Genomic DNA, 54,199 nt, shown 5'->3' with positions numbered 1-54,199 from the left:
TCACCGGTGAACGGGTTGAGCGCCCGCATGATGTCGGCGATGGTGCGGTATCCGTGCGCCTCCGCGTTGGGCGACGCAGTGTTCTCCGCCTTGGCCAGGACACTGGGATTGGTTTCAGCGACCATCTTCTCGCAGTAGTCCACACCCACCAGGTTTTCCTGGAAGATGTTGTGGTCGAACATGTATTCCGCGGCCTCGCCGAGATTGACGATCCACTCGCCGAGGTGTGGCGGCTTCACGCCGTACGCCATGTTCTGCGCATAGCAGGAGCAGGTGGCGTGGTTGTCGCCGCAGATACCGCAGATGCGGCTGGTGATGAAGTGGGCGTCGCGTGGATCCTTGCCCTTCATGAAGATCGAGTAGCCGCGGAAGATCGACGACGTGCTGTGACACTCAACGACTTCGCGGTTCTCGAAGTCGATCTTGGTGTAGATACCGAGGCTGCCGACGATGCGGGTGATGGGATCCCACGCCATCTCGACGAGCTGGCCGGGGTCGCGCTTGACGTGTGACGGCTCGGGGATGGTCGTTGTCATCGCAAATTCTCTCTCTATCTAGGGTCGACTACGACACAGGGCATTTCGCCAACCGGGCCACCGCCCGCCGTGTGCGCCGAAGGAACCCGCACCTACCAGGTGCGAGTCGCTCCGGTTTCGAGTTTCTTACCCGGGTGGCGCCACTTGGGCTCTTTGTCGAGCGTGCGCCCGGTGATTGCACGCAAGGGACGGATCAACGATCCATACAGTCCCGACGCGGTCGACGACAGCGTGCCGCCCGGCGGCTCGTCCATGAAGGGCATGAACTTGTCCGGGAAGCCGGGCATCGTGCAGCCGATGCAGATACCACCGACGTTCGGACACCCGCCGATGCCGTTGATCCATCCGCGTTTGGGCACGTTGCACTTCACAACCGGTCCCCAACAGCCAAGCTTCACAATGCATTTCGGCGAACCATATTCGGTCGCGAAATCGCCCTGCTCGTAGTAGCCGGCCCGGTCACACCCTTCGTGCACGGTCTGACCGAACAACCACTTGGGCCGCAGCGCGTCGTCAAGTGGGATCATCGGTGCCTGCCCGGTGGCCATGTACAGGAGATACGTGAGCGTCTCAGCCATGTTGTCCGGATGGGCCGGGCAGCCGGGCACGCACACGATCGGGATGCCTGCCTTGCTCTTCCAATCCCATCCCAGATAGTCGGGCACACCCATTGCGCCGGTTGGATTTCCAGCCATCGCGTGGATACCGCCGTACGTCGCGCAGGTTCCGACCGCGACGATCGCGGTGGCCTTGGGCGCCAGCCGGTCGAGCCACTCGCTGGTGGTCATCGGCTGTCCGGTAGCGGGGTCGTTGCCGAACCCGCACCAGTAACCCTCGTCGTGCAGCTGCTCGTTCGGGATGGAGCCCTCGACGACCAACACGAACGGTTCGAGTTCCCCCCGGTCTGCCTTGAAGAACCATTCGAGGAAGTCGTCCGCACCCCCATTTGGTCCGCACTCGAAATCGATCAGAGGCCAGTGCACGGCGATCTTTGGTAGCCCGGGAAGAGCGCCGAGCGCGATCTCCTCGATGCTGGGTTGCGTGGCGGCAGTCAGCGCCACAGAATCTCCGTCACAACTCAGGCCCGCGTTGATCCACAGAACATGAATCAAGGTTTCTTCCGCTTTGACTGCTGCCTCAGTTGGCATATGTCACAGCTTTCCCGGGACCCGGGCTGGGGATCCCAATCGTCACACCGGACGTTTGGCGCCCGCTTTCTGAGCGCTGGTTCTCGGTTTACTCCGGACGGTTTGTCTTGTCAACGGAAACTTGTGACGTGTCGGCGTTTGCCGATGGGTCCGCCTGCGAAGCGATCCACTCGTACCATGCCTGCACACCCTCACCGGTGGTGGCGGACAACGGCAATATTTTGACGCCAGGGTTGACCGAGCGCGCGTAGCCGGAGCACTTCTCCAAATCGAAGTCCACATAGGGCATCAGATCGATCTTGTTGATGATGACGAGTCCGGCGGCGGCAAACATGTGCGGGTATTTGAGCGGCTTGTCCGCACCTTCGGTCACCGAGATGACCACCACTTTGCTGTGCTCGCCGAGATCGAACAGCGCGGGGCAGACCAGGTTGCCGACGTTCTCGATGAACAGGAGCGACCCGGATTCCGGTCCGAGTGCGTGCAGTGCGCGGTGCACCATGTCGGCGTCGAGGTGGCAGCCCGCTCCGGTGTTGACCTGAACGGCGCGCGCGCCCGCGGCGCGGATTCGCTCGGCGTCGAGCAACGTCTCCTGATCGCCTTCGATGACAGCGACGGACCGGTCGGCCGTCAACTCACGGATCGTGCGCTCCAGAAGCGTTGTCTTGCCGGCGCCCGGTGAGCTGGTGACGTTGAGCGCGAGGATCCCGCGCCCGGCAAGCCACTGCCGGTTCCGCTCGGCGAGCAGATCATTCTTCTCGAGGACCTTCTGCTCCAGCGAAATGGTCTCGGTGTGGGTGTGATCGTGATCGTGGGTGTGATCGTGATCGTGATCGCCATGGTGTTCGTGCTCGTGGCCTGCAACGGTGATGACGGCGCCGTCGCCGCCGCAGCCGCATGTCGCGCACATGGTCAGCTCACTTCCATCGAGAGGATTCGCAGGTCGCGGCCGGCCAGCACTTCGACGTCGGCACTCCCGCACGGGCACAACAGGATCAGGTCATGTAACTCGAACGTCTGTTCACAGGTGCGGCAGCGGGCCGCGCCGGGTTGCATATCGAGATCGAGTAGGGCGCCGTCGGCCACCGTGCCCTGGGTGGCCAGTTCGAAGCAGAACAGCATGGAGTCGGGGACCACCGCGCACAGCTCACCGACCTCGAGCTTCACGCTGTGCACGCGGCGACCCGCGGCATGCTCACACACCGCGTCGACAACACTCTGCGTGATCGCCATTTCGTGCATGTATGTCCGCTCTGTCGAGCCCGTGGCCCCACGATAGGCCGATTCTCCGTCGGCTCGTCAGCGATCGGCGTGTCAGCTTGAATCGAACAGGTGTTCGTCTACTGTGGGCGGCAGCGGAAACGACGACTTGTCGGCACCTACCTCTAACGTCACGGCCAACCCGATCGAAAACGATCACCACCAGGACGGAGACCAACCCATGTCACAGGCCCCTGATCGCGAGAAAGCCCTCGAGCTGGCCCTCGCGCAAATCGAGAAGAGCCACGGTAAAGGCTCGGTGATGCGGCTCGGTGACGAGATCCGCCAGCCGATTTCCGTCATCCCCACCGGGTCCATCGCCCTGGACGTGGCGCTGGGAATCGGCGGGCTCCCGCGCGGACGTGTTGTCGAGATCTATGGTCCGGAATCCTCGGGTAAGACCACCGTCGCATTGCACGCGGTGGCCAACGCACAGGCGGCCGGAGGAATTGCGGCGTTCATCGACGCCGAGCACGCGCTGGATCCGGACTATGCCAAGAAGCTGGGCGTGGACACCGACTCGCTGCTGGTGTCCCAGCCCGATACTGGTGAACAGGCGCTGGAGATCGCCGACATGCTGATCCGCTCCGGCGCCCTGGACATTCTGGTCATCGACTCGGTGGCCGCGTTGGTGCCGCGCGCGGAGATCGAGGGCGAGATGGGCGACAGCCACGTCGGCCTTCAGGCCCGGCTGATGAGCCAGGCTCTACGCAAGATCACTGGCGCGCTGAGCAATTCGGGTACCACTGCCATCTTCATCAATCAGCTCAGGGAGAAGATCGGCGTGATGTTCGGTTCGCCCGAAACGACAACGGGCGGAAAGGCGTTGAAGTTCTACGCCTCGGTTCGTCTGGATGTCAGGCGAATCGAGACCCTGAAGGACGGCACCGACGCGGTGGGTAACCGTACCCGCTGCAAGGTCGTCAAGAACAAGATGGCGCCGCCGTTCAAGCAGGCCGAGTTCGACATTCTCTACGGCAAGGGCATCAGCAAGGAAGGCTCGCTCATCGACATGGGTGTCGAGCAGGGCTTCATCCGCAAGTCCGGCTCCTGGTTCACCTACGAGGGCGAGCAGTTGGGTCAGGGCAAGGAGAACGCCCGGACCTTCCTGATGGAGAACGCCGACATGGCCAACGAGATCGAGAAGAAGATCAAGGAAAAGCTCGGCATTGGCGCCGTGGTGACCGATGACGAAGTCCTGCCAGCCCCCGTTGACTTCTAAGTCAGCTGAACTCTCCCGCGAGGAGCAGGCGCGGGCGCTGTGCCTGCGCCTGCTCACCGTGAGGGCACGCACCCGTGCCGAGTTGGCCGGCCAGTTGGCCAAGCGCGGCTATCCCGACGATGTCAGCATCCAGGTGCTCGACCGATTGGCAGGTGTTGGGCTGATCGACGACACCGACTTCGCCGAGCAGTGGGTGCGGTCGCGTCGGATGAACGCCGGAAAAGGTAAGCGCGCCTTGGCCGCCGAGCTCCGCACCAAGGGCGTCGACAACGAGGTGATCACCGCCGCACTTGCCGACATCGACGCGGGCGCCGAACGTGAGCGCGCCGAGCAACTGGTGCGCGACAAACTGCGCCGCGAACGACTCGACGGTGACGATGACCAGAAGGTGATGCGCAGGCTGGTTGGCATGCTGGCGCGCCGCGGCTACCACCAGTCGATGGCGCTGGATGTGGTCACGGTAGAACTCGCCAACGAGCGGGAGCGCAGGGCCGTCTAGCTCTCGACGTAATCGGTCGACAGGCTGATCGATCGCCACTGATCCTGGTCGCGTGCCATGCGTGCGAGCTTGGCGGCGACATCGTCAACGGCGTTGGCGCCAAGCTGGATTCGCTCAGGTAGCTCGTCGTAGGCGGCGAGGTCGACGATGACCTTGGCGGCCTTGACGGGGTCGCCGGCCTGGCCGTAGTTCGTATCGGTCGCCCAGCTGCGGGCTGCACCCGCCGTAGCCGAGTAATCGTCGACCCGAGTTTGCACCTCAGAAAGGCTGCTGCCGTCGAGGAAATTCGTACGGAATGGTCCCGGCTCGATGGCCACCGACTTGATACCTAGCGGGGCCAACTCGTGAGTCATCGCCTCCGACAGCGCCTCCACCGCGAACTTGGTGGCGGCATAGACACCCCAACCGGGCCAGGCGACGAACCCGCCCACCGACGAGAGGTTCACCACCAGGCCCGATCGGACGGCACGCATATGCGGCAGGACCGCTCTGGTGACCGCCAACAGGCCGAACACGTTGACGTCGAAGAGCGCGCGAGCCTCAGCGTCGGAGGTCTCTTCCACCGCGCCCACCAAGCCGCGGCCCGCGTTGTTGACCAGCACATCAATGCGGCTGAACCTGTCGATCGCTGCGTCAACGGCGGCATTGATCTGCTCGGGCACGCTGACGTCGAGGCCGACGGCGAGCAACCGGTCGCTGCCGTCGGGGATGGCGTCCGATACGGCGTGTGGGCTGCGAGCCGTCGCGATGACGCTGTCACCGCGGGACAGCGCTTCCCTTGTGATCTCGAGTCCGAAGCCGCGGGACGCGCCAGTGACGAACCACACTGTCATTTCGAAATCCTTTCCCCGATATTCCACACAACGCTGTTCGTAGGGCGGTCGGATCTAGAAATCCGGTCCCGCCGGTACTGCGCGCAGCACATTCAGTAGGTGTGCGACTGGTCACCCAGCGCGGCGAGTTTCACCTTCGAGCCCGGCGCGCCTTCCTGCTCGATCGCCTGGGGATCCAATGGTGTCGGCGCCCGCCGCGACCGCCGCATTCGCCGTTCCAGCCAGACGGCGAACCACGACAGCGCGAAGTTCACCGCGATCATCAGCGCCGCGACCACGATCAGGGCGGGGATGTAATTGCTGTACGCCGCACCGATGTTGGTGCCCTGCCTGACCGTTTCCAGGAACGTGATCTGGTAGCCGATCGCGGTGTCCTTGAGCACCACCACCATCTGCGAGATGAGCACCGGCAGCATCGACGTGACGGCCTGGGGCAGCAGGATGGTCCGCATGGTCTGACCCCAGGTCAGGCCGAGCGCGAACGAAGCCTCCGACTGTCCGCGGGGTAGCGCATTGACACCGGCCCGCACGATCTCGGCGATGACGGCACCGTTGTAGAACGTGAGCCCGGCGATCACGCCGGCAAGCGCGAGTTGCTTACCGGGGAAGAAGTCATACAGCGCGAACAACCCGAACGCGAACAGCATCATCACCAGCACCGGTACAGCGCGGAAGAACTCGACGAAGACGGCGCACGGCCAGTGGATCAAGCCGTGCGAGGACATCCGCCCGATGCCAAGCACGAAGCCGAGCAGCAGCGCCAGCACGATCGACACCGCGGCTGCGAGAAGGGTGCCCTGCACGCCGGGCAGGATGTAGGTCTTCCAGAGGTTGGCCGTCAGGAACGGTTCCCACTTCGCGGCGGTGAGCTGGCCCTTGGCGTTCAGCTTCGAGTACACCACCCAGGCCACCAACAGCAGCACCACCAGGGTGATGCCGGAGATCACCCAGTTGCGGGTGCGCGCCCTGGGTCCCGGCGCGTCGAAGAGAACCGACGACCCGGTCATCTCGCCACCGCCAATCGCTTACCCAGCCACCCGAATAACAGGCCGAGGGGGAGCGTGAGCACGACGAAGCCCAAGGCGAAAATGGCGCCGATGGTCAGCAGTGCCGCGGTGTTCTCGATCATCTCCTTCATCAACAGCGCCGCCTCGGCGACACCGATCGCCGACGTGATCGTGGTGTTCTTCGTCAACGCGATCAGCACTGAGCCGAGCGGAATGAGGACCGCGCGAAAAGCCTGTGGCAGCAGAATCATTCGCAGGTTCTGACCGAATGACAGGCCGAGCGAGCGGGCCGCCTCGGCCTGCCCGAGCGGGATCGTGTTAACCCCCGAGCGCACGGTTTCGCAGACGAATGACGCCGTGTAGACGGTCAACCCCAGCACCGCCAGCCGGAAGTTGCTGTCCTCGATGGACGTGGGGGAGTTCGAATCCACGAACGTGATACCGAGCGTCTGGGACAAGCCGAACGAGCAGAACAAGATGATCAACGTCAGCGGCGTGTTGCGTACCACGTTGACGTAGGTCGTGCCCAGCCAGTTGAGGACCGGCACCGGTGCCAGCCGCATCGCGGCCAGCGCCGTGCCGAGCACCAGCGCGCCGACCGCCGAGAAGATCGTCAGCTGGACCGTCGTCCAGAACGCCTCGAGGATCTGGCCGACGGGGTATCCGGGAAGGACCTCCACGTGTGTCTTGTCAGCTGCTCGGGGTCAGCAGGCGGCGGGCGTCGGCGGCGCCGGTGCGGCCAGACCGGCGGGACCCAGGTTCTTGTCCCATGCGGCCTTCCAAGCGCCGTCGGACTCCATCTTCTTGAGCGCGTCGGTGACCTTGGTGCACAACTCGGTGTCGTCCTTCTTCAGGCCGATTCCGTAGTTCTCCTCAGAGAACGGCTTGCCGACGATCTTGAACACGCCCGGGCTCTGCGCCGCGTATCCGGCGAGGATCACCTCGTCGGTGGACACCGCATCGACAGCCCCGTTCTTCAGCGCCTCGACGCACGCCGAATAGGTGTCGTACTGCTGCAGCTGAACGCCGGCGTACTTGTCCTTGATGCGTTGCGCAGGTGTCGAACCCGACACCGAGCAGAGCTTCTTGTTGTTGGCCAGCGACTCGGCGCCGGTGATGTCCGTGTTGTCGGCCTTCACCAGCAGGCTCTGCCCGGTGACCAGATACGGTCCCGCGAAGCTGACCTTCTCCTTGCGGGCGTCGGTGATCGAGTACGTGGCGGCGATGAACTTCACCTGGTCGTTCTGGATCAGCGTCTCGCGCTGACCGGAAGGCGATTCCTTCCACTCGATCTTGTCGGCGGGGTAGCCGAGTTCCTTGGCGACGTAGGTGGCCACGTCGACGTCGAAGCCGCTCATCTTGCCGTCAGGATTCTTCAGGCCGAGACCGGGCTGGTCGAACTTCGTGCCGATGACGATGCTGTTCTCGTCACCGCCGCCACCGCCACCGCAGGCCGTGACCGCGAACGGCAGGGCGATCGCCAGCGCGACCGCACCTGCTACGCGCAATGAGAAGGACGACATGTTGGTGTTCCTTTCGCCGGGGCGTTAGTGCTCTTCAGTGCTTGAGAATCTTGCCGAGGAAGTCTTTGGCGCGGTCGGACCGGGGGTTTTCGAAGAACTCCTTGGGCTCTGCGGCCTCGACGACGGCGCCGTCGGACATGAACACCACCCGGTTGGCGGCGCCGCGCGCAAAGCCCATCTCGTGGGTCACCACGAGCATCGTCATCCCCTCCTTGGCCAGCGAGGTCATCACGTTGAGCACCTCGCTGATCATTTCCGGGTCGAGCGCGCTGGTGGGCTCGTCGAAGAGCATCACCTTCGGGTTCATCGCCAGCGATCGCGCGATCGCAACGCGTTGCTGCTGGCCGCCGGATAGCTGGGCGGGATACTTGTCGGCCTGGTTGGCGATGCCGACCCGCTCGAGCAGCTCCATCGCCCGCTTGCGTGCGTCCTCCTTGGAGACTCTGCGGACCTTCCTGGGCGCCAGCATGACGTTGTCCAGAATTGTCTTGTGCGCGAACAGGTTGAAGGACTGGAAAACCATGCCGACGTCGGAACGCAGCTGTGCCAGCTTGCGGCCCTCATCGGGCAGCACCTCGCCGTCGATCTCGATCGTGCCCGATTCGATGGTCTCGAGCCGATTGATGGTGCGGCACAACGTCGATTTGCCCGAACCCGACGGCCCGAGCACCACGATCACCTCGCCGCGGTCGACGTCGAGGTTGATGTCTTTCAGCACATGAAGGTCGCCGAAGTGTTTGTTGACGCCCTTGATCGAGACCATCGGCGTACCCATGGGTGCTGACCTTACCCAGGGAACGCGCAGCTTGTCTTCAACTCGTGAATCCGCCCAATTAACTCCATATTGCCGCCCGTAACATGGGCCTGGTGACATCGACGGCAACCCAGGCGGCGCGCACCTACCAGGTGCGTACCTACGGCTGTCAGATGAACGTCCACGACTCCGAACGGCTGGCGGGCCTGCTGGAGGCGGCGGGCTACCGGCGCGCGGCCAAGGGCGCCGACGCCGACGTGGTGGTGTTCAATACCTGCGCAGTGCGGGAGAACGCGGACAATAAGCTCTACGGAAACCTCAGCCACCTGGTGCCGCGCAAGCAGGCCGACCCGAACATGCAGATCGCCGTCGGTGGGTGCCTGGCCCAGAAGGATCGCGACGCGGTGCTGCGTCAGGCCCCGTGGGTGGACGTGGTCTTCGGCACCCACAACATCGGCTCGCTGCCTGCGTTGCTTGACCGGGCACGGCACAACAACACGGCACAGGTCGAGATCCTGGAAGCCCTCAAGGAGTTCCCGTCCAGTCTGCCTGTCGCGCGGGAATCCGCCTACGCCGGTTGGGTTTCCATCTCCGTTGGCTGCAACAACACCTGCACGTTCTGCATCGTGCCCGCGTTACGCGGCAAGGAGGTCGACCGCAGGCCCGGTGATGTGCTTGCCGAGGTCCAGGCACTGGCGGACCAAGGCGTTCTCGAGGTGACGCTTCTCGGTCAGAACGTCAACGCGTACGGCGTTTCGTTCGCCGACCCCGATCAGCCGCGCGACCGCGGGGCGTTCGCGCAGCTGCTGCGCGCGTGCGGGCGGATCGACGGGCTGGAACGGGTGCGGTTCACCTCGCCGCACCCGGCCGAGTTCACCGACGACGTCATCGAGGCGATGGCAGAGACGCCGAATGTCTGCCCCGCCCTTCACATGCCGATGCAATCGGGTTCGGATCGGGTGCTGCGGGCCATGCGCCGTTCGTACCGCTCCGACCGCTACCTGTCGATTCTGCAGAAGGTGCGTACCGCGATCCCGCACGCCGCCATCACCACCGACCTGATCGTGGGGTTTCCCGGGGAGACCGAGCAGGACTTCCAGGACACGCTCGATGTGGTTGCCGCCGCCCGGTTCAGCGGGGCGTTCACCTTCCAGTATTCGAAGCGGCCGGGTACACCCGCGGCCGAGTTTGATGATCAGCTGCCCAAAGCCGTTGTGCAGGAACGTTATCAGCGTCTCATCGACTTGCAGGAGCGGATCTCCCTGGAAGAGAACGCTGCGCAGATCGGCCAATCCGTTGAGCTGCTGGTGGCACTGGGGGAGGGCCGAAAGGACATCCGCACCGCCAGAATGTCCGGCCGGGCACGCGACGGCAGGCTCGTGCACTTCACACCGATGGGAGCCGACATCCGGCCGGGCGACATCGTGACCACCACCGTCACCGACGCCGCGCCGCACCACCTGATCGCCGACGGGGCACTGCTGGCGCATCGACGTACCCGCGCGGGCGACGCGCATGAGGGGGCCCGTCCGGGTGTCGGCCTTGGCATGCCCGCCATCGGCGCGCCCGTGAGCGAACCGACCGCGTCCGGATGTGTCCGGTGAGCTCGGGTAAGGGTCAGGACGGGAACTTCGAGGACTTCAAGGGCGACATCGAGGCGGCCGAACGCCGCGTTGCGCGGGAAATCGATCCAGGCGCAAGGGCGTTGGTCATCGCTATCGCCGTCTTCGTTCTGCTGGTGACGTTCATCCTCCCGCACACCGGTGGCGCACGGGGCTGGGACGTGCTGGCGGGCAACGACGCCGCCGTCGGCGAGGGAGTGTCGCTGCCGTCGCGGGTGTTCATCTGGCTGGCGCTGGTGTTCAGCGTCGGCTTCTCGATGCTGGCCCTGCTGACGCGGCGGTGGGCGTTGGCGTGGATCGCGCTGGCCGGATCCACCGTGGCGTCCTTCTCGGGTCTGCTGGCGGTGTGGTCACGTCAGACCGCCCTCCCACCGCACCCGGGACCCGGCATCGGGCTGATCGTCGCCTGGATCACCGTCATCGTGCTGACCTACAACTGGGCGAGGGCGGTGTGGGCGCGCACCGCGCTGCAGCTCGCCGCGGAAGAGGAGCGCAGAAGGGCCGTCGCCAAGCGTCAGACCAAGGGGTTGCTGGACAGTCTCAACGACGACACCGAGGGCGACGGCCAGGCGAAGAACTAGCTCCTCTTGCCGAGCGCCTCGGCCGCGGCCTCGGCCCACTGCCTCCACTGCGCGGCGCTGGCCCGCGCCTGATCGGCATCCTTTGTCCGGCCTGCCGCCGCGGCCTTCTCCGCCTGTCGCTCGAATTGTTCTGCGCGCTCGCGGAATTGGTCGGCGCGCGCCTGAGCTTCCGGATCGACGCGGTGGGACGGCGCGTCCCTGACCTTCTTCTCGACCGCACGCAGCCGCCGCTCCAGGTCGGCGCCGCGCTCGCGGGGCACCTTGCCGATCTTGTCCCACTTGTCGCCGATGGTGCGCATGGCAGCACGTGCGGCGTCGAGGTCGGATGTGTCGAGGCGTTCCGCCTCCGCCAGCAGCGCCTCTTTGGCGTCCGCGTTGGCGCGAAACTCGGCGTCACGTTCGGCGGAAATGGCGTTGCGGGCCGAGAAGAAAGTGTCCTGCGCGGCCTTGAACCGCGCCCACAGCGCGTCGTCCACGTCCTTGCTGGCCCGGCCCGCCGCCTTCCATTCCGCCAGCAGATCGCGGAAGGCGGCAGCGGTCGGGCCCCAGTCGGTTGAGCCGGCCAGTTCCTCGGCCCGCTCGCACAACGACTCCTTGGCTTGGCGTGCGCCGGCCCGCTCGCGGTCGAGGTCGGCGAAATGGGATCCGCGACGACGGTTGAAGGCCTCTCGCGCCGCGGAGTAACGCTTCCAGAGCGCATCATCGGTCTTGCGGTCGAGCCCGCTGATCGTGCGCCACTCGTCCAGAATCTCGCGCAGCCGGTCACCGGCGGACTTCCACTGGGTCGAATTGAGCGCTACGTCCTCTGCCTCGGCGGCCAGCGCCTCCTTGCGCGCGGTCTGGGCGGCCCGGTGTTCGTCGCGCTTGGCCTTGTCGGCGGCGGCTGCCGCGTCCGCATGCTCGATGATCGTCGTCAGCCTCGCCGCAAGCGCGTCGACATCGCCGAGCACCGAAGCGGTTGGGAGGCCTTCGGCCAGAGCCGCTGCGGCCGCCTTGATCTTTCGGGCGTCGCCGGTACCCGACGTCAGGCGGCTCTCCATCAGCGCGACCTCGGTGTCGAGGTCGTCGAATCGCCGCCCGAAATGGGCGTAGGCGGCCTCGGTGTCGCCCGCCTGCCAGGATCCGATGACCCGTTCGCCGGCGCTGCTGATCAGCCACACCGTCCCGTCCGGATCGACGCGGCCGTGTCGATGTGGGTCGCTGGACAGCGCAGCGGGCGCGACGTGGTGGTGTGCGGACGGCGCCGGGCCGGGCCGGGGGCCTGGGCGCGGCGGTCCGGGACGGGGAGCAGGTTTAGGGGTGGTCGTGCTGCCTGGCTCGCTGGTCGTCATCTTCGGTTCCTCGTACCCTCCGCGCGGACATCTCCGCGCACCTGCCGCGCGACGCGGCGCCATCTGCTTCGCCCGCTATTCAAACAGGTCGACCGGCGCCCGTACGCCGATGCCACCATTTGCCTAGGCTCTTCACCGACGACGACGGGAGGTCGTAGATGGACAAGGCGGACATCTCCGCCCTGCTCGCGCTCGGCGCCGCCTTGTTCATCGCGATCGGCGACGTCATGCACCAACGCTCCGCCCATGAGGTCACCGACGACCCGGTCAGTCACCTCGAACTGTTCACCAGGCTGCTCCGCGACGGCCGGTGGTGGCTGGGCAGCCTGGTCGCGGCCGTCGGATTCGCGCTGCAGGCGGCGGCCCTGGGCTTCGGCTCCGTGCTGCTGGTGCAGGCGATTATGGTGACATCGCTACTGTTCGCGCTGCCGATCAATGCCCGGCTCGGCCACCGGCGGGTGACCCGGTGGGAATGGCTGTGGGCGGTACTGCTCGCCGCCGCGGTGGTGGTGATCGTGACCGTGGGCAACCCGACGGCGGGGCACTCACACGCGTCCTGGAAGACGTGGGCGGCGGTGGTGGTCGTCCTCGGCCCCGCGTTGGTGGTCTGCGTGCTGGCTGCGGGCTTCGTCAAGGGGCCCGCCAGTGCAGTCCTCCTTGGATTCGTATCGGGCGCGCTGTGGGGTGTCTTCGCGGTGCTGACCAAGGGTGTGGTGGACCGGCTGGACGACGGGTTGTGGGCGTTGCTGCGAAACCCCGAGCTGTACGCGTGGGCGCTGGTCGCCATCGCAGGCACGGCGTACCAGCAGGCGTCGTTCCGCGCCGGTTCGTTGACGGCGTCCTTGCCGACCATGACGGTCTCCGAGCCCTTCGTGGGCTCGGTGCTCGGCGTCGTCGTGCTCGGCGAGGCGCTGCGCCCGGGCGATGCGGGGTGGTTCACCCTCATCGTCGCGGTGGCGGCGATGGTGGTCGCGACGGCTGCGCTTGCGCGCGGCGAGGCGGCAACGGTGTCTGCCAGTCAGACCGCCTGAGCCCGCCCGTTAGTTTGGTGGCGTGCTGAGCGCCATCGCGATCGTCCCGTCGGCGCCCGTCATGGTTCCCGAGCTTGCGGCCTCGGCCGCCACCGAGCTGGCCAATCTGCGCGAGGCCGTCGTCACGGCAGCCGCGGCACTGCCGCAGCGATGGATCGCGGTCGGCGTCGGTCCCGCCGAAGCGGTCGTCGGCCCGGATCAGTCCGGCACGTTCGCGGGCTACGGCGTCGACCTGCGCGTGGCGCTGTCCGACGACCCGGTCGACGCTCCCGGCGAACTGCCGCTGTGCGCGCTGGTGACGGGATGGGTGCGGGGCCGGGTCAACCCGCAGGCGCGCGCCGAGGTGCGGGTGTACTCCGACAATTACGGCCCCGAAGCGGCGATCGACGCTGGCAGGCGGCTGCGCGCCGAGATCGACGACGCGGAGGATCCCGTCGGCGTGCTGATCGTCGCCGACGGCGTCCACACCCTGACACCGCCCGCGCCGGGGGGCTACGACCCGGACTCTGTTCCGGTGCAGGCCGCGCTCGACGACGCGTTGGCTTGCGGCGACACCGCAGCGCTGGACCGACTGCCACGTTCGGTCGTGGGTCGGGTGGCCTACCAGGTACTGGCCGGGCTGGCGGGACGGCCCCCGCGGTCGGCGAAGGTGCTCTACCGCGAGGCGCCTTATGGCGTCGGTTATTTCGCGGGCGTCTGGTATCCATGAGGCCGCTGGCCATCATCGGCCCGACCGGGACCGGAAAGTCGGCCCTTGCCTTGGCGCTGGCCGAGCGGCTCGGCGGAGAGATCGTGAATGCCGACGCCATGCAGCTCTACCGGGGCATGGACATCGGGACCGCGAAGCTTCCCGTCGCAGAACGCCGCGGAATTCCCCATCACCAGCTCGACGTGCTGGACGTCGCCGAGACGGCGACCGTCGCGCGGTACCAGCGCGACGCCGCCGCGGATGTGGAGCGGATAACCGCAACAGGGGCCGTGCCGATCATCGTCGGGGGCTCGATGATGTACATCCAGTCGCTGCTCGACGAATGGGAGTTCCCCGCCACCGAGCCGGTGGTCCGTGCCAAGTGGGAGCAGCGGCTGGCCCAGATCGGCGCCGCCGCGCTGCACGAGGAGCTGGTCCACCTCGACTCGGCGGCGGCCTCGTCGATCCTGGCCACCGACGGCAGGCGCATCGTGCGGGCACTGGAGGTCATCGAGCTCACCGGAAGGCCGTTCGCGGCATCGGCGCCGCCCATCGGTGTGCCCCGCTGGGATACCGCCATCGTCGGGTTGGATTGGCAGACAGCCGTTCTCGACGAACGTCTGCAGAGGCGCACCGACAAGATGTTCACCGACGGTCTCGTCGACGAGGTGCGTTCGCTGCTGGGCCGGGGACTGCGTGACGGCGTGACCGCTTCGCGCGCACTGGGGTACGCCCAAGTGATCGAGGACCTCGACGGCGGCGGTGAGGGCACGGCGGCACGCGAACCGACATTCATCGGAACCCGCCGCTACGTGCGTCGGCAACGGTCCTGGTTCCGCCGCGACCACCGGATCACCTGGCTTGACGGTGCGGCCCCCGACAATGTCGACGACACGCTGCGCGTATGGCGGCACGTATCCTGATCTGGTGAAGTTCGCGAAGGGTCACGGCACGCAGAACGATTTCGTGCTGCTGCCCGACCTGGATGCCGGCCTGCCGCTGGAGCCCGCCGCGGTGACCGCACTGTGCGACCGCCGACGGGGGATCGGAGCCGACGGCGTGCTACGCGTGACCACCGCGGGCGCGGCGGCGGAGGCGGGGGTGTTCGATCGGCTGCCCGAAGGGGTGGCGGCCGATGACTGGTACATGGACTACCGCAACGCCGACGGCTCGATCGCCCAGATGTGCGGCAACGGCGCGCGGGTGTTTGCCCACTACCTGCGCGCCTCCGGCCTGGAAGCCCGTGACGAGTTCGTCGTCGGCTCGTTGGCTGGCCCGCGGCCGGTCGTTCTGCACGGCTGGGACGCAACCAACGCCGACGTCACCGTCGACATGGGCAAGACCAATCAGCTCGGCACCGGCGAGGCCATCGTCGGCGGCAGGACATTCGCCGGGGTCGCCGTCGACGTCGGCAACCCGCATCTCGCATGCGTCGACTGCGATCTGACCACCGCCGCGCTGGCCGCGCTGGACGTGGCGGCTCCCGTACGGTTCGACACCGCGCAGTTTCCGGACGGCGTCAACGTCGAGGTCCTTACCGCGCCGTCGAGTGGTTCGGTGTCGATGCGGGTACACGAGCGCGGTGTCGGCGAAACCCGCTCGTGCGGAACGGGAACCGTCGCCGCCGCGGTCGCCGCGCTGGCGTACCAGGGTGCAACGACCGGCACACTTACGGTCTGCATCCCGGGGGGCCAGGTGGACGTCACCGTCACCGACGCCAGCAGCTACCTGCGTGGCCCGTCGGTGCTGGTGGCCGGCGGTGAGATCGCTGAGGAATGGTGGCATGCTCAGCAGCGTTAATTGGGGTGCATGAACAGTGATCTCCGTGCGAATCTTTATTCGCCTATGACGTATCCCGAATCGCGTATCAACCACACCCCCAGCGCCGGTGAGCTGGCGCTGGAAGACCGCACGGCGCTGCGCCGCGTGGCCGGTCTGTCTACCGAACTCACCGACGTCTCCGAGGTCGAGTACCGCCAGCTGCGGCTCGAACGCGTCGTGCTGGTCGGAGTATGGACCGAGGGTAGTGCCGCCGATGCCGACGCGAGCCTCGCCGAGCTGGCCGCGCTCGCCGAGACGGCCGGTTCCGAGGTGCTCGAGGGCATGATCCAGCGACGTGACAAGCCCGACCCGTCCACCTACATCGGCTCGGGCAAGGCGCAGGAGCTCCGCGACGTCGTCGTGGCGACTGGAGCTGACACGGTCATCTGCGACGGCGAACTCAGCCCCGCTCAGCTCAACGCGTTGGAGAAGGCGGTGAAGGTCAAGGTCGTCGACCGCACCGCGCTGATCCTCGACATCTTCGCCCAGCACGCCACCAGCCGGGAAGGCAAGGCGCAGGTGGCGTACGCCCAGATGGAGTACATGCTGCCGCGGTTGCGGGGCTGGGGTGAGTCGATGTCGCGGCAGGGCGGTGGCGCAGGCGGCAGCGGCGGCGGCGTCGGCACGCGCGGTCCCGGTGAGACCAAGATCGAGACGGACCGCCGCCGCATCCGCGAACGGATGGCCAAGCTTCGTCGCGAGATCAAGGACATGAAGAAGATCCGCGACACCCAGCGCAGCCGCAGGCTCGGCAGCGACGTGGCATCCATCGCGATCGTCGGCTACACGAACGCGGGCAAGTCCAGCCTGCTCAATGCGCTCACCGGCGCGGGCGTGCTTGTGGAGAACGCATTGTTCGCCACGCTCGAACCCACCACGCGCCGAGGCGAATTCACCGATGGCAGGCCGTTCGTCTTGACTGACACCGTTGGGTTCGTCCGGCATCTGCCCACCCAACTGGTGGAGGCATTCCGGTCCACGTTGGAGGAAGTCGTCGACGCCGACCTGCTTGTGCACGTAGTGGACGGATCGGACGTCAACCCGCTGGCGCAGATCAACGCCGTCCGCCAGGTGATCAACGAAGTCATCGCCGATCATGATGGCCATCCTGCACCAGAACTGTTGGTGGTCAACAAGACTGACGCAGCAGAAGGCTTGACACTGGCTCAGTTACGGCGCGCGCTGCCAGGTGCGGTGTTCGTTTCCGCGCATACCGGCGACGGCCTGGAACAGTTGCAGCAGCGGATGGCGCAATTGGTGACGCCGACCGACACTGTCATCGACGTGACGATTCCGTACGACCGGGGTGATCTGGTGGCCCGCATACATTCCGACGGTCGGGTTGATGCAACAGAGCACAACCCGGAAGGCACGCGAATCAAGGCGCGCGTGCCGATTTCGTTGGCCGCCGGCCTTCGCGATTTCGCGACGTTCTAGTCGCGGACATGAAAAATGGGGCACCCCTCGGCGGCCCCATTTTCCCTGACGGTCTGTCAGCCCTGCTGCTCGGTCTTCTGACGCTCCTCGGCGACCTTGGCGGCCGCGCGCGCGCTTTCGGCCTCGGCCTCCTTCTCGGCGGCGTTGCGCTGGGCATCTGCCTTGTCCTGCTGGGCCTGGCCCTCGCGGTAGAGATCATCGCGACCGGTCACGGCGCCCGTGACCTCCTTGGCCTTGCCCTTAACGCCCTCGACGACGCCCTTGATGGCCTCTTCGGGACCGCTGTTGTTGTCAGCCATTGCGCAATTCCTCCTAGCGAATCGAAATCGTATGAGGGTCATTCCCGATCGGGCTGTCCGCTAAACGCAAACTGATCTTCGGTGGTGCAGGTCACAGGGGTTGTGGGAGGCACTACACATCCGCGATGTCGAAGACATCCGCCGGGGGTGTGGCAAGGATGCGTTGCGCCAGTTCGGCTTTCAATTCGCCGAGTCGCGCGTCCTGCTGGGCGGTTCGCTTCTCGGTGCGGGCCAAGTCGGTGAACTCGTCGGTGACAAAGCCGTCGCGAAGGATGAATGTCGCTGTCTGGCCTGCGACGGTGACCTCGAAGACGAAATCTTCGAGCAGGCGGCCGCGATCGGAACGCAGCAGGGACCGGTCCACCGTGTACCGACCCTCGGTGACGCCGCGCGTGACCACTTCGAACCCGTCGCGCGCACCCGGCCCACGGAAAGCCGTTCGAACGGCGATAGAGCGCCGCGGCGGCGGCAGGCCTGCCGAGAGATGGCCGAACGCGCGCTGCATGACCTTGAACGCCATCGCCACACCCGCGGGAGAGTGGGGTCCGTGGTAGGCCATCATGTCCTCGAATGTGAACGCGATCGGGCGGCCACCGTCAACGACCTGCAGCGACTCCGTCACGCCCATGGGGAAAGTCTATTTCTGTCCGCGTTCACCCGGTAACCAACCATCCGGTTGGGTGGTATATCGTCGAGAACAAACCCCCCGCTTATCACTGGAGGTCCTCCATGGGCAACGTCGTCAAGTACGAGCGCACCCTTTTCGAGCCCGAGCACGATTTGTTCCGCGAGTCCTATCGCGGCTTCCTTGATCGCCATGTGGCGCCGTTCCACGACCAGTGGGAAAAGGACAAGATCGTCGACCGCGGAGTCTGGCTGGAAGCCGGTAAGCAGGGCTTTCTCGGCATGGCGGTGCCGGAGGAGTACGGCGGCGGCGGTAATCCCGACTTCCGCTACAACGTGGTGCTGACCGAGGAAACCACCGCGGGCCGGTTCAGCGGCCTGGGTTTCGGCCTGCACAACGACATCATCGCGCCGTATCTGCTCAACCTCACCGACGAGGAGCAGAAGCAGCGTTGGCTGCCCAAGTTCTGCACCGGCGAGTTCATCACCGCGATCGCCATGACCGAGCCCGGCACGGGCAGTGACCTGCAGGGCATCAAGACCAGGGCGGTCAAAGAGGGTGACCACTATGTGCTCAACGGCGCCAAGACGTTCATCACCAACGGCATCAACGCCGACCTGGTGATCGTGGTCGCCTGCACCGATCCCGACAAGGGGGCGCAAGGCTTCTCGCTGTTGGTCGTCGAGCGCGGTATGGAGGGTTTCGAGCGCGGCCGTCACCTGGAGAAGATCGGGCTGGACGCCCAGGACACCGCCGAGTTGTCGTTCACCGACGTCAAGGTGCCCGTCGAGAACCTGCTGGGCGAGGAGGGCATGGGCTTCATCTACCTGATGCAGAACCTGCCTCAGGAGCGGCTCAACATCGCAGTGATGGCGGCTGCTGCCATGGAAGCCGTGCTGTCGGAGACACTGCAATACGCGAAGGAGCGCAAGGCCTTTGGCAGGCCGATCGGCAGTCAGCAGAACAGCCGGTTCCTGTTGGCCGAATTGTCCACGGAGGCAACGGCAGTGCGCATCATGGTCGACGAGTTCATCCGGCTGCACCTGGACGAGAAACTCTCCGCGGAGCAGGCCGCAATGGCGAAGTGGTATTCGACCGAGAAACAGGTGCACCTGGTCGACCGATGCCTGCAGTTGCACGGCGGCTACGGATACATGAGGGAATACCCCGTTGCGCGCGCGTATCTGGACGCTCGGGTGCAGACCATCTACGGCGGCACCACGGAGATCATGAAGGAGATCATCGGACGCTCGCTGGGCGTTTGATCGCACGCACTCACAGGCTTGGATCTGCGAACAATTGCGGTCCCCGGGCACCGCATATCCCTATCGTTACCGTGTCTATCAGACGCACGGCTGATGAACGCGCTAGTTTCAGGGGGACTTTGCCGTAGGACGGGGAGGGTGGATGAGTGGGGAGCGTGCCCTGCTGAACTCTCTGTTCGGTCGTGCAGTGGCGGCTGTGCTGGCCGCAACCGTTGCCCTCGTGCTGGCTCCGTCGGCGACGGCGACCCCCGAATCCGATGCCACGGACGCGATAAACAGGGCGTACGACGCCGGCGGCGGCGCCACCGGCCCGCTGGGACCCGGTGACGGTGGCCTCTATCCGATCGGTGGCGGCTTCGGCCAGAACTACGCGGGCGGCAAGATCTTCTTCACCCCGGACACCGGTGCGCACATCATGGCGGGCGCGATCCTGGAAAAGTACGAGTCACTCGGTGGGCCCGGCGACGGCGACCTGGGCTTTCCCACGATCGATGAGGGCCCGGGCCGGGCCACCGACAGCCGCAACACCACGTTCAGCGCGGTCGACAAGCCCGTCATCTTCTGGACCCCCGACACCGGCGCCCACGTCGTACGCGGTGCGATCAACGCGGCGTGGGACAAGCTCGGCGGTTCGGCCGGTCCTGTGGGAGTGCCCACCGAGGACGAGGTCTTCAGGGGCGACCTCGTCTCGCAGAAATTCACCGGTGGGGAGATCACCTGGAACAGGTCCTCGAAGGAATTCACCACCGTTCCGCCGGACCTGGCCGGCCAGCTCGCCGGGCTGACCATCCCAGAAGACGCCACATCGGCCATCAACGCGGCCAGGCGGGCGGCCGGTGGGCCGTTGGGGCCGCTCGGGGCCAAGCAGGGTCCGCAGTATGCGATCGGGCAGGACGGCGCGGGCCAGGACTTCACCGGCGGCAAGATCTTCTACAGCCCGGCCACCGGCGCGAACGTGGTCAGCGGGCAGGTCCTCAAGAAGTATGAGTCCGTGGGCGGTGCACAGAGTGATCTGGGCCTGCCGACCAGCAACGAAACCGACGGCGGCCTGACGACGGGCAGCCGGGTCAGCACCTTCGCCGCACAGGACAAGCCGGTCATCTTCTGGACACCTGACTACGGCGCGTTCATCGTTCGCGGGGCGATGAACGCCGCGTGGGACAAGCTCGGCGGCGCCGCCGGTTCACTCGGGCCCCCGGTGGCCGACCAGGCCGAGGACGGAAACGTCGTCTCGCAACGATTCACCGGCGGCGAGATCTCCTGGGACAAGCAGACCAACAAGTTCAGCACCGAGCCGGCCAACCTGGCCTCCGGTCTGGCCGGCCTTCAGGTGCCCGGCTACGAACCCCCGGGGGATGCATCCGGGGATGGTGCGTCGGACAAGGGTGAGCGCAACTGGTTCACGCCGTCGTGGTGGTGGCTGCTCGCCGGGATACCGCTGCTGATCGTCGTCGGGCTGATTGTGGTTGCGACGCTGCGGAACCGGGGCGGTGACGACCTGGATCGGCCTGACGACGAGTTCGACGTCGACGCCGCCCACGACGACGAGGCCGAGGCGGAGGCGCTGCGGCTGGCTGACCCCGAGGACCACGGCAGGGTGCAGCTGGCCGAGAGTTTCGGCCGGCAGGGCGGTTCCGCGCGGTACGGATTAGGCGGGCCCGGTCGCGATCCGTTCGAGGACACCGGCGACGACGGGGACGAGTTTTCTGAGCTCGAGCCCGAACCCGACGAGTCCGACACCGCGCCGACGCCGATCGCGTCCGAACCGGAGCCGGATTCCGGTCGCCACTCGGCGGTTGCACTCGACGAACCGCAGAATGAATTGCGCGAGCCCGAAGCCGTTCCGACACCCGCTTTGCACGTCAGCCCGAGTGACCCGGCGAGTGCACAGACTGCGATTCACCTACCGCTTGACGACCCGTATCTGGCCCCGACCGGATACCCGATCAAGGCGGACACGAAGTCAGGTTTGTACTGGGGACCGGAAAGCGACCTCTACGACCACATTCCGGCCGAGATCTACTTCGTCAACGAGCAAGTCGCCATGGCCAACGGATTCGTCGAGGCGGACTAGGCTCAGATCTTCCTGATCACGGTGACGACCTTGCCGAGCACCGCGGCGTCATTGCCGGGGATCGGGTCGAAGGCCGGATTGTGCGGCATCAGCCAGACCTGTCCGCGGGTGCGCTTGAACGTCTTCACGGTGGCCTCGCCGTCGATCATCGCCGCGACGATATCGCCGTTGTCGGCGACGTTCTGCTGACGGATGACGACCCAGTCGCCGTCGCAGATTGCCGCGTCCACCATCGAGTCGCCGACCACCTTCAGCAGGAATAGCGAGCCTTCACCGACAAGCTCGCGGGGGAGCGGGAAGACGTCCTCTACCGCCTCTTCTGCCAGGATCGGTCCGCCCGCCGCGATGCGGCCCAGCACCGGCACGAACGTCGGTTCGGGCAGTGCGTCCGAGCCGGCCACGTCGGTGCTCACGATGGGCGTCACCATTTCGTCGGCGCCACGCACGTCGACGGCACGGGGCCGGTTCGGATCGCGGCGCAGGTAGCCTTTTCGCTCCAGCGTCCGCAGCTGATGTGCCACCGACGAGGTGGACGTCAGGCCCACCGCGTCGCCGATCTCCCTGATGCTCGGGGGGTACCCGCGGCTGGTCACCGACGCCTTGATGACCTGCAGTATGGTGCGCTGCCGTTCGGTCAGACCTTCGGGTGCTGCGGTGTTCTGCGTGCCGGTGCGGTCCTCGCTCATGGCGCCGAATGTAGTCGTCGCAGCCTCGATAATCAAACATGTGTTCGAGGCGTGTCGCGATTCGCAGGCACTCGACCAGCGCCGGAAGAACTTGTCGGTGCCCTGTTCTATCGTTTCGCAACAGTTCGATCACATGTTCTATTATTCGAACGCATGATCGACTATGGTTCGAACACACAGGCGAACCAGCGAAGCGGAAGGCGAGGCAGATGACAGTTCTGGACACCCGAGAAGTCCTGACAGCACCGGTTCCGCGGGGGTATTACCGCCCGTCCGCGGCCCGACGGCCGTCTCGAGCGCCGCAGAGCAGGCGGCGGCCCGGTGGCGCGCCGTTGCACTACCGCGGTCCCGGTGTGGTGATGTCCCGCGCCTCCCATCGCAGGCGTCCCATCACACCGGCCACCACTGTGGGCCTCGCCCTGCTGGCCGCGCTGATCACGGTGTGGCTCGGTGTGGTGGCCCAGTTCGGCGGGGTCGTCGGTGCCGCGGACTCGTCGTCGCCGGTGCCCAATACGCTTGCCGTGGTCCAGGTGCAGTCGGGGGAGACGCTGGCGCAGGTCGCCCATCGCGTTGCACCCGATGCGCCGGTCGCGCACGTCGTCGATCGCATCCGCGAGCTCAACAAACTCGAGTCGGCCTCGCTCGATGCCGGGCAGACACTCATCGCGCCGATCGGCTGACCAGATCGTGCGCGGTGAAACGCGCTGCCGCACAACGGCCATGGCCGAAGCGCCGGCGCGACAGACATCAATCACCCGGACACTGGGATCCGAGGGCTGCGCAAAGGTACGCTCGAAGGCGTTCGAGGTAGGAGTCTGTCGGCGCGGCGAAGGAGCAGTCATGCACTGTCCGTTCTGCCGCCACCCCGATTCGCGGGTCGTCGACTCCAGGGAAACCGATGAGGGTCAGGCGATCCGGCGCCGCAGGTCATGTCCGGAGTGTGGTCGCCGGTTCACCACTGTGGAGACCGCCGTACTCGCCGTCGTCAAGCGCAGCGGTGTCACCGAGCCGTTCAGCCGCGAGAAGGTCATCAAGGGAGTCCGTCGGGCGTGTCAGGGCAGGCAGGTCGACGACGACGCCCTCAACCTGCTGGCGCAGCAGGTCGAGGACACCGTGCGCGCCACGGGCTCGCCGGAAGTGCCCAGCCACGAGGTCGGACTGGCGATACTCGGTCCGCTCCGGGATCTCGACGAGGTCGCCTACCTCCGGTTCGCGTCGGTGTACCGGTCCTTTTCGTCGGCCGATGACTTCGAGCGTGAGATCGAGGCGCTGCGGGCCCACCGCGAGGTTCCGACCTCGGGCTGACCTCAGTCGTCAGCTGATCTGCTTGGTCCCGTCGTTCACCACTCGTCCCGCCACCCGTACCCAACCGTCAGCGCTCCATCGCGTCGCAATGACCGAACCCTTGCCTTGCACGATGGTGAGGTCGCGGCTGAGGTAGTCGGTGATGCGCACCGCCGCCGCGCCGGTCGCCTCGTCCTCGGGCACGCCGAGACCGGCGGCGAACATCCGGGAGCGCAGCACGCCGTTGTCCCAGTCGGTCCACGTCCACAGATAATGCTCTACGTCGTCGGAATAGTCGTCCGGTTCGGCGGCGAAAAGCTCCTCGGCGGAGTCGAGGTCATAGATCGCGAAATCCGGTGCCCACTCGGCACGCGCCCTGACGGCGACCATGTCGCCGTCGTAGTCGACCGCGACCACTCCGGCGGGCACCTGCAGTGTGTGGACCGGACGGCCGATGTCGCGCAGCCACCATGACGCGCCAACGGTCGGATGGCCCGCGAAGGGCAGTTCGGTGGCCGGGGTGAAGATCCGGGCGTGTGCAGTGTTGGAACCAGGCTGAGGCACATCGACGAATATTGTTTCGCTGTAACCCAATTCGGTGGCGATCCGCTGCCGGTCGCTGGGGTCCACCGCGCTCGCGTCCACGACGCCGAGTGGGTTACCGAACTGCCCGTCCGCGTCTGTGAAGACACGCAGCACTGTCACGTCGATGGCCATGAGCCCGATGCTACGACGTGGCGCAGCGGTTCAGATCAGGTGGCGCTGCGTTCATCGGTACCCATCGCGTCGAGCACCGCGACCCGGGTGTCGATCGATCCGGTGATCATGCCCTCGCCTATTCCGTCGCGAAGCAGACCGCGCAGTAGATCCTGGTCATAGGTGGCCGGTTCGGTGGAACCGATGAACCGCTCCACGACTTCGACGAAGCGGTCGGGATCGTCGTGGAAAGGGAAGTGCCCGGACCCGTTGAAGATCTCCAGCTGCGAGCCGGGCATCGCAGCGTGTGCAAGTTGCGCGTGACTCACCGGGATCACTGAATCGTGCGATCCCCAAATCAATTGAACGGGAACCGATTCCGTCAGATAACATCGGTCAAGCATGGTGACCACCTGGCCGCGCCAGTCGACGACGGCACGAAGCGTGCGGGCGAAAGCCGATGACGCGGTCGGCTCCGGCAGATCCCGCAGAATCCGCAGCATCTCGGGCAGATCGCGGCCCAGCGAGGTTCTACCGATCGCCAGTCCGGCCACCCGTCCCGCCACCTGCACCGCGGGCAGCACCAACGGCAGCCGCAGCACCGCGAGCGCCTCGGTGCCCATAGGAAGGGAGGCGATCCGAAGAGCGAAGTTGACGTCCTTGGTCACCCCGCCGGCGCCGACCAGGATCAGCCGGTCCACCAATTGCGGGAACTGGTAGGCGAATTGCATCGCGACGCCACCACCGAGCGAATGCCCGACCACAGTGACCCGCTCGATGTCGAGCACGCTGAGCAGATCGCGCATCCCGTTCGCGTATGCCGCAACGGAGTAGTCGGCGCGCGGCTTGTCCGACTTCCCGTGGCCGAGCAGGTCGGGGGCGATAACGGTGAAGCGCTGCGCGAGCGTGGACTGCACGCTGCTCCACGTGGTGGAGTTGTCGCCGATCCCATGGATCAGCAGTATCGCGGGACCCGATCCGGCGATCCGGTATGCCCGGCGGTAGCCGTGGATGGTGCGATATTGCAATGTGGGCGTCAGCTCACGCACGGGACGCAGATTGGGCTTTCCTGGCTTTCGCGCTGTCATGTCGCCAACCTCGTCGTCGGAGCGGGTGGCGGCCTAAATGCCGTCGTCCCCGTCTGGGAAGCCTTTTGGTCTCTTCTTGTCCTGCTGCGCGAGAAAGCGCTCGAACTCGGCGCCGAGCTCGTCACCGCTGGGCAGATCCTCATCGCGTGCCAGCAGTGATTTGTTCTCCTGGGCTTCGATGAACGCATCGTACTGGCGCTCAAGGGCCTCCACCACTTGAGCAACCTCGCTGCTACCGCCGACCTGTTCTTCGACCTTCGCCGCCACTTCGGCGGCCGCCTCCGACAGCGCGGCCAGCGGCAGCTGCAACGAGCCGGCCTTGGCGACCTGCACCAGCAGCGCCTCGGCGGCGGCCGGGTAGTCGGTCTGGGCGAGGTAGTGCGGCACGTGCACCGTGAACCCGACCACATCGTGTCCGTGCTGGGCCATCCGGAACTCCAGCAGGTTGGACACGCTGCCGGGCACCTGCACCTCGCCGACCCACGGCGTGTGGCCCGCGATCAGCTCCTTGTTGTTGGCGTGCGCCGTCAGCGTCATGGGACGGGTGTGCGGGACCGCCATCGGGATGGTGCCCAGCCCGATGGTCTGCCGGACGTCGAGCCGCTCGGCCAGCAGCCGCACCGCCGTGATGAAGCGCTCCCAGCGCAAGTCCGGCTCCATGCCGGCAAGCAGCAGGAACGGCGTCCCCACAATGTCGCGCAGGGCGTACAGGCTCAGCTCGGGTTCCTCGTAATGGGTGAAGTGGTCGGTCTTGAACGTCATCAACGGCCGCCGCGACCGGTAGTCCAGCAGTTCGTCGATGGCGAACGACGCCACCAACTCCGTATCCAGGGTGTCCTTCAGGTGTTGGGCGGACAGCCGGATCGCATGCCCGGCGTCCGAGAATCCCTCAAGGGCGTGGACCAAAACCGGCCCGCGTCCGTCTGACGACGACAATTGCGGCGCCGGAAACTCCAGCTCGTACATGCCGCTGTGGTCGGGTTGGTAGCGCTGGTCCTGTTTGTCGTGCTCGTCGCTGATTGGGCTCACCTCCTAGAACACCGCGACCTCCAGTGTCTCACTCGCCGAAGTCGGGCAAGATCAGGTGCCATGCGGGTGTCTGCGGTGCTGGTGGTCGGGCTGTTGGCGGTCACTGCCGGTTGCAGCAAGACGGCCTTGCCGGAAACTCACGCACCGAGCCATACAACGACGACGACGAAGCTGACCGCCGCCCCCGTGGCACCTGACGCCAGGATCGGCGCGCTGTTTCTCGGAGCGGGGGACCTGCATACATGCACCGCGGGCGTACTCGACTCGAAGGACGGCGACCTGATCCTCACCGCCGCACACTGCGTGGCCGGTGGTGTCGACACCACATTCGTCGCCGGCTTCTCCGGCGCCGCCGACCCGTCCGATGTCTGGCGAGTCGACTCCATCTACCTGGACCCCCGATGGGTGACGAACCAGGATCCGTTGGCCGACTTCGCAATACTGCGAGTCGCCCACGATGGCGCAGGGACGCTCGAAGACACGGCAGGCGGAGGGCTGACCATCGGTGCCGCACCGAAACCGGGCACCGTGGTCAACGTCACCGGATACGGGCTCGGCGTCGGTGGCGGCCCGGTCGGCTGCAAGTCGGCAACGGAACTGGCGCCGGGCGGCTTCCCGTCGCTGCCGTGCGGCGGGCTTGTCGACGGAACCAGTGGCGCACCATGGACGACCGGGCCGACCATCACAGGACTGACCGGTGGGTTCGACGGCGGCGGGTGCGATGAAAGCGTCTCGTACTCCCCGCCGTTCGACGGTGAAGTGGTTGCACTCTTGGCGCGCGCCGAAGCGGGTGGTCCCGGTGATGAAGCCCCCGCGGTGTTCGACGACGACTGCTGAGGTCTAGGTGCGGAACTGGCTGAGCGCGCGCAGCTTGTTCATCACGTCCAGCGCCGCGACCTTGTAGGCCTCCGAGAACGTCGGGTAATTGAATACCGCGTCGACGAGATAGTCGACGGTGCCGCCACAGCCCATCACCGCCTGCCCGATGTGAACCAGCTCGGTGGCACTCGTCCCGAAGATGTGGACTCCGAGCAGCTTCAGGTCCTCGGTCGAGACCAGGAGCTTGAGCATGCCGTACGAATCACCCGCGATCTGGCCGCGCGCCAGCTCGCGGTACCGCGACACCCCCACCTCGTACGGGATGGAGTCGCGAGTCAGATCGACCTCCGTGGCGCCGACGTAGGACACCTCGGGGATCGAGTAGATGCCGATCGGCTGCAGCTCCGTCATGCCCCTCACCGGCTCGCCGAACGCGTGGTAGGCAGCCAGCCTGCCCTGGTCCATCGACGTGGCTGCCAGCGCCGGAAAGCCGATCACATCACCGACGGCGTAGATGTGGTCGACCTTGGTCTGGAACTGGTCGTCGACGAATATCCTTCCGCGGCTGTCGATCTCCAGCCCGGCGTTCTCCGCGTCGAGGTGTTCGGTCTGGCCCTGCCGACCCGCCGAGTACATCACCGTCTCGGCGGGGATCTGTTTCCCGCTGGCCAGCGTTGTCACCGTGCCCGCGCCGCCGACGTCGACGGCCGTCACCTCCACGCCGAAGCGGAACGTCACCGCAAGGTCGCGAAGGTGGAACTTCAGCGCCTCGACGACTTCGGGATCGCAGAAGTCCAGCATGTTGTCGCGCTTCTCGACGACGGTGACCTTTGTGCCGAGCGCGGCGAACATCGACGCGTATTCGATGCCGATCACGCCCGCGCCCACGACCACCATCGACGACGGGAGCGACTTGAGGTCGAGGATGCCGTCGGAGTCGAGCACCCGGTCGTCGTCGAATTCGACCCCGGCCGGGCGCGCCGGCTTGGTGCCGGTGGCGATGACGATGTATTCGCCCCGGACAGTGGTCTTTTCGCCGCGGGTCTGGTCGTCGACACAGAGCGTGTGGTCGTCCAGGAACCGGCCGTGCCCGGTGATGAGGTCGACCCGGTTGCGCATCAGCTGGCCGCGCACCACATCCTGCTCCTTGGTGATGACGTGGGTGGTGCGGGCCAGCAGGTCGGCAGGCGTGATCTTCTCCTTGACCCGGTAGCTGGCGCCGTAGAGCTCGCGCTGGCTCATGCCGGTCAGGTACACCACCGCTTCGCGAAGCGTCTTGGACGGGATGGTCCCGGTGTTCACGCAGACACCGCCGAGCATTCGACCGCGCTCGATGACCGCGACCGTCTTGCCGAGCTTCGCCGCCGCGATGGCAGCCTTCTGCCCCCCGGGACCCGAACCGATCACGACGAGGTCGTACTCCAGCACCGAAGCCATATCTGAAGGTGTACGCCGATTGCGGCAATCTCGCATGCCGACGGGGTCAATACCGGGTGAACAAAGTCTGCTGACCGGCGATGAGGTGAATACGCTCCGCGCGCCTGGAAGCGGCGGGTGCCAGCCGGTGAGACGATGACGGCAATGGCGGGCATGGTTCTGCGCGGATCGAGGCTGCCCATCGCCTGTTGCGCTGCGCTGACGGTGGCGGTGGTGGTCGGTGGATGCGCAAAGGTGGTGGCAGGCACCGCGCGCGCCGGTGACCCGCAGGTGGTGCCTGCCCGGCCGATTCCGGTCGCCGACTTGCTGATCGAACCGAGCCGGTTCCCCACGCGGTATCCGGCGGCCGCACTACCACCGAAGGACGTCGACCGCGTGTTCGGCGAAATCGATGGCGTGCCGGTCGGTTTCGAGGTGACGCCGCCTGAATGCGCGCCACTGCCGGTGCTGGCCCAACAGAGGGCTGCCGTCCAGGGAACCGACGACGAAACCGGTAGCCGACTCACCGTCACGGTCGCCCGGCCGGTGCCCTCGATACGGGCCAGGGTCACCCAGCTCACTGACTGCCCGACGTTCACCAGCACGGCGGGCGGAGATGCGGGCGAGGTGTCGGAGGTGACTGTCGACCTGCCGCCGGCACCGCCGGTGGACGCCGATGACAGCTACGCGGTCGACCAGACCGTCACCGCGGAGTCGGCGGCCGAGCCGGACACCAGGACACTGACGCTGGTAGCACTCATCGACGACGTCCGGGTGACGGCGTCATGGCAGCAGCAGGGGTCGTCGGACGCCCCGGACACCGAGGCGCTGGACCCTCTGTTCGCCGATGCGGTGCTCAAGGTGCGCAAGGAGATCCCGCGCTAGCCGGTTATACCCAGTCCGGAGTTCATCCACAGCGCCACGGCGGTAGCACGGTTCTGTCGCCTGCAGGTCGTCGATGGCGCCCATCGTCTGGGCATGACGACATCGCAATCCGACTTCCAACTCAACCGACCCGGCGCGCTGATCGCGGCGCTGCCCGCTGTTCTGGGCTTCGTGCCCGAAAAATCTCTCGTCCTGGTGACCATCGACAGCGGCGCATTGGGTTGCGTTATGCGGGTTGACCTTTCGCTCGAGCTGCTCGGCTCTGTCAGCCATCTGGCCGAGGTCGCCGCGGCGGCGAGGCCGGATGCCGCGATAGCGGTCGTCGTCGACGCCGAGGGCGCCGGCTGCCGGTTGTGCAACGACGATTACCGCGATCTTCAGGAGGCCTTGGACGACCGCCTTGCCGACCAGCAGATCGACCTGCTCGACTTCCACATCGTCGACACGGTTGGCCGCGACGGGCGGTGGCATCGCCTCGACGGCAGCTGGGGCACGGTGGACGACCCGTCGGCGTCGCCGCTGGCGATGGCGGCGGTACTGGACGGCAGACGGCTCTACGCCCGCCGCGAAGAGCTTGCGCGGGTCATCGCGCCCACCGATACGGCCGCGAGCGACGCCCTGATCGAGGTGATCGCTGGCCACACCGACGCGCAGGTCGACCTGGCGAGTGCCATCGAGGAAGCCATGACGGCGGCGGCGCGGGCGGCAACGGGCCGAGAGCTGTCGGAGGCCGTGATGGCCCGGCTGGCGCGCGCCTTGACCGAACCGCAGGTGCGCGACGTGCTCTACGCGCTGGCGGTGGGGAAGAAGGCCGCGCAGGCCGAGGGATTGTGGGCGGAACTCTCCCGGGCACTGCCCCCGCCGTGGCGGGTCGAGGCGCTGGTGTTGTTGGCTTTCTCCGCCTACGCCCGCGGTGACGGGCCGCTGGCCGGGGTGTCGTTGGAGGCGGCGTTGCGCTGCGATCCCACCCACCGGATGGCAGGCATGCTCGACACGGCGCTGCAGTCGGGGATGCGGCCTGAACAGATCCGTGAACTCGCCGCGACGGGGTACCAGATCGCGAAACGGCTCGGCCTGAGGTTGCCGAAGCCCACGGAGTTTGGGCGGCGGGCGGGCTGATTACGTTGTGGCTGATGCCTTTTGGGCGTTCTAAACTTTTTCCACCTTGACGGCGTGCGCCATCTCGTGCGGCAGCTCGACCTGCTCGTGGCCGGGGATGACGATCATGACGCCGCCGTTCGGGCCGGTTTCCACGGTCACCCGAGCATTGGGAACCACACCGGCTTCCTTGAGCCTGGCGATCAAGTTGACGTCGCCCTGGACGTGTTCGGTCAGCTGGCGCACCACGACGGCAACCGGGAAGCCTGCGGGCAGCTCGGTCAGCCGCACAAGGTTGCGATCCTCGGAACCGATCCGGTCGCCCACGCCGAGCTCGGACAGGCCGGGGATGGGATTGCCGAACGGTGACACCGTCGGGTTGTCCAGCACATGCACGAGGCGCCGTTCGACGTCCTCGCTCATCACGTGCTCCCAGCGGCACGCCTCGGCGTGCACTTCCTCCCACGGCAGCCCGATCACGTCGACAAGGAGCCGCTCGGCCAGCCGGTGCTTGCGCATCACGGCGACAGCCAGCCCGCGGCCCTTGTCGGTCAGCTCCAGGTGCCGGTCACCGGCAACGTGAAGCAGGCCGTCGCGCTCCATCCGGGAGACGGTCTGGCTGACGGTAGGTCCACTCTGCTCGAGACGCTCGGCGATGCGCGCCCGCAGCGGCACTACGCCCTCTTCTTCGAGGTCGTAGATGGTCCGCAGGTACATCTCGGTGGTATCGACCAGATCGTTCATGAGCAACCCTTCGTCACGGCAGAGTCTACCGGCCTAGCTGCGCGAATAGGCGTTCTCCGCCGTCGGTGTGTAGCAGGAAAGGCCCGCCGGTTTTCACCGGCGGGCCTATCTGTGAACACGGGGCTAGCTGGCGTAGGAGCGCAAGCGGTCGGCACGTTCGCCGTTGCGCAGTTTGGCCATCACCTCACGCTCGATCTGTCGCACTCGCTCACGGGACAGCCCGAAGAGCTTGCCGATTTGATCGAGGGTGCGGGGCTGGCCGTCGTCGAGGCCGAACCGCAGCCGGATCACCTGCTGCTCGCGCTCGTCGAGCGTGGCCAGCACGTGCCGAATATCGGTGTGCAGCAATTCGGAGATCACGGCGTTCTCGGCCGACATCGCGTTTTCGTCCTCGATGAAGTCGCCGAGTGGGGCTTCCTCGTCGCTGCCGACAGGCATGTCGAGGCTCACCGGATCACGGCTGTGCTCGAGCAGGTCGGCGATTTTTTCGGCGGGAATACCGGATTCCTCGGCCAATTCCTCGTCGGTGGCCTCACGTCCGAGGTTCTGGTGCATCTCGCGCTTGATCCGAGCCAGCTTGTTGACCTGCTCGACGAGATGGACGGGCAGCCGGATCGTGCGGCTCTGGTCGGCCATGCCGCGGGTGATCGCCTGCCGGATCCACCACGTGGCGTAGGTGGAGAACTTGAAACCCTTGGCGTAGTCGAACTTCTCCATGGCGCGGATCAGGCCGAGGTTGCCTTCCTGGATGAGGTCCAGCAACGGCATGCCACGTCCGGTGTAGCGCTTCGCCAACGAGACCACGAGCCGCAGGTTGGCTTCGAGCAGATGGCTGCGAGCGGCCTGGCCGTCACGCACCAGGGTCTCGAGATCGCGTTTGCGGTTCTCGCCCAGTCGCTTACGGGTCGCCAGCAGATGCTGCGCGTACAGGCCGGCCTCGATGCGCTTCGCCAGCTCGACCTCGTCGGCGGCGTTGAGCAAAGCCGTCTTGCCGATGCCGTTGAGATACACGCGCACCAGATCAGCGGCTGGACTCTGAGCGTCCAGATCGTGGTCGAAGCGGCTTAGTGTGGCATTAGCCATCGGGGCCTCCTGCTCGGCTCGGACTGTCAAGAACTTCAACGCTTTGTCGGTATGAAGAGTTCCCACGAATCGGCCGATTCACACGTTCTGATCAGCGGTTTTGGTCCGATGACCTGAGAATCGTCTGAGAATACGGCTAGACGCCGCTCAGGATGGAACGTCGCCGCGGTAATCGTCGCCGTCGGGTTGCGGCACCGATCGCGCTCGCTGGTCGATTGCGGGCCGCTCGGCGGTCGGGAACAGCGGTATGCGGCGCGCCTCATAGCGGCGTGGTTCCTCGGCGCGGCGCGGCGGCCGGTCGTTGGCGACGAGAACCGCGATCCACGGCAGGGGGATCGATACTGCGATGATCGCGAGCGAAACGAGTCCGTTCGCCCATATGCCGTAGGCCACTGCCGCAAGGATCAGAGCAGGAATGCGGAACGCCATGATGGTCAGATATTTGCGCACCCGCGCGCGGTGCTGCTCCTCGAAAGCGGGGGCGGCACGGGTGATCAGAACAGGTCGACCATCGTCGTCGAAACCCAGCTCTTGGCCGTGTTTCATAACACCCACTGTTCCACAAGAAGGGGTCGATAAACGGATCGGTTTCTTACCGATGTATTGCCGGGCACAATGAACCCATGGAAACCCAGACCATCGAGCGCACCGACACCGACGAACGCGTCGACGACGGAACCGACAGCGACACCCCGAAGTTCTTCCATTACGTCAAGAAGGAGAAGATCGCCGAGAGCGCGGTCATGGGTAGCCACGTTGTCGCGTTGTGCGGCGAGGTTTTTCCGGTGACCAAGGCGGCCAAGCCCGGCTCGCCGGTGTGCCCGGACTGCAAGCGGATCTACGAGCAGCTCAAGAAGTAGCGGCGTCGCCCTTGGCCGCCGCGGCCGGGGAGGGTTCGGCGGCCGGTTCCGAGTTGCCGTTGAACGACTCGAGTCCCTCGGCTGCCTTCTCCCCGAGCCAGCCCCGCAACCGCTTCGCGTGGGTGACAGGCGCAGGCCACTCCTCCTGGATGGCCGCGTTCAGTTCGGCCCCGATCATGATCGCGAAGCCGAGAAAGAAGGCGAAGAGCAGGAACGCGATCGGCGTCGCGAGCGCGCCATAGGTGTATCCCGTGCTGGTGATGTAGGTCAGGTAGATCCGCAAGCCGACCGTGGTGATCAGGAAAACCGCGGTGGCCAGCACCGCGCCCATGACCAATCGGTGTGACGGCAGCGGTTTGGGCAGCGAGACCCGGTAGAGGAACGTCACCGACACCACGAGAGCGAGGATCAGGGCCGGGTAGTAGCCGAAGCGCAGAACGTTGTCCCAGCTTTCGGGAATGCGCTGACCGATCTTCAGCGGTCCCAGGGCGACAAGCGGCGCGGTCGCGATCGCCATCACCAGCATCACCACGTACAGCCCGAGTGCGAAGAAGCGTTGCCGCACAGGATGTCTCAGCGGCGTCTGATCGTGAGCCTCGGTGATGGAGTCGACGAAGGCGGAGACTGCCGACGAGCCGGCCCACAACGAGATGACGAAGCCGATCGACACCACCTCGCCCCGAGCGCCCCTGACGATGTCGCGGACGGTCGGCTCGATGATCTCGGTCACCACGTTCTGAGAGAAGAAGTGACTTGCCGTGTTGATCAACTGCTCCTCGATCACCGGCAGGGTCTCGGGGCCGAACAGCGGCGCGATGTACGCCAGGCTTCCCAGCATCCCCAGCAGCAGCGGCGGCAGTGAGAGCGCGCACCAGAACGCCGCCTGCGCGGCCTCCGAGAAGATCGAGTCGTCCCAGCTCTTCGACAGCGTCCGCTTGGCTATCTGCCACACGTGATGGCGGGAAACGGGGGACTGGTCTGTCATGACCAGTCCAGCATTACTGAAGAAGTGCCGTCCTGCCCAGATCGGCAGGCTGGTGGATTAGGCGTCGACGGGTTCGGCAGGGTTGACCTCGAGCACGGCGGCCAGCTCGACGAGCTTGGCCTCATGCTCATTGGCATGGTGCTGGCAGAACAACAGCTCGGCGCCCGACGGCAACGTCGCCCGTACGCGAGCAGCGGCGCCGCAGCGGTCGCAGCGATCAGCCCGAGTGAGTTCGGGACTGGTCAGAGTTGCGTTCATGGCTCCTCCGTCTCTGCTCGTGGTGGAACCGGTTAATACCCGGTTTCACGCAAGTCCACTCTCTCAGACGCTTGGGGTTTCAGCGTTGTTCCCAAGCCGTGCGCAGGTGTGTCGTTTTTCACCCTCGGCGAAGTTGCGGAGAAGGCAGGGTGAAGAGATGCTCGTGCACATCTGTGCCAAGACCGATTGGCAGCTTGCTCAGGGTCGCGGCGAACACCATCCGGACACGTTGGAAGCGGTCGGTTTCATCCACCTTTCGGCGCCTGAGCAGGTACATCTTCCGGCCAACCGGCTTTATGCGGGACGAGCGGACCTGATGCTGCTCCACGTCGATCCGGACCGGCTGACCGCGCCGGTCCGCTGGGAGCCCGGCGTGCCGACGGACCCGGAGTCGATGTTGTTCCCGCATCTGTACGGCCCGCTGCCCATCGAAGCTGTGACGAGAGTCACGCCGTATCTTCCTCAGCTCGACGGTTCGTTCCCGCCTCTGGCCGTGCCGTAGGCAACGTTACAAATTGGGCGCGGACTGTCGCGCCCCGGGTCGACTACATACACTGACCCTCCGTGAGCATTCTGGTGGGCTTCGCGCCGTGGATCGTCTATTGGGTGCTGGTCGGCAACGTCCCGTTCGAGGCCGCGGTGCTGGTGGCTCTTGCGGTCGCCGTTGCGTCTTTTGTGGTCGGCCGGATGAAGGGCACGCCGGGCCGCACGCTCGAAATCGGTGCCATCGGAACCTTTGTCGTGTTGGCGATCCTGACGTTCACGCTGAGCCAATCGTTCATGGAGCAGTGGCTACAGCCGCTGAGCAACGCCGGCATTTTCCTGGTCGCGCTCAGCAGCGTGCTGGTCGGCAGACCGTTCGTCCGCGAGTTCGCCGAGGTCGACCAGCCCGATGAGGTGATCAAGGGCGAAGTGTTCAACCGGATCACGAAGTTGCTGACGTGGATCTGGATCGGCGCGTTCGCCGGCATGACGGTGTCGTCGGCCATCCCGCCGATCGTGTACGGCAACGCCACGATTCTCGACACCAAGACGCCGCTGTCGTTCCTCTGCTACTGGGTCATACCGTTCACGCTGCTCGGGCTGGCCGCGCTGGCGTCGCGGGTGCTGCCCGAGAAGATGACGCCGGGAGACGACGAAGTCCGCAAGACGTCGTTCGTCACCTTCGCCGAAGCCGAGATCGACCAGTTGATGTATGCCGCGCAAGAGCACGCCAACCGGGAAGTCGGAGCGGGCAAGGAGGCATTCGACGTCCGGATCGGGAGCAAGGGCATCCCGCTGTCCGGAGACGAGACCCGTGAGTCATGGCCTGCAACATACAAAGTCCGCGCCAGGAAACACTAAAAGAGAGCAACAATAATCAACGGCGCCGTCAATTGTTGACGCCGCGGTTCGCTGGTAGTTGGCTAGCAACATTGTCGGCAAATGGGGAGGACGACGATGTCCGTTCGCGCGAAAGTCCGCTTGTGGCCTGCCCTGCTCTTTGCGGTAGTGCTCTCCACGACCACGGTGATTCTCAGTCCGTCCGCAGTCGCCAAGTGGTCGGGAACCGAACCGTGTGTCTCGGCCAGCGGTATGACCCTGAAGCAGCAGTATGGATACTCGGTGGCCGTCATCACCTCCAACTGCACCGAGGTGCCGGCCGGTCAGAGGTGGGCCGTGTCGGTCCCGTGGGTCATGGACAGTCGATTCGAACAGAAGCCGTCGGGGTTCGCGACAGACTTCGGCACCCCGCTCGATGATTTTCGCGCCAAGCTGGCGAGCATCGAGTACCTGGTCGACGCGGGGTCGGCATACCAGTCGAACCGCTCGTTCCCCGGCGACAACAACCTATGGGTCGGCCAACTCCCGACGGCCCCGGGCCTGCCCGCCGCCAACACCGTGACCCTCGGTGCGCTGGACCCCTTGCCGGTCGGCACCCACACGGTCGACGTGTCATGGAAGTTGTCCGCGCCGCATTGCGACGGGTTCACCTCCGATCAGGGCTCCAGTTGCCTGCCTCAAGGCGACACGCTGGTGAAGCGGATCACGTTCAAGGTCGTGGACCCGCAAGCCGTCAAGGGTGCCTGACGCTAGGGAATCACCCGATATCTTCGGCCCGCCCGTGTGGCTAGTGTCGCCACATGTTCATGTCGAACAGCAACAAACTCGTGAGCGGTGCCGCGACGTTGGCCGCGATCGGATTTCTGATCACGCCGGCGTCGGCTCAGGCCGATTACGACTGCTACAAACAGGGTGGGTACCAGTTTCCCGGGGGAGAAGTGGTCCTCCACTACCCGGAGACCGATTCAGAGACACGGTTCCGGGTGGTCAAGGGTGATACGCACGTCAACACCGCTGCGGAGACCTTCTACCAGAACGGCACCAGCTTAACGGGACGGATCACCGGTGATATGGAGAAGGGTGGGAACATCATCCGCCTCCAGGTGACCAGGGGGTCCAAATACGAGCCATTGATTCTGGACGGCGCCATCGGACCCGACGGCACGCCGCAGGGATCCTTCGTGACAGGGAATCTGGACAGGCAGCTGTGGGACTCGCCCACTGTGTTCGCCTGCATCCCCGGTCCGCCGGTTGAGGAATCGCTACCGAAACCCGACGGGTTGAATCCGGTCGCGGCCGCGGCAACGTCGGCCACGGTCGGCGGTGGGGGTGCGGACATCTTCAACATCGCGCACAACGATGTTCCCGACCCCGTGAACGGCGTCCAAGGTGCCAAGATCGCTACCCTGCCGGGCGGCACACAGGTCGGCTTGGAAGGCCCGTGCAAGGACGGCTGGTGCCGAGTCAATGAGGCCTCCATCCCGCAGGGCTTCGGCTTCGTCGAGCAGAGCCAGCTGCAGATGGGCTAGTAGAGGTAGTCACGCACTCAGGCGCGGTACGGGCTGTGCGACAGCGGGTCTGATGCATCGCAGGAAAGCGGTCTAGGCGATATGGCCGCCCTGCCCGCGGGTGCGACGGCGATTCTCAGTGGCGGAGTGCCTTACCCGTCGGACAGAGGCCTTACCCGTCGGATAGGAAACTCTTGCCTTTCAGGCGAAAATCTGACTCCCGAGCGGTTAGAAAAACGGCGCTCGTTCGCGACGATTGCTTTCACCACCATGACATCGTCGAAGTCCCAGGAGACCACATGAGCACCATCGCAGCCCCCAACGGCGGCCAGCGGCGCGCGACCAAGGCCGCCGTTGCCACGATGCTCGTCACCGCCGGAGCGGCTATCGCCGGCGCGCTCGGCACCGCCGTTCCAGCCCATGCCCAGGAATACACATACCTCGCGATCGTCTACTCACCCGCGACCGGCGCCTACGGTTGGGCGAACGGTGCCGACACGCCCGCAAACCTGTACAACTCCGCGATGGCGCAATGCCAGAACCGTGGCGGCGGCACCGACTGCCGTCTTCTCCACGATGCCGTCGACAGTTGTGCCGCCCTCGCCGTCCAGATCGGAAACCCTGCCGAATATCGCGTCGGCGGCGCATCCAATCGTCTGCAGGCAGACTTCCGCGCGCTGCGCGCCGTTCCCGGGAGCTACATCCTCATGTCACATTGCTCAACCGGCAACGACGGCATCGGTTAACCGAAGCGCCGCTCAGTCGAGGTAGTCGCGCAGCACCTGAGAACGGCTGGGATGGCGCAATTTCGACATTGTCTTTGACTCGATCTGGCGGATGCGCTCGCGGGTGACCCCGTAGACCTGACCGATCTCGTCGAGCGTGCGCGGCTGGCCGTCGGTCAGGCCGAACCGCAACCTGACCACGCCTGCCTCGCGTTCGGACAGAGTCTCCAGCACCGACTGCAGCTGGTCCTGCAGCAGTGTGAACGACACCGCGTCGACGGCGACAACGGCTTCGCTGTCCTCGATGAAATCGCCAAGCTGCGAATCGCCTTCGTCGCCGATCGTCTGGTCGAGCGAGATCGGCTCACGCGCGTACTGCTGGATCTCCAGCACCTTTTCGGGCGTGATGTCCATTTCCTTGGCCAGCTCTTCCGGGGTGGGCTCGCGACCCAGATCCTGCAAGAGCTCGCGCTGGATGCGGCCGAGCTTGTTGATCACCTCGACCATGTGCACCGGGATGCGGATGGTGCGGGCCTGGTCGGCCATCGCGCGCGTGATCGCCTGCCGGATCCACCAGGTGGCATACGTGGAGAACTTGTAACCCTTTGTGTAGTCGAACTTCTCGACCGCACGGATCAGGCCGAGGTTGCCCTCCTGAATGAGATCGAGGAAGGCCATGCCGCGGCCGGTGTAGCGCTTGGCCAGCGACACGACCAGTCGCAGGTTCGCCTCCAGCAGATGGTTTTTCGCGCGATCGCCGTCGCGGCAGATCCACGCCATATCGCGGCGCTGAGCGGCGGGCAGCTTCTCACCCTTGTCGGCGATCTCGCTCATCAGCTGGGTCGCATACAGGCCCGCCTCGATCCGCTTCGCCAGCTCGACCTCTTCTTCGGCGTTGAGCAGCGCGACCTTGCCGATCTGCTTGAGATAGGCGCGTACCGAGTCGGCCGATGCGGTGAGTTCGGCGTCCTTTCGGGCCTGCCGCAGCGCCTCGGACTCCTCCTCGTCCCAGACGAAGTCTCCCGACGCCTTGTCCTTCTCGCTGGGCTCGGAGATCTCGTCGTCCTCGGCGACCGGCGCTTCCTCGGCGGCGGCGGGTGCCTTGGCATTGCCTGCAGCGGCCTTGGTGCCTGCCTCGTCGGTATCGGCGGCGTCATCGCCTGCGTCCTCGTCCTCGAGGTCCTCGAGCTCGACTTCCTCCTCGACGAGTACATCGGGCTCACCGTCGAGTTCGTCGGTGGTCTCGAGTTCCTCGTCCTCGATGCCGTCGGCCTTGGTGGTCGTCGGGTCTGGAGCGGTCGCCTTCTTGGCGCGGCTGCGCGGGGCGGCGTCGGTTTTGGCTTTCGCGGCGGGCGCCTTGGTCGCCGCGGCCTTGGCGGGCTTGGCCGCGCGCGTCTTGGCGACGGGCGTGTCCGTCTTCGTCGTGCGCGGGGCTGCCTTGGTGGCTCGCTTGGCGGGTTTGGCCGGCGCGGACCCGTTCGTGGTCTTGGCTGCCGTGGCCTTCTTCGCGGGAGTCTTGGTAGCGGTGCGCTTCACCGGCTTTGTGGCTGCCGGGCTTGCCTTTGTCGCTGCCACGTCACCCTTTCGGTCATGAGGATTTCGATGGTCTGGGGACATGCACCATCGGAAAGCGTCTGTTATGTCGAGTGTGGCGTTGATTGTCTGCTGGGATTCTCGCCGCTTTCTCGTCGCGGCCGCCGTTGACCATTGTAACGACAGTGTGGGGTTACGCCGCGCGGAGCGGCAAATTTGACACCACCGGGCGTGGCTACTTGGCAGTAGCGGTGACGTCCACCTCCGACGCCATCGCCGCTCCGACGATGCCGGCCGTGTTCAGCAGGGTGGCGGCGACGACGGGGGTGCGGTTGGTCAGCAGTGGAATCCACTTGTCGGCCTTGCGGCTGATGCCGCCGCCTGCGATGAACAGGTCGGGCCAGATCGCATTCTCGATCGCGGTGAGGACCTTGGTGACTTCCTTGGTCCAGCGCTCGTAGCTCCAGTCCTTGTTCTCCTTGACCGAAGACGCCGCCCGGTGCTCGGCTTCCTTTCCGCCGACCTCGAGGTGGCCGAACTCGGTGTTGGGCAGCAGCACCCCGTTGTGGATCACGGCCGACCCGATGCCGGTGCCGAACGTCAGCAGGACGATGACGCCTGTGTTGTCCCGGCCGGCGCCGAACTTCTCCTCGGCAAGTCCGGCGGCGTCGGCGTCGTTGAGCACCGTCACCTGCTGGCCGTCGAGTTCGTTACCGAAGAACTCGCTGGCATTGCACCCGATCCAGCCCTTGTCGACATTGGCGGCGGTGCGCACGATGCCGTCGACCACCACACCCGGGTAGGTCACACCGACCCTTTCGGTCCAGCCGAATTCACGCACCACGGCGGCGACGGTCTTGCTGACGGCATCCGGGGTGGCGGGCTGCGGGGTGGCGAGCTTGAAGCGCTCTCCGATCAGCAGGCCGGTGTCCAGGTCGACGACGCCGCCTTTGACGCCGCTGCCGCCGACGTCGACGCCGAATCCTTTGCGTTGCGAGCCTCCGTTGGTGATGGGATCGGCTGCGGGCGTATCGGAGGCGGTCATGTGCTCACACATTAGTTGTTCCGCATTGCTTTGGTAGGGGTGCCGGACAACCGGTGGAAGACAAGTTGTGCTGCGATAAGCCGGTGGAAGGACTCGCACTCGATCCCGCGGAATTACGGGCGGTCGCCGAGCGGTTGGCGGCCGAGGCGGCAGACTTCGTGCGCCGCCGCCGCGAAGAGGTCTTCAGCGCTGCACCGCAGCCCGAATCGACCGGTCCGGCGGTGCGCGCCAAGAGCACCCCGACCGATCCGGTCACCGTCGTGGACACCGAAACCGAACGGCTGCTGCGTGACCTGCTGGCAGAACTGCGCCCCGGCGAGCGAGTCCTCGGCGAGGAGGGTGGCGGCAGGTCCGACGATTCCGCCGGTCGTCCGACCTGGGTCGTCGACCCCATCGACGGCACGGTGAACTTCGTCTACGGACTGCCCGCCTACGGGGTATCGGTCGCCGTCCAGGTCGACGGGCAGTCGGTGGCAGGTGCGGTCGCCGACGTCGTGGACGGCGCGCTGTACTCCGCGGCGCGGGGCCAGGGCGCACACGTGCGTCGAGGGGCGAGCACGTCGCCGCTGCGGTGCAGCCAGGTCACCGACCTTTCGATGTCGTTAGTGGGCACCGGGTTCAGCTACGACCCAGAGCTGCGCCAACGGCAGGCGCTGGTCCTGGCGACCTTGATGCCGCAGATCCGCGACGTACGACGGTTCGGTTCGGCGGCGCTGGATCTCTGCATGGTCGCCGCTGGTCAGCTCGACGCGTACTACGAGGAGAATCTCAACGTGTGGGACTGGGCGGCAGGCGCCCTGATCGCCGCCGAGGCCGGTGCCCTCGTGCGGGTTCCGTCGGCGAGCGCGGCGGCGGCAGGCGGCGGACTGATCGTCGCGGCCGCGCCGGCCGTCGGCCAGGCGCTCTCCGACGCGCTGCGAGGATCAGAAGATCGGTGGATCGCGAAATGATATCTACCGCAACCGAATTCGATCAGCACGCCCCGCTGTGGATCTTGGAGATCAATGTCGGATCGGCCGGGGCGGTGGCGTCCGGCCGCAGGCTGGACAGCACGGCTTCGACGTCGTCGCTGCGCACCAGCTCGGTGAAGTCGGTGCCGATCGCGAGGTCCACCGTGTTGTCCGGACGCTGGTCCTGATACAGCTCGACGCACGGGGCGACGAGCCACACCGCCGCCGCGGCCGCGCGCCCAGCGGGCCCGAAACGAATCTGGCCCTGGCACGACAACCGGTTGCTGCCGTAGAGCGGGTCGTTTTCGGCCGTCGGATCGGCGAATCCGAGGTCGCGCAGTTGGCCGGCCACCTCGGCGGCCTGCCCACCCTGGCCGCTCGCGTTGAGCACCCGGATCTTGGTGTCGGCCAGGTTGGCGGGGCCGACCTCGGTCATGGAGGCGCGCGTCATCTGCTCACCCAGCTTGGACTGGGTCGGGTCGCTCGAGGCGTTGTCGACGGGCGGGTTGCACGCCGCCGCCTCGGTCACCTCGGGCGCGCGATTGAGCGCGAACACCCAGATGGTCAGCGTCACCACGGCCAGGACGGCGAACATCAGGATCCCGGGCATGAAGTTGCGCCTGCGGAAAGGCCGTCCGTGTTTATCGAAGGCCGTGCCCTCTGTGATTTGTGTGACCACACGTGCACTCTAGAACCTGCTCAGCCACCTGCTGGACCGGGACAACAGCGCACTGTGATGTAAATCACAGTTGATGTTCGATGAATCTGGGCACGAATCGTTTGGTGGATGCGTTCGACGCTGGTACAAAGCTCTGTCGCATGGTTCACGGAGGGGACACGAGATGGCTACCGACTACGACGCCCCACGGCGCACCGAGACCGATGATGTCTCCGAGGATTCGCTAGAGGAACTCAAGGCTCGGCGTAATGAAGCCCAGTCTGCCGTAGTGGACGTCGACGAATCAGATTCCGCCGAGAACTTCGAACTGCCCGGCGCCGATCTATCCGGCGAAGAGCTGTCTGTACGCGTGGTCCCCAAACAGGCAGACGAGTTCACCTGCTCGAGTTGCTTCCTCGTGCATCACCGCAGCCGGCTGGCCAGCGAGAAGAACGGCATGATGATCTGCTCAGACTGCGCGGCCTGAGCTCAGCCGCGCAGCGCGGACAGCACCCGATCCGGGTGACGGCTGCTCACCAGCCAATAGGGCGTCGGGTCGTCGGGATCGTCGAGCACCACCAGCATCATCGGGCCGACCCACGCCCTGTGCATGACATACGCCGCCGGGTCGAGCTGTCGCCCGAGGGCGGCCGACTTGGCCGACCGGGGCACCTCGGCTGACCGGGAGATGACGCTGACAGGCAGGTGCGCGGCGCCGACCCACAGCTCGGTCTCCTCCGCGGGGCGGTCTGCGCCACCGCTGATCACCCGCACCTCGGTCTTGCTCAGCCATATCAGCACCGCGGCCGCGACCGGGAGCAGCACTGCGAACGGCACCCAGTTGGGTAGGGCGCGCACGCCCTGATTGACTTCCAGCGCGATGAGACCGGCGAGCGCCAGGCCGGGCGGCCACCACCACCACGGCACCCACAGCCGTTCGGAATAGCGCACGACTTGTGGTGCTGCGCGCGTGTCGGACACGCCGCCAAGGGTAATCTCATGCCCCGTGTCCACCCCTTTGGCAGTCGTCCGCCTCGACCGCGACCTGCCGATGCCCAGCCGGGCTCACGACGGCGATGCGGGCATCGATCTGTTCAGCGCGGTCGACGTCGACCTGGCGCCCGGCCACCGTGCTCTCGTGCCGACGGGTATCGCGGTGGCCATTCCTTACGGAATGGTGGGGCTGATACATCCGCGGTCGGGTTTGGCTGCGCGCGTGGGACTTTCGATCGTCAACAGCCCTGGCACGGTCGACGCGGGTTACCGCGGCGAAATCAAGGTGGCCCTGATAAACCTTGACCCCGCCGCACCCATCGTCGTGCATCGTGGCGATCGAATCGCCCAGCTGCTGGTGCAGCGGGTGGAATTACCCGAACTGGTCGAGGTGACCTCGTTCGATGAGGCCGGTTTGGCCGACACTTCCCGTGGCGACGGCGGCCACGGTTCCTCCGGCGGACATGCGAGTTTGTAATGGCTTTTGGAAGACACGCCAGACCCGAAGACGACGCTTTCGACGACGAAGTCGCCGGAACGGATTCGGCGACAGATGACGATGAGTTGGACGGTCCGTTCGACATCGACGACTTCGACGACCCGGCGGCCGCGGCGCAGGCTCGGCTGGATCTGGGCTCCGTTCTGGTCCCGATGCCCGAGGCCGGCCAGGTCCAGGTCGAGCTGACCGAGGGAGGCGTGCCGAGCGCGGTGTGGGTCGTGACAGCCAACGGCCGGTTCACCGTCGCGGCGTACGCGGCTCCGAAGAGTTCACCGCTGTGGCGGGAGGTCGCCTCGGAGCTGGCCGACTCGCTGCGCAAGGACGCCGCGGAGGTACGGATCGAGGACGGTCCATGGGGTAGGGAAGTGGTCGGCGCGGCGCCCGCTGGTGTCGTCCGGTTCATCGGCGTCGACGGTTACCGGTGGATGATCCGCTGCGTGGTGAACGGGCCGCAGGAGACCATCGACGCGTTGAGCGACGAGGCGCGACAAGCCCTGTCCGACACCGTCGTTCGTCGCGGTGACACACCGTTGCCGGTGCGGACCCCACTTCCGGTCCAGTTGCCAGAACCGATGGCCGAGCAGCTGCGGGCCGCCGCAGAGCAGCAGGCGGCCGCCGCCCAACAGGCCGCGCAGCAACAACCGCAGCCGCCGCAGCCCGCGGCCCGCCGCAGCGAGCACGGGTCGGCGATGCAGCAGCTGCGCACCATCACCGGGGGCTAGCGCCGCCTCAGGCGTCGAGCAGCGCGGCAAGGCACGCCGCCCCCAGCACCGACGGATCGACTCCCATGTCCTCCAGCGTGACGGTGCGCAAGGCCGCCCGCGGCGCAGCGGCAACCCATTCCAACCCGACCTCCAGCGGATGTACGGGGTCGTCGCTGGCCGCCGCGACGCCCATCGGCACCGTCAACCGCCCCAGCTCGGCGCCGGTCGGCGAGACGTATCGGGACGCCGCCTCCATGGCGTCGGGCAGCGACGGCCACTGGCCGGCCCAGGACCGGGTCAGCTCGTCGGCAAGCCACGGCGGGCTCGACGCCCGCATCTGTGAGGTCGCCGACACCAGCCCGTCCCTGCGCAGCACGTCGGCTGAATACCTGGCGGCCTGCGCGGCCGGTGCGGCCTTCGGCGAGCCCGTCCACGGCGGCAGGGCGGCCAGCACGGCGAGCGTGCGAGCCGGGTTGGCCAGCGCCCAGTTGACCGCCACCGCGGCGCCGATCGACACCCCGCCGACCGCGATCGCGCCCAGCCGCGCGGCGTTGTCGAGCTCGGCGATGTAGCCGTCGATCAACCGGTCCGGTTGCGGCGCGGGTGCCACCACGACTGCGCCCGCGTCGTGCAGGGCTACCGCGAACGCCCGGTAGACGTAGTCGTCGTCGGATCCGGTGCCCGGCAGCAGAACCGCCGTCACACCACGTAAATCGACCGCCATCGTCCGATCGTGCCGCGTGGCATAAATCACCGGCGTGGCGGGTAACCCCCAGCGTGGCAATACGGAACTAACAGGTCTACCGTGGCGTTAGTTGGGGATCCACGGTGGATTCACAGATTGGCAGGAGACGCCATGGCTACGGCCGAAGGGTATCTGCGCCGGCTCACGCGCCGGCTGACGGAGGACCCGGAGCAACTCGATGTCGAAGAGTTGAACGAAGAAGCCGCCAGCACCGGCGCCCAGAAGGCGGTCGACTGCCAACGCGGCCAGGAAGTGACGATGGTCGGCACCTTGCGCAGCGTCGAGGCGAACGCCAAGGGCTGCGCGGGAGGCATCAAGGCCGAGATGTTCGACGGCACCGAGGCGGTGATGCTGGTGTGGCTCGGACAGCGGCGCATTCCCGGCATCGAGTCCGGCCGCACTCTGCGGGTGCACGGCCGGATGGGCAAGCTCGAAAACGGCACCAAGGCGATCTACAACCCGCACTACGAAATTCAGAAGTAGTCGGCGGGCACGTACCGTCTAACTCGTGTCCGAAAAGCAATCCGGCGCTCAAGCCATCCTTGGGCAGATGGGCGGCATCAGCGGCCTGATCTACTCGTCGCTGCCCGTTCTGGTGTTCGTCCCCGTCTCCTCGCTCTTCGGGCTGGTGCCCGCGATCGTCGCGGCGCTGGCCGTCGCCGCGCTCATCTTGATCTGGCGGCTGGTCCGCAAGGAATCGGTGCAGCCGGCGATATCGGGGTTCATGGGCGTCGGGATCTGCGCGCTGATCGCCTACATCGTGGGCGAGTCCAAGGGCTACTTCCTGTACGGCATCTGGATGTCGCTCTTCTGGGCGGTGGTTTTCCTGGCCTCGGTGCTGATCCGCAGGCCCATAGTGGGTTACATCTGGAGCTGGGTCAACGGCCACGACCGCGCCTGGCGCGGCGTGCGCAAGGCGGTGCTGGTCTTCGACATCGCCACCATCACGTGGGTGTTGGTCTTCGCGTCGCGGTTCGTCGTTCAGCGCCAGCTCTACGACGCCGACGAGACGGGCTGGCTGGCCACGGCGCGGATCGCGATGGGTTGGCCGCTGACCGCGGTGGCCGCGTTGGCCACATACCTGGCGATCCGGTCGGCTCAGCGGGCGCTACACGCGCACGCCCCCGCGGAGCCCGAAGACGTCGGTTCCGACGCCGGGGACGCGGTGCGGGAAACCTAGTTGGCCGGCACGGGCGAGCGAACCGATCGACCGCTCATCGCGGTCGCCATCCTGGCATCGTTCGTGGCGTTCCTCGACGGCTCGGTGGTCAACCTCGCGCTTCCCGCGATAAGCCGCGAATTCGGCGGCGGGCTGGCCTTGCAGCAGTGGGTGATCGACGGCTATCTGCTCACCCTCGGCGCGCTCATCCTCGTGGCGGGTGCGATATCCGATGCCTTCGGGCGGTTGGTCGTGTTGAGGATGGGCCTGGTCATCTTCGCGGCGTCGTCGTTGCTGTGTGCAGCCGCACCGAGCGGCTGGGTGCTGGTGGCCGCCCGCTGCCTGCAGGGCGTGGGCGCCGCCTTCCTGGTGCCGAGCTCGTTGGCGATGATCAACGCCCGGTTCTCGGGTCCCAGGCAGGCCGCAGCGATCGGCACCTGGACCGCTTGGACCGGAACGGCTTTCGTCATCGGCCCGCTGCTCGGCGGGGTCCTCGTCGACGCGCTGAACTGGCGCTGGATCTTCGGAGTCAACGTGGTGCCGTTGATCGTCACGCTGTACTTGACCACCAAGCTCGCCGACGAGGAGTTCCGGTCCGACCGACGGGCGAAGGTCGATGTCGTCGGCGCGGTACTCACCGCGGTCGGCCTGACGGGCGCTGTGTACGCGCTCATCGAGCAGCAGCGCATGGGCTTGTCCCATCCGGCGGTGCTCATCAGCCTGATCGTCGGGGTCGCCTGTCTGGTCGCGTTCCCGTGGTGGGAACGCAGAGCGTCGAGTCCGATGATGCCGCCGCAGATCTTCTCCGCGCGCAACTTCGCGGTCGGGAACCTCGCCACGGTGTTCCTCTATGCGGCGGTGACGCTGGGCATGCTGCTGGTGGCGTTGTTCCTCCAGGAGACCGCGGGCCTGTCGGCCACCGCGGCCGGCCTCGCCACACTGCCGATACCGGTGTTCTCATTCTTTTTCGCGCGCTGGTTCGGCAGCCTGGCGGGCAGGCATGGGCCGCGGCTCTACATGGCTCTCGGCCCGCTGGTTGCGGCCGCCGGTTATCTGCTGATGACGCGCGTGTCCGAGCCCGTCGAACTCTGGACTCAGCTGCTGCCCGGCCTGGTGGTGTTCGGGCTCGGGCTGTCGATGACGGTGTCGCCGTTGACGGCGGCGATTCTGGCGGCGGTGGATCCGGCGCAGAGCGGGATCGGCTCCGCGATCAACAACGCGATCTCCCGCATCGCCGGACTGGTCGCGGTCGCCCTCACAGGTGTGATCATCGGCGGGCGAATGGATTTCGGCGGGTTTCGCCTCGGCCTGGACACCGCGGCGGCCCTCCTCGTGGTGGCCGGGGTGATCTCGTTGGTCGGCATCCGCAACAGGGAAGGCGACTACAGCCGGGTGTCTGCGGAGGCTGCAGCGGTATGCCACGACCGGGTGACGCCGCCGCCTGCCTACTGACGGCGGTGTGCGCTAGCGGATCTGCGGATGCAGCAGCAGCTCGCGCAGCTCGTCCTCGACCTCGGTGACGGCCACGAAGAGCAGCTCGTCGCCGCCCTCCAGTGGCTCGTCGCCCTCCGGCACGATGACCCGCGACCCGCGAAGGATGGTCACCAGGGCCGCGTCGCGGGGCAGCTGCAGCTTGCGCAGCGGCTTTCCGCCCCACGGTGTGTCGACCGGGAGGGTGATCTCTATCAGGTTGGCCTGGCCGGTGCGAAACGCCATCAGGTGCACCAGGTCGCCGACCGCAACGGCCTCTTCCACCAATGAGGCCAGCATCCGAGGGGTCGACACGGCGACGTCAACGCCCCATGCCTCGTCGAAGAGCCACTCGTTGCGGGGATCGTTGGCCCGGGCGACCACCCGCGGCACCGCGAACTCCGTCTTGGCGAGCAAGCTGACCACCACGTTGACCTTGTCGTCGCCCGTCGCGGCGATCACGACCTCGAACTCCTCCAAATGGATGGACTCCAGAAGTGTGAGCTCACACGCGTCGCCGAGGCGCCAGTGCGCCGCGGGGATGGCGTCGACGTCGATGTGGCCGGGATTGCGTTCGAGCAGTGTGACGTCGTGCCCGTTCTCGATGAGCTCCCGTGCGATGGAGCGGCCGACGGCACCCGCACCAGCGATCGCAACCTTCACTACGCGCCCTCGCTGTCTTCGCTTGGCGGCAGCGCGGCGATGGCCAGCGCCTCGGCGATGTGGCCTGCGATGGCGGCGACGTACACCTGGTCGCTGGCCTGGATCACCGTCTTCTGGTCGGGTAGAAGTCCGGTGCCGAACCGGATGATGAACGCCACCCGGCCACCGGTGGCGGCCTCGAGGTCGGTCACCCGGCGACCCACCCAGCCTTCGTGCAGCGCAAGTTCGGCCACGCCGACGTTGCCCGACGGGTCGCGCCACTTGGTGGTCTCGGTCTCCCTTGTCAGCACGTTGAGCAGCCGGTCGGTGGTCCAGGGCACGGTGGCCACCGTCGGGATGCCGAGCCGTTCGTAGACCTTGGCGCGTTTCGCGTCGTAGATGCGGGCGACGACCCGCTCCACGCCGAACGTCTCGCGAGCCACCCGCGCCGAGATGATGTTTGAGTTGTCGCCGGAGGACACGGCGGCGAACGCGGACGCGTCCTCGATACCCGCCCGCAGCAGCACGTCGCGGTCGAATCCCATCCCCAGCACGCGTTCGCCGGGGAACTCGGGGGAAAGCCGGTTGAACGCCGTGCTGTCACGGTCGATCACCGCGACGTCATGCCCGATCCGGGCCAGGCCGTCGGCCAGCGATGCGCCCACACGGCCGCACCCCATCACCACTACTCGCACCTTTGCGGTCCTTTCGGCTGCAGCTTGAGATTGCCGTCTTCAAATCTGCGCACTCGGAACGCTACCGCCAAACCCGACTGGGCTTACTCTTGGCTCTCGTGTCCAAGCTTTCGACCGCCGCGCGCCGGTTGGTCCTCGGCAGGCCGTTCCGCAGTGACAGGCTCTCCCACACGTTGTTGCCCAAGCGGATCGCCCTGCCCGTCTTCGCTTCCGACGCGCTGTCGTCAGTGGCCTACGCGCCCGAGGAGATCTTCCTTGTGCTGTCGGTGGCGGGCCTCGCCGCGTTCTCGATGGCGCCGTGGATCGGTATCGCCGTCGGGGCGGTGATGCTCATCGTCATCGCGAGCTACCGGCAGAACGTGCACGCCTATCCTTCCGGCGGCGGCGACTACGAGGTGGTGACTACCAACCTCGGCCCGACGGCAGGCCTCACGGTGGCCAGCGCGCTGCTGGTGGACTACGTGCTCACCGTCGCGGTGTCGATGGCGTCGGCGATGTCCAACATCGGGTCCGCGGTGCCGTTCATCAACCAGCACAAGGTGTGGATCGCCGTCATCGCTATCGTGGTACTGGCTTCGGCGAACCTGCGAGGCCTGCGCGAGTCGGGCACCGCGTTCGCCATCCCGACCTACGCCTTCATGATCGGTATGTACCTCATGCTCGGCTGGGGTCTGTTTCAGATCAATGTGCTCGGGACGCCGCTGCGCGCCGAGTCGGCGGGCTTCGAGTTGCACGCCGAGCACGGCGACATCCTCGGGTTCGCCATGGTGTTCCTCGTTGCCCGTGCGTTCTCGTCCGGCTGCGCCGCGCTGACGGGCGTGGAGGCGATCAGCAACGGCGTGCCCGCCTTCCAGAAACCCAAGTCCCGCAACGCCGCAACGACGTTGCTTCTGCTGGGCGGCATCGCGGTGTCCCTGTTCCTGGGCATCATCCTGCTGGCCAAGGAAACCGGCGTGAAAATCGCCGAGCGGCCGCACGAGCAGCTGATCGGCGCCCCGCCCGACTACCACCAGAAGACGCTGATCGCCCAGCTCGCCGACGCGGTCTTCCACGATTTCCCCCTGGGGCTGTACCTGATCGCGGGCGTCACCGCGCTGATTCTGGTGCTGGCCGCCAACACGGCCTTCAACGGCTTCCCCGTGCTGGCCTCGATCCTGGCCCAGGACCGCTATCTGCCCCGGCAGTTGCACACCCGCGGCGACCGGCTGGCGTTCTCGAACGGCATCCTGTTCCTCGCCCTGGCGGCGATCGCGTTCATCGTCGCGTTCCAGGCTCAAGTCACAGCGTTGATCCAGCTCTACATCGTCGGCGTGTTCGTCTCGTTCACGCTGAGCCAGATCGGCATGGTTCGGCACTGGACGCGGTTATTGGCGGTGGAGAACGACCCCGTGGTTCGCGCGAAGATGAAACGCTCGCGGGTGATCAACACGATCGGGTTGATCTGCACGGGCACCGTGCTCGTCATTGTGGTGGTCACCAAATTCGTTGCGGGCGCGTGGATCGCGATCCTCGCGATGGGCGGGCTGTTCATGCTGATGAAAGCGATCCGCAAGCACTACGACACCGTCGCCCGCGAGTTGGAGGAGCAGCAGGCCGCCGAGGAGGGCGGGATCGTGCTGCCGAGCCGCAATCACGCCATCGTGCTGGTGTCCAAGCTGCACCTGCCGACCATGCGTGCGCTGGCCTACGCACGGGCAACCCGGCCAGATGAACTCGAGGCCATCACCGTCAGTGTCGACGACGGGGAGACCCGCGCGCTGGTGCACCATTGGGAGGACAGCGATATCTCGGTACCGCTCAAGGTGATTGCCTCGCCCTACCGGGAGATCACCCGCCCGGTGCTGGAATACGTCAGGCGGATCAGCAAGGAGTCACCGCGCACCGTCGTCACCGTCTTCATCCCCGAATACGTCGTCGGCCACTGGTGGGAGCAGGTCCTGCACAACCAGAGCGCTCTGCGACTGAAAGGCCGGCTGCTGTTCATGCCGAACGTGATGGTGACATCCGTTCCCTGGCAGCTGAATTCGTCGGAGCGGCTGAAGAGGCTGCAACCCCATGCGGCGCCCGGGGATGCCCGTCGAGGCTTCCTGGATTGATCGACGAACTCACGCTGGCCACGGGGGCGCCGGCGAACGGCGGAAGTTGCGTCGCGCGGCATGACGGCCGCGTGGTGTTCGTCCGCTATGCACTGCCTGGCGAACAGGTCCGCGTCCGGGTGGTGGCCGACCATGGATCCTATTGGCACGCAGACGTTGTCGAGGTGCTCGAAGCCTCGCCCGACCGGATCGAGTCGTTGTGCCCTATCGCCGGCGTGGACGGCGCAGGCTGCTGCGATCTGGCGTTCGCTTCGCCGGAGGCGGCCCGCAGGCTGAAGGGTGCCGTAGTGGCCAACCAGCTGGCGAAGCTGGGCGGATATCACTGGTGCGACGAAGCCGACGCGTCCGCCGAACCGGTCGGCGCCGGTGCACCGACCGGTTGGCGTACCAGGGTCCGGCTGGATACCTCCGACGACGGCCATGCGGGGTTCCACCGCTATCACAGCGCGGCATTGGTCACCGACCTGCGCTGCGGACAGTTGCCCGACGGGGCGCTGGCCGGCCTCAGTGAGGGCGGCTGGCCGACCGGGGCGCACCTGCACGTCGCACTCGACGACGACGGCGCGCGCCACGTCGTGCAGTCAGGCCCGCGGATCGGCAGGCGCACGGCCACGCGGGTCGTCGAGGGCGGTTACGAGGCGACGCAACGGGTCGGTGAACGGGTGTGGCGGGTGCCGGTGACGGCGTTCTGGCAGGCCCACCGTGATGCGGCGCGGGTGTACAGCGAGCTGGTGGGCCAGTGGGCGCAGCTGGCCGACGGAATGGTGGCGTGGGATCTGTACGGCGGCGCCGGAATCTTCGCGGCGGTGCTCGGCGAGGCCGTAGGTGACAGCGGGCGGGTGTTGACCGTGGACACATCGCGCGGCGCATCCCGTTCGGCGCGGGCTGCGCTGGCCGATCTGAGCAATGTGTCGGTGGTGACCGACTCTGTGCGACGGGCGATCTCGGCTCAGTCCCGGCGCGCCGACGTTGCGGTCCTCGACCCGCCTCGGTCGGGTGCGGGCCGTGATGTGATCGATCTGCTGGCGGCTGCCGCAGTGCCACGAATTATTCATATCGGTTGTGAGGCAGCCTCATTCGCCCGCGATGTGGGTCTCTACCTGGCCCGCGGCTACCAGGTGGAGACCATGCGGGTGTTCGACTCGTTCCCGCTGACACACCACATCGAGAGCATCGCGGTGCTGACGCGCTAGCGTGCACCGCGACGTCGCGGCTGTCAGTGGGCTGCGCCCTCTCCGCTGCCCGCGTGCGCGGCCACCGAGGTGTGGGGGCCGAACTCGGTGGCGATGACCGAGATGCTGTTGGCCGGAAATCCGCCGCGGCGAGCGTGCTCGCGGATGGCGTCCTCGTCGTCGGCCTCGTGCACGCAGTAGATCTTGTCGCCGGCGACGTAGCTGGTGATCCAGCGATACGGCACGCCGAGCGATTCGACGACGCCGTTGGACTTGCCGGCGATCGCGGCCAGCTCGTCCTGGCTGAGCTCACTGGCCCCGGGAATCTCCCGTTCGATGACATAGCGCTTCATGGCTTCTTGCTCCTGTGTGTTGTCAGCCGCGACGGTCTGTCGGGCAGGACCAACGTTGCTGCACCGGATCGCCGTGCACATGGGGAGAAGTTCCCCCATCTTGTGTCGAGTCGGTATTTCTGCTGTTCGCAGGGCCGATCGCACTAACATCGGGCTTCGTGATGCTCGCTGATCGGGATCACCAGCTCGGCGAGATCATCGCCAGGGCCGACGACGCGCGGGCAGGGCGGGGCGGACTGGTCCTCGTGTCGGGGAAGTCCGGCGCAGGCAAGACCTCGTTCGTCGAGGCGTTCGTCGACCGTTGGGTGAAAGACGAGCGCGTGCTGTGGGGCGCGTGCGACCCGTTGCCAACCCCTCGACCGCTCGGCCCGATACACGACATCGCGAACCGCCTCGCACCCGCGACGCAGGCGGTTTTGGCCGAAAGTGAAGCGCCCTACGACATTTTCGACGCCGTCTACGACGATCTGCGCATGGCGCCGTCGGTGCTCGTGATCGACGATCTGCAGTGGGCCGATCAGGGCACCATCGACCTCCTTCGGTTCGTGCTGAAAGACGCGTCGCGCAGACGCGGTCGCTCGCCGTCGGCATCGTCCGCGACGACGAGGTCGGTGTCGGCCACCCGCTTCGCGTGCTGCTCGGCGACGCAGCGCGATCCACGCGCGCGTGCTCGCTGCCGCTACCCCCGCTCAGCCTCGACGCGGTCGGGCGGTTGGTCGGCGAGGGCGCCGTCGACCCCGAATGGCTACACCGGGTCACCGGTGGCAACGCGTTCTTCGTGTGCGAGATGCTCGAACACCACCATGGCCCGGATACGGATCTGCCGACGACGGTTCGGGACGCGGTGCTGGCCCGTACATCGGATCTCGACCCCGCCGCGTGGGATGCGCTGAACCTGCTGACGTGTTCGCCCGGCGCGGTACCGGACCGGCTGTTGACCGATCTGGGGGTCACGCTGCCCGCCTTGCGGACACTGTCGGACGCTGGCCTTACCCGCAGAAGTGCACGCGGCGTGGCGTTCCGCCACGACCTGTGCCGAATGGCCGTCAGCAGCGTCATCCCGCCTGGCGCCGAGGCCGGCCTGCACCGGCGACTGCTGGACGCCTACGAGGCGACGTCGGGCGTCGATCCCGCCGTGCTGACGCATCACGCGCTCGGCGCGGGCGATGTCGAGCGCATCAGGCGGGCCGCCTACGACGCGGGTGCCGTGGCGGCGCGAACCGGCGCGCACACCCAGGCCGCCGAGTTCTTCACGATCGCGCTGGATCACGGCGGAGCGTCGACGGCCGATGACGAGGCCGAGCTTCTCGAGCTGATGGCATGGGAGTTCTACCTGATCGACAAGCTGCCGACGCGATCAGCGCCTGTCAGCGCGCATTGCGCATACGAGAGGAGCTGGGCGAGTCGGCGGCGGTGAGTGCGAACCACCACGCGTTGTCGGT

The 54,199-nt window shown here is 66.4% G+C and carries 62 protein-coding genes and 1 pseudogene (1 of these 63 cut by a window edge); 33 read left to right on the top strand and 30 right to left on the bottom strand.

Annotated elements, in window-relative coordinates; genetic code table 11:
- From QOJ24_RS17445 to QOJ24_RS17430, 4 genes are all read right to left on the bottom strand, one after another.
- Window positions 1-536 carry the beginning of a nickel-dependent hydrogenase large subunit gene (locus tag QOJ24_RS17445; protein ID WP_526263395.1) on the bottom strand. Its footprint begins 1,261 nt before the window's first position, so the window shows 536 of its 1,797 coding nt (coding positions 1-536); its start codon is at window positions 534-536; its stop codon lies off the left edge, out of view.
- A 92-nt stretch (window positions 537-628) separates the two neighbouring features.
- Window positions 629-1,684, bottom strand: coding sequence for an NADH-quinone oxidoreductase subunit B family protein (locus QOJ24_RS17440; RefSeq protein WP_526263393.1), 1,056 nt, complete (start codon window positions 1,682-1,684; stop codon window positions 629-631).
- 88 nt (window positions 1,685-1,772) lie between these two features.
- Window positions 1,773-2,594 (bottom strand): hydrogenase nickel incorporation protein HypB, encoded by an 822-nt coding sequence (gene hypB / locus QOJ24_RS17435; RefSeq protein ID WP_526263391.1) that lies wholly within the window; start codon window positions 2,592-2,594, stop codon window positions 1,773-1,775.
- Window positions 2,595-2,596: 2 nt separating this feature from the next.
- Window positions 2,597-2,926 carry a hydrogenase maturation nickel metallochaperone HypA/HybF gene (locus tag QOJ24_RS17430; RefSeq protein ID WP_526263389.1) on the bottom strand — a complete coding sequence of 110 codons (330 nt, stop codon included), beginning with the start codon at window positions 2,924-2,926 and terminating at the stop codon, window positions 2,597-2,599.
- Between the two features lie 199 nt (window positions 2,927-3,125).
- Between QOJ24_RS17430 and recA the strand changes: the two genes are divergently transcribed.
- Window positions 3,126-4,166 carry a recombinase RecA gene (gene recA / locus QOJ24_RS17425; RefSeq protein ID WP_526263387.1) on the top strand — a complete coding sequence of 347 codons (1,041 nt, stop codon included), beginning with the start codon at window positions 3,126-3,128 and terminating at the stop codon, window positions 4,164-4,166.
- Complete coding sequence (recX, locus tag QOJ24_RS17420) at window positions 4,132-4,665, top strand: recombination regulator RecX (RefSeq protein WP_526263385.1); 534 nt, start codon at window positions 4,132-4,134, stop codon at window positions 4,663-4,665. The genes recA and recX overlap by 35 nt, the downstream gene beginning before the upstream one ends.
- Here the strand turns inward: recX and QOJ24_RS17415 are convergent.
- The 5 genes from QOJ24_RS17415 to QOJ24_RS17395 all read right to left on the bottom strand — a co-directional run bounded on the left by QOJ24_RS17415 (window position 4,662) and on the right by QOJ24_RS17395 (window position 8,791).
- Window positions 4,662-5,498, bottom strand: a complete 837-nt coding sequence (locus QOJ24_RS17415; protein ID WP_526263383.1) for an SDR family oxidoreductase — start codon at window positions 5,496-5,498, stop codon at window positions 4,662-4,664. The two genes, recX and QOJ24_RS17415, sit on opposite strands and share 4 nt — an antisense overlap.
- Before the next feature lie 92 nt (window positions 5,499-5,590).
- On the bottom strand, window positions 5,591-6,505 hold the full coding sequence (locus QOJ24_RS17410; protein ID WP_526263381.1) for an amino acid ABC transporter permease: 915 nt from the start codon (window positions 6,503-6,505) through the stop codon (window positions 5,591-5,593).
- Window positions 6,502-7,185, bottom strand: a complete 684-nt coding sequence (locus QOJ24_RS17405; protein WP_526263379.1) for an amino acid ABC transporter permease — start codon at window positions 7,183-7,185, stop codon at window positions 6,502-6,504. The genes QOJ24_RS17410 and QOJ24_RS17405 overlap by 4 nt, the downstream gene beginning before the upstream one ends.
- 24 nt (window positions 7,186-7,209) lie before the next feature.
- Complete coding sequence (locus tag QOJ24_RS17400) at window positions 7,210-8,028, bottom strand: glutamate ABC transporter substrate-binding protein (protein ID WP_526263378.1); 819 nt, start codon at window positions 8,026-8,028, stop codon at window positions 7,210-7,212.
- A gap of 34 nt (window positions 8,029-8,062) precedes the next feature.
- A complete protein-coding gene (locus QOJ24_RS17395; RefSeq protein ID WP_526263427.1) occupies window positions 8,063-8,791 on the bottom strand; it encodes an amino acid ABC transporter ATP-binding protein in 729 nt (242 codons plus the stop codon).
- Between the two features lie 95 nt (window positions 8,792-8,886).
- Between QOJ24_RS17395 and miaB the strand changes: the two genes are divergently transcribed.
- Both miaB and QOJ24_RS17385 read left to right on the top strand, forming a co-directional pair.
- Window positions 8,887-10,386, top strand: coding sequence for a tRNA (N6-isopentenyl adenosine(37)-C2)-methylthiotransferase MiaB (gene miaB, locus QOJ24_RS17390; protein WP_526263376.1), 1,500 nt, complete (start codon window positions 8,887-8,889; stop codon window positions 10,384-10,386).
- Window positions 10,374-10,985: an Rv2732c family membrane protein gene (locus QOJ24_RS17385; RefSeq protein ID WP_526263374.1), complete on the top strand. Its 612-nt coding sequence runs from the start codon at window positions 10,374-10,376 to the stop codon at window positions 10,983-10,985. Before miaB ends, QOJ24_RS17385 begins: the two co-directional genes overlap by 13 nt.
- Here QOJ24_RS17385 and QOJ24_RS17380 read toward each other — a convergent pair.
- Window positions 10,982-12,316, bottom strand: coding sequence for a DUF349 domain-containing protein (locus QOJ24_RS17380; RefSeq protein WP_526263372.1), 1,335 nt, complete (start codon window positions 12,314-12,316; stop codon window positions 10,982-10,984). The genes QOJ24_RS17385 and QOJ24_RS17380 overlap by 4 nt on opposite strands.
- A gap of 158 nt (window positions 12,317-12,474) precedes the next feature.
- On the opposite strand from QOJ24_RS17380, the gene QOJ24_RS17375 reads away from it, so the two are divergent.
- From QOJ24_RS17375 to hflX, 5 genes are read left to right on the top strand one after another with little or no spacing between them, the layout of a single operon-like run.
- Complete coding sequence (locus tag QOJ24_RS17375; RefSeq protein WP_526263370.1) at window positions 12,475-13,347, top strand: DMT family transporter; 873 nt, start codon at window positions 12,475-12,477, stop codon at window positions 13,345-13,347.
- Between the two features lie 22 nt (window positions 13,348-13,369).
- Window positions 13,370-14,056 (top strand): class III extradiol ring-cleavage dioxygenase family protein, encoded by a 687-nt coding sequence (locus QOJ24_RS17370; protein WP_526263368.1) that lies wholly within the window; start codon window positions 13,370-13,372, stop codon window positions 14,054-14,056.
- A complete protein-coding gene (miaA, locus tag QOJ24_RS17365) occupies window positions 14,053-14,958 on the top strand; it encodes a tRNA (adenosine(37)-N6)-dimethylallyltransferase MiaA (RefSeq protein WP_526263366.1) in 906 nt (301 codons plus the stop codon). The genes QOJ24_RS17370 and miaA overlap by 4 nt, the downstream gene beginning before the upstream one ends.
- 4 nt (window positions 14,959-14,962) lie before the next feature.
- Window positions 14,963-15,835 carry a diaminopimelate epimerase gene (dapF, locus tag QOJ24_RS17360; protein WP_526263364.1) on the top strand — a complete coding sequence of 291 codons (873 nt, stop codon included), beginning with the start codon at window positions 14,963-14,965 and terminating at the stop codon, window positions 15,833-15,835.
- A gap of 45 nt (window positions 15,836-15,880) precedes the next feature.
- Window positions 15,881-17,293 (top strand): GTPase HflX, encoded by a 1,413-nt coding sequence (hflX, locus tag QOJ24_RS17355; RefSeq protein ID WP_526263362.1) that lies wholly within the window; start codon window positions 15,881-15,883, stop codon window positions 17,291-17,293.
- Window positions 17,294-17,349: 56 nt separating this feature from the next.
- Here hflX and mbp1 read toward each other — a convergent pair whose 3' ends face one another.
- Both mbp1 and QOJ24_RS17345 read right to left on the bottom strand, forming a co-directional pair.
- The gene (mbp1, locus tag QOJ24_RS17350) at window positions 17,350-17,592 is read right to left on the bottom strand and encodes a microaggregate-binding protein 1 (protein ID WP_526263360.1); all 243 of its coding nucleotides are present in this window, start codon (window positions 17,590-17,592) and stop codon (window positions 17,350-17,352) included.
- Window positions 17,593-17,704: 112 nt separating this feature from the next.
- A complete protein-coding gene (locus tag QOJ24_RS17345) occupies window positions 17,705-18,220 on the bottom strand; it encodes a hypothetical protein (RefSeq protein WP_526263358.1) in 516 nt (171 codons plus the stop codon).
- A gap of 101 nt (window positions 18,221-18,321) precedes the next feature.
- Between QOJ24_RS17345 and QOJ24_RS17340 the strand changes: the two genes are divergently transcribed.
- Window positions 18,322-19,482, top strand: coding sequence for an acyl-CoA dehydrogenase family protein (locus QOJ24_RS17340; RefSeq protein WP_526263356.1), 1,161 nt, complete (start codon window positions 18,322-18,324; stop codon window positions 19,480-19,482).
- 142 nt (window positions 19,483-19,624) lie between these two features.
- The gene (locus tag QOJ24_RS17335; protein ID WP_526263354.1) at window positions 19,625-21,556 is read left to right on the top strand and encodes a sunset domain-containing protein; all 1,932 of its coding nucleotides are present in this window, start codon (window positions 19,625-19,627) and stop codon (window positions 21,554-21,556) included.
- A gap of 2 nt (window positions 21,557-21,558) precedes the next feature.
- Here the strand turns inward: QOJ24_RS17335 and lexA are convergent, their stop codons facing one another.
- Complete coding sequence (gene lexA, locus QOJ24_RS17330) at window positions 21,559-22,242, bottom strand: transcriptional repressor LexA (protein WP_526263352.1); 684 nt, start codon at window positions 22,240-22,242, stop codon at window positions 21,559-21,561.
- 209 nt (window positions 22,243-22,451) lie between these two features.
- Here lexA and QOJ24_RS17325 point away from each other — a divergent pair, with 209 nt between their 5' ends.
- Together QOJ24_RS17325 and nrdR are read left to right on the top strand one after the other, a co-directional pair.
- On the top strand, window positions 22,452-22,922 hold the full coding sequence (locus QOJ24_RS17325; protein WP_526263350.1) for a LysM peptidoglycan-binding domain-containing protein: 471 nt from the start codon (window positions 22,452-22,454) through the stop codon (window positions 22,920-22,922).
- 160 nt (window positions 22,923-23,082) lie between these two features.
- On the top strand, window positions 23,083-23,547 hold the full coding sequence (nrdR, locus tag QOJ24_RS17320; protein ID WP_123026206.1) for a transcriptional regulator NrdR: 465 nt from the start codon (window positions 23,083-23,085) through the stop codon (window positions 23,545-23,547).
- Between the two features lie 9 nt (window positions 23,548-23,556).
- Here the strand turns inward: nrdR and QOJ24_RS17315 are convergent, their stop codons facing one another.
- From QOJ24_RS17315 to QOJ24_RS17305, 3 genes are read right to left on the bottom strand one after another with little or no spacing between them, the layout of a single operon-like run.
- Entirely contained in the window at window positions 23,557-24,243 is a 687-nt protein-coding gene (locus tag QOJ24_RS17315) for a PhzF family protein (protein ID WP_526263348.1), read from the bottom strand.
- A 35-nt stretch (window positions 24,244-24,278) separates the two neighbouring features.
- Window positions 24,279-25,310: an alpha/beta fold hydrolase gene (locus QOJ24_RS17310; protein WP_526263346.1), complete on the bottom strand. Its 1,032-nt coding sequence runs from the start codon at window positions 25,308-25,310 to the stop codon at window positions 24,279-24,281.
- A gap of 33 nt (window positions 25,311-25,343) precedes the next feature.
- Window positions 25,344-26,276, bottom strand: a complete 933-nt coding sequence (locus QOJ24_RS17305; RefSeq protein WP_526263425.1) for a proteasome assembly chaperone family protein — start codon at window positions 26,274-26,276, stop codon at window positions 25,344-25,346.
- A 123-nt stretch (window positions 26,277-26,399) separates the two neighbouring features.
- On the opposite strand from QOJ24_RS17305, the gene QOJ24_RS17300 reads away from it, so the two are divergent.
- Complete coding sequence (locus QOJ24_RS17300; protein WP_526263344.1) at window positions 26,400-27,176, top strand: trypsin-like serine peptidase; 777 nt, start codon at window positions 26,400-26,402, stop codon at window positions 27,174-27,176.
- Window positions 27,177-27,179: 3 nt separating this feature from the next.
- Here QOJ24_RS17300 and sthA read toward each other — a convergent pair whose 3' ends face one another.
- Entirely contained in the window at window positions 27,180-28,586 is a 1,407-nt protein-coding gene (gene sthA / locus QOJ24_RS17295; protein WP_526263423.1) for a Si-specific NAD(P)(+) transhydrogenase, read from the bottom strand.
- A 126-nt stretch (window positions 28,587-28,712) separates the two neighbouring features.
- Here sthA and QOJ24_RS17290 point away from each other — a divergent pair, with 126 nt between their 5' ends.
- Window positions 28,713-29,459 (top strand): DUF5642 family protein, encoded by a 747-nt coding sequence (locus QOJ24_RS17290; RefSeq protein ID WP_526263342.1) that lies wholly within the window; start codon window positions 28,713-28,715, stop codon window positions 29,457-29,459.
- A 93-nt stretch (window positions 29,460-29,552) separates the two neighbouring features.
- A complete protein-coding gene (locus QOJ24_RS17285) occupies window positions 29,553-30,578 on the top strand; it encodes a DUF4192 family protein (protein WP_526263340.1) in 1,026 nt (341 codons plus the stop codon).
- A gap of 30 nt (window positions 30,579-30,608) precedes the next feature.
- On the opposite strand, the gene QOJ24_RS17280 is transcribed toward QOJ24_RS17285, so the two are convergent.
- From QOJ24_RS17280 to QOJ24_RS17270, 3 genes are all read right to left on the bottom strand, one after another.
- Entirely contained in the window at window positions 30,609-31,301 is a 693-nt protein-coding gene (locus tag QOJ24_RS17280) for an iron-dependent transcriptional repressor DtxR (RefSeq protein WP_526263338.1), read from the bottom strand.
- 123 nt (window positions 31,302-31,424) lie between these two features.
- Entirely contained in the window at window positions 31,425-32,414 is a 990-nt protein-coding gene (locus QOJ24_RS17275; RefSeq protein WP_526263421.1) for a sigma-70 family RNA polymerase sigma factor, read from the bottom strand.
- A 117-nt stretch (window positions 32,415-32,531) separates the two neighbouring features.
- A complete protein-coding gene (locus tag QOJ24_RS17270; RefSeq protein ID WP_526263337.1) occupies window positions 32,532-32,930 on the bottom strand; it encodes a DUF3099 domain-containing protein in 399 nt (132 codons plus the stop codon).
- A gap of 77 nt (window positions 32,931-33,007) precedes the next feature.
- On the opposite strand from QOJ24_RS17270, the gene QOJ24_RS17265 reads away from it, so the two are divergent.
- A complete protein-coding gene (locus tag QOJ24_RS17265; RefSeq protein WP_526263335.1) occupies window positions 33,008-33,244 on the top strand; it encodes a DUF3039 domain-containing protein in 237 nt (78 codons plus the stop codon).
- Here the strand turns inward: QOJ24_RS17265 and QOJ24_RS17260 are convergent.
- A complete protein-coding gene (locus QOJ24_RS17260; RefSeq protein WP_526263333.1) occupies window positions 33,234-34,229 on the bottom strand; it encodes a YhjD/YihY/BrkB family envelope integrity protein in 996 nt (331 codons plus the stop codon). The genes QOJ24_RS17265 and QOJ24_RS17260 overlap by 11 nt on opposite strands.
- A 57-nt stretch (window positions 34,230-34,286) precedes the next feature.
- Window positions 34,287-34,487, bottom strand: coding sequence for a DUF7455 domain-containing protein (locus tag QOJ24_RS17255; RefSeq protein ID WP_526263331.1), 201 nt, complete (start codon window positions 34,485-34,487; stop codon window positions 34,287-34,289).
- A gap of 157 nt (window positions 34,488-34,644) precedes the next feature.
- On the opposite strand from QOJ24_RS17255, the gene QOJ24_RS17250 reads away from it, so the two are divergent.
- The 5 genes from QOJ24_RS17250 to QOJ24_RS17230 all read left to right on the top strand — a co-directional run bounded on the left by QOJ24_RS17250 (window position 34,645) and on the right by QOJ24_RS17230 (window position 38,064).
- Entirely contained in the window at window positions 34,645-34,989 is a 345-nt protein-coding gene (locus QOJ24_RS17250) for a DUF952 domain-containing protein (RefSeq protein WP_526263419.1), read from the top strand.
- 62 nt (window positions 34,990-35,051) lie between these two features.
- Window positions 35,052-35,831 (top strand): hypothetical protein, encoded by a 780-nt coding sequence (locus QOJ24_RS17245; RefSeq protein WP_526263329.1) that lies wholly within the window; start codon window positions 35,052-35,054, stop codon window positions 35,829-35,831.
- A gap of 96 nt (window positions 35,832-35,927) precedes the next feature.
- Entirely contained in the window at window positions 35,928-36,557 is a 630-nt protein-coding gene (locus QOJ24_RS17240) for a hypothetical protein (RefSeq protein WP_526263327.1), read from the top strand.
- A 53-nt stretch (window positions 36,558-36,610) separates the two neighbouring features.
- Window positions 36,611-37,339: a hypothetical protein gene (locus QOJ24_RS17235; protein WP_526263325.1), complete on the top strand. Its 729-nt coding sequence runs from the start codon at window positions 36,611-36,613 to the stop codon at window positions 37,337-37,339.
- 278 nt (window positions 37,340-37,617) lie between these two features.
- Entirely contained in the window at window positions 37,618-38,064 is a 447-nt protein-coding gene (locus QOJ24_RS17230; protein WP_526263323.1) for a DUF4189 domain-containing protein, read from the top strand.
- A gap of 12 nt (window positions 38,065-38,076) precedes the next feature.
- Here the strand turns inward: QOJ24_RS17230 and QOJ24_RS17225 are convergent, their stop codons facing one another.
- Both QOJ24_RS17225 and ppgK read right to left on the bottom strand, forming a co-directional pair.
- Window positions 38,077-39,618, bottom strand: coding sequence for an RNA polymerase sigma factor (locus QOJ24_RS17225; RefSeq protein ID WP_526263321.1), 1,542 nt, complete (start codon window positions 39,616-39,618; stop codon window positions 38,077-38,079).
- Window positions 39,619-39,811: 193 nt separating this feature from the next.
- Window positions 39,812-40,621, bottom strand: coding sequence for a polyphosphate--glucose phosphotransferase (gene ppgK / locus QOJ24_RS17220; RefSeq protein ID WP_526263319.1), 810 nt, complete (start codon window positions 40,619-40,621; stop codon window positions 39,812-39,814).
- Between the two features lie 83 nt (window positions 40,622-40,704).
- On the opposite strand from ppgK, the gene QOJ24_RS17215 reads away from it, so the two are divergent.
- The gene (locus QOJ24_RS17215) at window positions 40,705-41,571 is read left to right on the top strand and encodes an inositol monophosphatase family protein (RefSeq protein WP_526263317.1); all 867 of its coding nucleotides are present in this window, start codon (window positions 40,705-40,707) and stop codon (window positions 41,569-41,571) included.
- A gap of 22 nt (window positions 41,572-41,593) precedes the next feature.
- On the opposite strand, the gene cei is transcribed toward QOJ24_RS17215, so the two are convergent.
- Window positions 41,594-42,250 (bottom strand): envelope integrity protein Cei, encoded by a 657-nt coding sequence (cei, locus tag QOJ24_RS17210; protein ID WP_526263315.1) that lies wholly within the window; start codon window positions 42,248-42,250, stop codon window positions 41,594-41,596.
- A 163-nt stretch (window positions 42,251-42,413) separates the two neighbouring features.
- Here cei and QOJ24_RS17205 point away from each other — a divergent pair, with 163 nt between their 5' ends.
- On the top strand, window positions 42,414-42,716 hold the full coding sequence (locus QOJ24_RS17205; protein ID WP_526263313.1) for a DUF4193 family protein: 303 nt from the start codon (window positions 42,414-42,416) through the stop codon (window positions 42,714-42,716).
- A 2-nt stretch (window positions 42,717-42,718) separates the two neighbouring features.
- Here the strand turns inward: QOJ24_RS17205 and QOJ24_RS17200 are convergent, their stop codons facing one another.
- Window positions 42,719-43,210, bottom strand: a complete 492-nt coding sequence (locus QOJ24_RS17200) for a DUF3093 family protein (RefSeq protein ID WP_526263311.1) — start codon at window positions 43,208-43,210, stop codon at window positions 42,719-42,721.
- 25 nt (window positions 43,211-43,235) lie between these two features.
- Here QOJ24_RS17200 and dut point away from each other — a divergent pair, with 25 nt between their 5' ends.
- Window positions 43,236-43,700, top strand: a complete 465-nt coding sequence (gene dut, locus QOJ24_RS17195; RefSeq protein ID WP_526263309.1) for a dUTP diphosphatase — start codon at window positions 43,236-43,238, stop codon at window positions 43,698-43,700.
- Window positions 43,700-44,443 (top strand): DUF3710 domain-containing protein, encoded by a 744-nt coding sequence (locus QOJ24_RS17190; RefSeq protein WP_526263307.1) that lies wholly within the window; start codon window positions 43,700-43,702, stop codon window positions 44,441-44,443. Before dut ends, QOJ24_RS17190 begins: the two co-directional genes overlap by 1 nt.
- Before the next feature lie 7 nt (window positions 44,444-44,450).
- Here the strand turns inward: QOJ24_RS17190 and QOJ24_RS17185 are convergent, their stop codons facing one another.
- Window positions 44,451-45,149, bottom strand: coding sequence for an alpha/beta fold hydrolase (locus tag QOJ24_RS17185; RefSeq protein WP_526263305.1), 699 nt, complete (start codon window positions 45,147-45,149; stop codon window positions 44,451-44,453).
- A gap of 132 nt (window positions 45,150-45,281) precedes the next feature.
- Between QOJ24_RS17185 and QOJ24_RS17180 the strand changes: the two genes are divergently transcribed.
- The 3 genes from QOJ24_RS17180 to QOJ24_RS17170 all read left to right on the top strand — a co-directional run bounded on the left by QOJ24_RS17180 (window position 45,282) and on the right by QOJ24_RS17170 (window position 47,781).
- Window positions 45,282-45,653: an OB-fold nucleic acid binding domain-containing protein gene (locus tag QOJ24_RS17180; RefSeq protein WP_123026296.1), complete on the top strand. Its 372-nt coding sequence runs from the start codon at window positions 45,282-45,284 to the stop codon at window positions 45,651-45,653.
- Window positions 45,654-45,720: 67 nt separating this feature from the next.
- Window positions 45,721-46,350, top strand: a complete 630-nt coding sequence (locus tag QOJ24_RS17175) for a DUF3159 domain-containing protein (protein WP_526263417.1) — start codon at window positions 45,721-45,723, stop codon at window positions 46,348-46,350.
- A complete protein-coding gene (locus QOJ24_RS17170) occupies window positions 46,351-47,781 on the top strand; it encodes an MFS transporter (protein WP_526263303.1) in 1,431 nt (476 codons plus the stop codon).
- A gap of 12 nt (window positions 47,782-47,793) precedes the next feature.
- Here the strand turns inward: QOJ24_RS17170 and QOJ24_RS17165 are convergent, their stop codons facing one another.
- Both QOJ24_RS17165 and QOJ24_RS17160 read right to left on the bottom strand, forming a co-directional pair.
- On the bottom strand, window positions 47,794-48,462 hold the full coding sequence (locus tag QOJ24_RS17165; RefSeq protein WP_526263301.1) for a potassium channel family protein: 669 nt from the start codon (window positions 48,460-48,462) through the stop codon (window positions 47,794-47,796).
- Entirely contained in the window at window positions 48,462-49,136 is a 675-nt protein-coding gene (locus QOJ24_RS17160) for a potassium channel family protein (RefSeq protein WP_526263299.1), read from the bottom strand. The genes QOJ24_RS17165 and QOJ24_RS17160 overlap by 1 nt, the downstream gene beginning before the upstream one ends.
- 98 nt (window positions 49,137-49,234) lie before the next feature.
- Here QOJ24_RS17160 and QOJ24_RS17155 point away from each other — a divergent pair, with 98 nt between their 5' ends.
- Together QOJ24_RS17155 and QOJ24_RS17150 are read left to right on the top strand one after the other, a co-directional pair.
- Entirely contained in the window at window positions 49,235-51,232 is a 1,998-nt protein-coding gene (locus QOJ24_RS17155; protein WP_526263297.1) for an amino acid permease, read from the top strand.
- Entirely contained in the window at window positions 51,232-52,425 is a 1,194-nt protein-coding gene (locus tag QOJ24_RS17150; protein ID WP_526263415.1) for a class I SAM-dependent RNA methyltransferase, read from the top strand. The genes QOJ24_RS17155 and QOJ24_RS17150 overlap by 1 nt, the downstream gene beginning before the upstream one ends.
- 23 nt (window positions 52,426-52,448) lie before the next feature.
- Here the strand turns inward: QOJ24_RS17150 and QOJ24_RS17145 are convergent, their stop codons facing one another.
- Window positions 52,449-52,757 (bottom strand): nickel-binding protein, encoded by a 309-nt coding sequence (locus QOJ24_RS17145; RefSeq protein WP_526263295.1) that lies wholly within the window; start codon window positions 52,755-52,757, stop codon window positions 52,449-52,451.
- 161 nt (window positions 52,758-52,918) lie between these two features.
- Here QOJ24_RS17145 and QOJ24_RS17140 point away from each other — a divergent pair.
- Together QOJ24_RS17140 and QOJ24_RS17135 are read left to right on the top strand one after the other, a co-directional pair.
- Window positions 52,919-53,263: pseudogene (locus tag QOJ24_RS17140) on the top strand (AAA family ATPase); the annotation flags it as partial.
- 2 nt (window positions 53,264-53,265) lie between these two features.
- On the top strand, window positions 53,266-54,174 hold the full coding sequence (locus QOJ24_RS17135) for a hypothetical protein (RefSeq protein WP_526263431.1): 909 nt from the start codon (window positions 53,266-53,268) through the stop codon (window positions 54,172-54,174).
- Window positions 54,175-54,199: the final 25 nt, after the last annotated feature.

Source organism: Mycobacterium sp. (genome assembly GCF_032159775.1).
GTDB lineage: Bacteria > Actinomycetota > Actinomycetes > Mycobacteriales > Mycobacteriaceae > Mycobacterium.
Note: the sequence above shows the minus strand (reverse complement) of the source record. Positions and strands in the feature narration are given on the sequence as shown.

Excerpts from the sequence above, each read along its gene's own strand:
- miaA (WP_526263366.1), top strand. The coding sequence starts at position 14,053 with ATGAGGCCGCTGGCCATCATCGGCCCGACCGGGACCGGAAAGTCGGCC.
- QOJ24_RS17440 (WP_526263393.1), bottom strand. The coding sequence starts at position 1,684 with ATGCCAACTGAGGCAGCAGTCAAAGCGGAAGAAACCTTGATTCATGTT.
- QOJ24_RS17400 (WP_526263378.1), bottom strand. The coding sequence starts at position 8,028 with ATGTCGTCCTTCTCATTGCGCGTAGCAGGTGCGGTCGCGCTGGCGATC.
- QOJ24_RS17185 (WP_526263305.1), bottom strand. The coding sequence starts at position 45,149 with ATGGCGGTCGATTTACGTGGTGTGACGGCGGTTCTGCTGCCGGGCACC.
- QOJ24_RS17410 (WP_526263381.1), bottom strand. The coding sequence starts at position 6,505 with ATGACCGGGTCGTCGGTTCTCTTCGACGCGCCGGGACCCAGGGCGCGC.
- lexA (WP_526263352.1), bottom strand. The coding sequence starts at position 22,242 with ATGAGCGAGGACCGCACCGGCACGCAGAACACCGCAGCACCCGAAGGT.
- QOJ24_RS17285 (WP_526263340.1), top strand. The coding sequence starts at position 29,553 with ATGACGACATCGCAATCCGACTTCCAACTCAACCGACCCGGCGCGCTG.
- mbp1 (WP_526263360.1), bottom strand. The coding sequence starts at position 17,592 with ATGGCTGACAACAACAGCGGTCCCGAAGAGGCCATCAAGGGCGTCGTC.
- QOJ24_RS17270 (WP_526263337.1), bottom strand. The coding sequence starts at position 32,930 with ATGAAACACGGCCAAGAGCTGGGTTTCGACGACGATGGTCGACCTGTT.
- QOJ24_RS17310 (WP_526263346.1), bottom strand. The coding sequence starts at position 25,310 with ATGACAGCGCGAAAGCCAGGAAAGCCCAATCTGCGTCCCGTGCGTGAG.
- recA (WP_526263387.1), top strand. The coding sequence starts at position 3,126 with ATGTCACAGGCCCCTGATCGCGAGAAAGCCCTCGAGCTGGCCCTCGCG.
- hypB (WP_526263391.1), bottom strand. The coding sequence starts at position 2,594 with ATGTGCGCGACATGCGGCTGCGGCGGCGACGGCGCCGTCATCACCGTT.
- QOJ24_RS17235 (WP_526263325.1), top strand. The coding sequence starts at position 36,611 with ATGTTCATGTCGAACAGCAACAAACTCGTGAGCGGTGCCGCGACGTTG.
- hflX (WP_526263362.1), top strand. The coding sequence starts at position 15,881 with ATGACGTATCCCGAATCGCGTATCAACCACACCCCCAGCGCCGGTGAG.
- nrdR (WP_123026206.1), top strand. The coding sequence starts at position 23,083 with ATGCACTGTCCGTTCTGCCGCCACCCCGATTCGCGGGTCGTCGACTCC.
- QOJ24_RS17280 (WP_526263338.1), bottom strand. The coding sequence starts at position 31,301 with ATGAACGATCTGGTCGATACCACCGAGATGTACCTGCGGACCATCTAC.
- QOJ24_RS17315 (WP_526263348.1), bottom strand. The coding sequence starts at position 24,243 with ATGGCCATCGACGTGACAGTGCTGCGTGTCTTCACAGACGCGGACGGG.
- QOJ24_RS17430 (WP_526263389.1), bottom strand. The coding sequence starts at position 2,926 with ATGCACGAAATGGCGATCACGCAGAGTGTTGTCGACGCGGTGTGTGAG.
- QOJ24_RS17265 (WP_526263335.1), top strand. The coding sequence starts at position 33,008 with ATGGAAACCCAGACCATCGAGCGCACCGACACCGACGAACGCGTCGAC.
- recX (WP_526263385.1), top strand. The coding sequence starts at position 4,132 with ATGACGAAGTCCTGCCAGCCCCCGTTGACTTCTAAGTCAGCTGAACTC.
- QOJ24_RS17205 (WP_526263313.1), top strand. The coding sequence starts at position 42,414 with ATGGCTACCGACTACGACGCCCCACGGCGCACCGAGACCGATGATGTC.
- QOJ24_RS17145 (WP_526263295.1), bottom strand. The coding sequence starts at position 52,757 with ATGAAGCGCTATGTCATCGAACGGGAGATTCCCGGGGCCAGTGAGCTC.
- QOJ24_RS17180 (WP_123026296.1), top strand. The coding sequence starts at position 45,282 with ATGGCTACGGCCGAAGGGTATCTGCGCCGGCTCACGCGCCGGCTGACG.
- QOJ24_RS17375 (WP_526263370.1), top strand. The coding sequence starts at position 12,475 with ATGGACAAGGCGGACATCTCCGCCCTGCTCGCGCTCGGCGCCGCCTTG.
- QOJ24_RS17250 (WP_526263419.1), top strand. The coding sequence starts at position 34,645 with ATGCTCGTGCACATCTGTGCCAAGACCGATTGGCAGCTTGCTCAGGGT.
- QOJ24_RS17190 (WP_526263307.1), top strand. The coding sequence starts at position 43,700 with ATGGCTTTTGGAAGACACGCCAGACCCGAAGACGACGCTTTCGACGAC.
- QOJ24_RS17255 (WP_526263331.1), bottom strand. The coding sequence starts at position 34,487 with ATGAACGCAACTCTGACCAGTCCCGAACTCACTCGGGCTGATCGCTGC.
- QOJ24_RS17305 (WP_526263425.1), bottom strand. The coding sequence starts at position 26,276 with ATGTACGAGCTGGAGTTTCCGGCGCCGCAATTGTCGTCGTCAGACGGA.
- QOJ24_RS17175 (WP_526263417.1), top strand. The coding sequence starts at position 45,721 with ATGGGCGGCATCAGCGGCCTGATCTACTCGTCGCTGCCCGTTCTGGTG.
- QOJ24_RS17335 (WP_526263354.1), top strand. The coding sequence starts at position 19,625 with ATGAGTGGGGAGCGTGCCCTGCTGAACTCTCTGTTCGGTCGTGCAGTG.
- QOJ24_RS17345 (WP_526263358.1), bottom strand. The coding sequence starts at position 18,220 with ATGGGCGTGACGGAGTCGCTGCAGGTCGTTGACGGTGGCCGCCCGATC.
- QOJ24_RS17415 (WP_526263383.1), bottom strand. The coding sequence starts at position 5,498 with ATGACAGTGTGGTTCGTCACTGGCGCGTCCCGCGGCTTCGGACTCGAG.
- ppgK (WP_526263319.1), bottom strand. The coding sequence starts at position 40,621 with ATGACCGCCTCCGATACGCCCGCAGCCGATCCCATCACCAACGGAGGC.
- QOJ24_RS17300 (WP_526263344.1), top strand. The coding sequence starts at position 26,400 with ATGCGGGTGTCTGCGGTGCTGGTGGTCGGGCTGTTGGCGGTCACTGCC.
- QOJ24_RS17325 (WP_526263350.1), top strand. The coding sequence starts at position 22,452 with ATGACAGTTCTGGACACCCGAGAAGTCCTGACAGCACCGGTTCCGCGG.
- QOJ24_RS17380 (WP_526263372.1), bottom strand. The coding sequence starts at position 12,316 with ATGACGACCAGCGAGCCAGGCAGCACGACCACCCCTAAACCTGCTCCC.
- miaB (WP_526263376.1), top strand. The coding sequence starts at position 8,887 with ATGGGCCTGGTGACATCGACGGCAACCCAGGCGGCGCGCACCTACCAG.
- QOJ24_RS17230 (WP_526263323.1), top strand. The coding sequence starts at position 37,618 with ATGAGCACCATCGCAGCCCCCAACGGCGGCCAGCGGCGCGCGACCAAG.
- QOJ24_RS17395 (WP_526263427.1), bottom strand. The coding sequence starts at position 8,791 with ATGGTCTCGATCAAGGGCGTCAACAAACACTTCGGCGACCTTCATGTG.
- QOJ24_RS17385 (WP_526263374.1), top strand. The coding sequence starts at position 10,374 with ATGTGTCCGGTGAGCTCGGGTAAGGGTCAGGACGGGAACTTCGAGGAC.
- QOJ24_RS17340 (WP_526263356.1), top strand. The coding sequence starts at position 18,322 with ATGGGCAACGTCGTCAAGTACGAGCGCACCCTTTTCGAGCCCGAGCAC.
- QOJ24_RS17240 (WP_526263327.1), top strand. The coding sequence starts at position 35,928 with ATGTCCGTTCGCGCGAAAGTCCGCTTGTGGCCTGCCCTGCTCTTTGCG.
- QOJ24_RS17260 (WP_526263333.1), bottom strand. The coding sequence starts at position 34,229 with ATGACAGACCAGTCCCCCGTTTCCCGCCATCACGTGTGGCAGATAGCC.